Origin of the sequence: Streptomyces sp. NRRL F-5755 (assembly GCF_001279365.1) — a bacterium.
Classification (GTDB): domain Bacteria; phylum Actinomycetota; class Actinomycetes; order Streptomycetales; family Streptomycetaceae; genus Streptomyces; species Streptomyces rimosus.
Window position 1 is genome coordinate 1 of the sequence record NZ_LGCW01000282.1, and the last position, 51,712, is coordinate 51,712.

Genomic DNA, 51,712 nt, shown 5'->3' on the forward strand with positions numbered 1-51,712 from the left:
CCCCGCGGCCAGCCTCTCCTACCCGCAGGCCGACCCTGCACCCCCACAATCCGCCCCCGCCCCCACATGGCCGAAAGGAGCGTGTCGCCCGTCCCTTCGGCGGTCCCGTACACTTCTTGTGGCGATCCGGGTCACCGGGTCGACTTCGCACGCCCCGCCACCGGCGCAACAGTCCCTTTTCGGGCAGCACGGTGGCCGCGCCCCTCGGTCCTCGGAAGACCCCGCAAGGTCTCTTCCCCGGCAGAGCGCGCCGGGGCGTCAGGCACCGCGGCCGCCCGGCCGCAGTGGAACCGAGTAACACGAGGAGTACGGCCATGGCCGTCGTCACGATGCGGGAGCTGCTGGAGAGCGGCGTCCACTTCGGGCACCAGACCCGCCGTTGGAACCCGAAGATGAAGCGCTTCATCTTCACGGAGCGCAACGGCATCTACATCATCGACCTGCTCCAGTCGCTGTCGTACATCGACCGCGCCTACGAGTTCGTCAAGGAGACCGTCGCCCACGGCGGCTCGGTGATGTTCGTCGGCACCAAGAAGCAGGCCCAGGAGGCCATTGCCGAGCAGGCGACCCGCGTGGGCATGCCCTACGTGAACCAGCGCTGGCTCGGCGGCATGCTGACCAACTTCTCGACCGTCTACAAGCGCCTGCAGCGCCTGAAGGAGCTCGAGCAGATCGACTTCGAGGATGTGGCCGCCTCCGGCCTCACCAAGAAGGAGCTCCTGGTCCTCTCCCGCGAGAAGGCCAAGCTGGAGAAGACCCTCGGTGGTATCCGCGAGATGCAGAAGGTGCCCAGCGCCGTCTGGATCGTGGACACCAAGAAGGAGCACATCGCCGTCGGCGAGGCGCGCAAGCTCAACATCCCGGTCGTGGCGATCCTGGACACGAACTGCGACCCGGACGAGGTCGACTACAAGATCCCGGGCAACGACGACGCGATCCGCTCCGTCACCCTGCTCACCCGCGTGATCGCCGACGCCGTCGCCGAGGGCCTCATCGCCCGCTCCGGCGCCGCCACCGGCGACCAGAAGCCGGGCGAGAAGGCCGGCGAGCCGCTCGCCGAGTGGGAGCGCGACCTGCTCGAGGGTGACAAGAAGGCCGACTCCGAGGACGCCGCCAAGGCCGAGGACAAGCCCGCCGAGGCCCCCGCCGCCGAGGCTGCCCCCGAGGCCGAGAAGCCGGCCGCCGAGCAGGCCTGACGCCGCACGACTGGTTGACGACGGCGGGGGAGAGCGCCAAGCGCGCTGCCCCCGCCGTCCACCCGTAGATCTTTCGACTGTCGAGATTTCGAGAAGAGATTCACAGACCATGGCGAACTACACCGCCGCGGACGTCAAGAAGCTTCGTGAGCTGACCGGCGCCGGCATGATGGACTGCAAGAAGGCCCTGGACGAGGCCGAGGGCAGCGTCGACAAGGCCGTGGAGATCCTCCGCGTCAAGGGCCAGAAGGGCGTCGCCAAGCGCGAGGGCCGTTCGGCCGAGAACGGCGCCGTCGTCTCCCTCATCTCCGAGGACAAGACCTCCGGCGTCCTGCTGGAGCTGAAGTGCGAGACGGACTTCGTCGCCAAGGGTGACAAGTTCCTGGCCGTCGCCGACGCGCTGGCCGCGCACGTCGCCAAGACCTCCCCGGCCGACATCGAGGCGCTGCTCGCCTCCGAGATCGAGGCCGGCAAGACCGTCCAGGCGTACGTCGACGAGGCCAACGCCACCCTCGGCGAGAAGATCGTCCTGGACCGCTTCGCGCAGTTCTCCGGTGGCTACGTGGCCGCCTACATGCACCGCACCATGCCCGACCTCCCGCCGCAGGTCGGCGTCCTGGTCGAGCTGGACAAGGAGAACGCCGAGGTCGCCAAGGACGTCGCGCAGCACATCGCCGCGTTCGCGCCGAAGTACCTCACCCGTGAGGACGTCCCGGCCGACATCGTCGAGAACGAGCGCCGCGTCGCCGAGGCCACCTCGCGCGAGGAGGGCAAGCCCGAGGCCGCCCTCCCGAAGATCGTCGAGGGTCGCGTCAACGGCTTCTTCAAGGAGAACACGCTGCTGGCGCAGCCCTTCGCGAAGGACAACAAGAAGTCCGTCGAGAAGGTCCTGGAAGAGGCCGGTGTCTCGCTGAAGCGCTTCGCGCGCATCCGCGTCGGCGCCTGAGCCCAGCCGTGGGCCTTGTCGCCAAGGCCAGCGAATGACCTACGGCCCCGCTAGGGTCGTACGCAGTCGGCCGCGTACCGGCCGGCCGCAGATGTGACGAGGAGGCCATTGCCGTACAGGGATCTGAACCAGACCCCCGGCAATGGCCTTCTTCGTATGTGCACGAGGAGAGCGTGATGAATCAGGGTGCCGACGGCGCGGACACAGCCCACAAAGCCGACAGCGAAGGGAAGGGACGCTTCCTGCTGAAGCTGTCGGGCGAAGCGTTCGCCGGCGGCGGCGGACTGGGTGTCGACCCCGATGTCGTGCACGCCATCGCCCGCGAGATCGCGGCCGTGGTCCGGGACGGCTACGAGATCGCCATCGTGATCGGCGGCGGCAACTTCTTCCGCGGCGCCGAGCTCCAGCAGCGCGGCATGGACCGGGCCCGCTCCGACTACATGGGCATGCTCGGCACGGTCATGAACTGCCTGGCCCTCCAGGACTTCCTGGAGAAGGAGGGCATCGACTGCCGCGTCCAGACCGCCATCACCATGGGGCAGGTTGCGGAGCCCTACATCCCGCTGCGCGCCGTGCGGCACATGGAGAAGGGCCGCGTGGTCATCTTCGGGGCCGGCATGGGGATGCCGTACTTCTCCACCGACACCACCGCCGCCCAGCGCGCCCTGGAGGTCGGTGCCGAGGCCATGCTGATGGGCAAGAACGGGGTGGACGGGGTCTACGACGCCGACCCCAAGAAGTTCCCGGACGCGGTGAAGTTCGACGCTCTCGAGTACGGCGAGGTCATCACCCGCGACCTCAAGGTCGCCGACGCCACCGCCATCACGCTCTGCCGTGACAACAAGCTTCCGATCCTCGTCTTCGAGCTGCTCGCCGAGGGCAACATCGCGCGCGCGGTGAAGGGTGAGAAGATCGGCACGCTCGTCAGCGATCAGGGCACCCGGGCCTGACGGCCCCAACTGCCGTATTGCCGTACGGGCAGCGCGCCGTACGGGCGGCAACCCCGGGTCGGGGGAAGACCCCGGCACGGGGATGGACAACTGCCTGCCGGTCGGACACCGTGCAGGAGAAGACGCGCGGCAGGGGCGAGGCTCTGCTTCTTACCGAAAAGACCAGGAGCAAGTGGTGATCGAAGAGATCCTCCTCGAGGCCGAGGAGAAGATGGAGAAGGCCGTCGTGGTCGCCAAGGAGGACTTCGCCGCGATTCGCACCGGGCGTGCGCACCCGGCGATGTTCAACAAGATCGTGGCGGACTACTACGGCGCCATGACGCCGATCAACCAGCTGGCGTCGTTCTCGGTGCCCGAACCGCGGATGGCCGTGGTGACCCCGTTCGACAAGAGCGCCCTGCGCAACATCGAGCAGGCGATCCGGGACTCCGACCTGGGCGTCAACCCGAGCAACGACGGCCACATCATTCGTGTGAACTTCCCGGAGCTCACCGAGGAGCGCCGCCGGGAGTTCATCAAGGTCGCCAAGAACAAGGCCGAGGACTCGAAGATCTCGATCCGCAGCATCCGGCGCAAGGCCAAGGAAGCCCTCGACAAGCTCGTCAAGGACAAGGAGTCCGGCGAGGACGAGGTGCGCCGGGCGGAGAAGGAGCTCGACGACACCACCGCGAAGTACGTCGCGCAGGTGGACGAGCTCCTCAAGCACAAGGAATCCGAGCTCCTCGAGGTCTGATGAACGAGTCATCCTGGGGGGCCCCGCCTGGCGTCGGCCGAGCCGGTCAATGGGGACCACCCGACCAGGGACCCGTCGGTTCGGCGGGTCCCGCGCATGACTGGGGCGCGGCGGCGCAGACTCGCCCCATGCCCATCGTGCCCGACGCAGGCGGACACCAGGACGACGACCGGAACCCTCTGGACGACGACCGGGACCACCGGGACGACCCGGGGGCCGCTCGGCTGAGCGGCCCCCTGTTCCGCGATGAACAGCCGCAGGAGCCCATGCCCACCTCTTTGCCGGGGTCCGACAGCTCGGAGCAGCCCCACAAACCGCAGAAGAAGAGCGCGGGACGCAATCTCCGGGCCGCCATAGGCGTCGGGCTCGGCCTCGGCGCCGTCATCCTGTTCTCGCTCTTCGTCTACAAGCCGCTGTTCGTGGGCGTGATAGTCATCGCGGTGGTCGTGGGCCTGTGGGAGCTGACCTCGCGGCTGTCGGAACGCAAGGACATCAAGGTGCCGCTGGTGCCGCTCGCGCTCGGCGGTACGGCGATGGTGGTCGCCGGCTACGTCCGCGGCGCGGAAGGCGCCTGGGTGGCAATGGCGCTCACCGCGCTCGCCGTCCTGGTGTGGCGCATGACCGAGGCCCCGGAGAACTATCTGCGGGACGTCACAGCGGGCGTCTTCGCGACGTTCTACGTGCCCTTCCTGGCGACGTTCGTGGCGATGATGCTCGCCGCCGACGACGGACCGCAGCGCGTCCTGACGTTCCTGCTGCTGACCGTCGTCAGCGACACGGGCGCGTACGCGGTGGGCTGGCGCTTCGGCAAGCACAAGCTCGCGCCGCGCATCAGCCCCGGCAAGACCCGCGAGGGGCTGTTCGGCGCCGTGCTGTTCGCCATGGTCGCGGGCGCGCTGAGCATGGAGCTGATCATCGAGAACGGGGCCTGGTGGCAGGGCCTGCTGCTGGGCATCGCGGTCGCCGCCAGCGCGACGCTCGGCGACCTCGGCGAGTCCATGATCAAGCGGGACCTCGGCATCAAGGACATGGGCACGCTGCTGCCCGGCCACGGCGGCATCATGGACCGCCTGGACTCCCTCCTGCCGACTGCCCCGATCGTCTGGCTGCTGTACGTCATCTTCGTCGGCTCCGGCTGACCAGCGGTTTCCCGTACGTACGAGGGGGCCCGCCACATCGAGTGGCGGGCCTTTTCGTACGCCTGGACGGGCCCCGATCCGCGTCGGCGATCGTCACTTCGTACGTCTGCGACACTGGAAGAACCATGCCTAAGCCCGGAGAACTCACTTTCGTCGCGCCGCGCGGGGCCAAGAAGCCCCCGCGGCACCTTGCTGATCTCACCCCCGCCGAGCGGCGCGAAGCCGTGGCCGCGGCCGGTGAGAAGCCGTTCCGCGCCAAGCAGCTGTCGCAGCACTACTTCGCGCGGTACGCGCACGACCCGGCGGAGTGGACCGACATCCCGGCCGCGGCGCGCGAGAAGCTGGCGGCGGAGCTGCTGCCCGAGCTGATGAGTGTGGTGCGCCACATCTCCTGTGACGACGACACCACGCGCAAGACGCTGTGGAGGCTGCACGACGGCACCCTCGTGGAGTCCGTGCTGATGCGCTACCCAGACCGGGTCACGATGTGCATCTCGTCGCAGGCCGGGTGCGGCATGAACTGCCCGTTCTGCGCGACGGGGCAGGCGGGGCTGGACCGGAACCTGTCCACCGCCGAGATTGTTCACCAGATCGTCGACGGCATGCGGGCGCTGCGTGACGGCGAGGTTCCGGGTGGTCCGGCCCGGCTGTCCAACATCGTCTTCATGGGCATGGGTGAGCCGCTGGCGAACTACAAGCGGGTCGTGGGGGCGATCCGCCGGCTGACCGACCCCGAGCCCGACGGCGTGGGGCTGTCCCAGCGCGGCATCACGGTCTCCACGGTCGGCCTGGTCCCGGCGATGCTGCGGTTCGCGGACGAAGGTCTCAAGTGCCGGCTCGCGGTGTCGCTGCACGCCCCCGACGACGAGCTGCGCGACACGCTCGTGCCGGTCAACACGCGCTGGAAGGTGCGTGAGGTGCTGGACGCGGCCTGGGAGTACGCCGAGAAGTCCAGCCGCCGCATCTCGATCGAGTACGCCCTGATTCGGGACATCAACGACCAGGCGTGGCGTGGCGACCTGCTGGGCCGCCTGCTCAAGGGCAAGCGCGTCCACGTGAACCTGATCCCGCTGAACCCGACCCCCGGCTCGAAGTGGACCGCCTCGCGCCCCGAGGACGAGAAGGCGTTCGTCGAGGCCATCGCCGCGCACGGCGTGCCGGTGACCGTTCGCGACACGCGCGGGCAGGAGATCGACGGCGCCTGCGGGCAGCTCGCCGCCGCGGAGCGCTGAACGCCCGCTGGTACTGTGTGATCGAACAAATGCACATTCCGACAGGGGAGCGCCACAGCGCTGAGAGTGCGGCAGTGTCACGGACCGAGCGTCACGGACACCGAGTGCCGCAGACCCTTGAACCTCGCCCGGGTCATTCCGGGTAGGAAGTTCGGTCGTCACTCATGCTGTTGCGCCCCACCCGGCCTTCGTCCGACGAAGCGCCGGGTGGGGCCGCGTCTCTTCCTGGCCAGCCAGGAGGAAAACCAGTGAGCACCACCAGAAGGACCACCGTCGTCGCGCTGGCCGTCGTGGCCGGCCTGACGGCGCTCGCCGCCTGCGGCTCGGGCGGCGGCGGGAAGAGCGCGGATTCCAAGACGGTCACGCTCGTCAGCCACGACTCCTTCAACGCCTCCAAGTCCGTACTGGAGGAGTTCACGAAGCAGACCGGCTACAAGGTCAACGTGCTCAAGGGCGGGGACGCGGGCAAGACCGTCAACCAGGCGATCCTGTCGAAGGACAACCCCCAGGGCGACGTGTTCTTCGGCATCGACAACACGCTGCTGTCGCGAGGGCTGAAGGCGGGGATCTTCAGCCCGTACCAGGCCAAGGGGCTGGAGAGCGTCCCCGAGGAGCTTCAGCTCGACAAGGCGGAGCACCGGGTGACGCCCGTGGACTACGGCGACACCTGCGTCAACTACGACCGCGCCTACTTCGCCGAGCACAAGATTGCGCCGCCCCGGACCTTCGACGACCTGCTCAAGCCCGAGTACAAGGGTCTGCTGGTCACCGAGAACTCCGCCACGTCGTCGCCCGGGCTGGCCTTCCAGCTCGGCACCATCGCCAAGTACGGAGAGTCCGGCTGGCAGGACTACTGGAAGAAGCTCAAGGCCAACGGCGTGGAGGTCGTGGACGGCTGGGAGCAGGCGTACAACGAGCGCTTCTCGGGTTCGGCGGCAGGCAAGGGCAAGGGTGACAAGCCCCTGGTGGTCTCGTACGCCTCCAGCCCGCCCGTCGAGGTGCTCGGCAAGAAGCCCGAGCCCAAGGAGGCGCCGACTGGCGTCGCGACCGGCACCTGCTTCCGGCAGACCGAGTTCGCGGGGCTGCTGAAGGGTGCCGGGAACGAGAAGGGCGGCAAGGCGCTGCTGGACTTCCTGCTGAGCAAGAAGTTCCAGGAGGACGTGCCGCTCCAGATGTTCGTCAACCCGGCGCGTACCGACGCCAAGGTGCCGGAGCTGTTCACCAAGTACGGCGAGAAGATCGACAAGCCGGGGACGGTGGCCCCGGAGGCGATCACCGAGAACCGCGAAAAATGGATCAAGCAGTGGTCCTCGCTCGTCCTGAAGTGACCGGCCGCGCGGGGCGGGCGCGCACGTCGCGGCGTACGGCCTCGCGGCTGGCGTTGATGGCCCTGCCGCTCGCCTTCTTCGCGCTCTTCTTCGCTTATCCCGTCGTCGCGATCGTCGGACGGGGGCTGAAGGACGGCGGACAGTGGCAGCTAGGCCGGGCCGGGGAGGTGCTCTCCGACCCGGACGTGCTGCACGTCCTGTGGTTCACCGTCTGGCAGGCGGCGGCCTCGACCGGGCTCACGCTCCTGATCGCGCTCCCCGGCGCGTATGTCTTCGCGCGCTTCGAGTTCCCCGGAAAGAAGCTGCTGCGGTCCGTTGTCGCGGTGCCGTTCGTCCTGCCGACGGTGGTCGTCGGTTCGGCGTTCCTGGCTCTGGTCGGGCGTGGTGGGGTGCTGGACGACCTGTGGGGCGTACGGCTGGACACCTCGGTATGGGCGATCCTGCTGGCGCACGTGTTCTTCAACTACGCCGTGGTCGTACGCACGGTGGCCGGACTCTGGAGCCAGCTCGACCCGCGGCAGGAGGAAGCGGCCCGGGTGCTGGGGGCCTCTCGCTGGCAGGCATGGCGCCGGGTGACGCTGCCCGCCCTCGCGCCGGCCGTCGCGGCCGCCGCGCTGATGGTCTTCCTCTTCACCTTCACCTCCTTCGGGGTGGTGCAGATTTTGGGCGGGCCGGCGTTCTCCACCCTCGAAGTGGAGATCTACCGGCAGACCGCCGACTTCCTGGACCTCCCCACGGCCGCCGGCCTCACGCTGCTGCAGTCCGCCGCCGTACTGGCCCTGCTGGCCCTGCACGCCTGGACCGTACGGCGGCGGGAGGCCACCCTCACACTGGTCGCCCCCGCGCAGACGGCACGGCGCCCCCGGGGCATGGGGCAGTGGGCGCTGCTGTGGGGCACGCTCGCCGTGATCACGCTGCTGTTGGTGGTGCCCCTGGCCGTACTGATCGAGCGGTCCTTCGCCGGGCCGGACGGCTACGGGCTCACGTTCTACCGGACGCTGCAGTCCGCCGCCTCCATGGACAGCACCTTCGCCGTCGCCCCGCTGAACGCCCTGTGGAACTCGCTCGCCTACGGGGCTGCCGCCACGCTGATCGCCCTGGTGGTGGGAGGCCTGGCGGCGGCCGCGCTGACGAGGCGGGGCGGCAGGCTGGTGCGGGGATTCGACGCGCTCCTGATGCTGCCCCTTGGCGTCTCCGCCGTGACCGTGGGTTTCGGCTTTCTGATCACTCTCGACAAGCCGCCGCTCGATCTGCGGTCGTCCTGGTGGCTGGTACCGCTGGCACAGGCGCTAGTCGGGGTGCCCTTCGTCGTACGCACCATGCTGCCCGTGCTGCGCGCGGTGGACGAGCGGCTGCGGGAGGCCGCGGCGGTGCTCGGGGCCTCGCCGTGGCGGGTGTGGCGCGAGGTCGACCTGCCGCTGGTGCGGCGGGCGCTGCTGATCGCCGCGGGCTTCGCCTTCGCCGTGTCGCTGGGCGAGTTCGGCGCGACGGTCTTCATCGCCCGGCCGGACAACCCGACCCTGCCGGTCGCCGTGGCGCGGCTGCTGGGGCGCGCCGGGGAACTCAACTACGGGCAGGCGATGGCCCTGTCGACGATCTTGATGGTGGTGTGCGCGGGCGCTCTGCTGACGCTGGAGCGCGTCCGCACCGATCAGGCCGGAGAGTTTTAGATGGCGGAACACGCTGACACGGTGGCGGACAAGGCACTGCTGCGCCTGGAAGATGTCACCGTTCGCTTCCGGGACGGGCAGCCACCGGCCCTGGACGCGGTGGACCTGAGCGTCGCCGCGCAGGAGATCGTCTGTGTGCTGGGGCCCAGCGGCAGTGGCAAGTCCACCCTGCTGCGGGTCGTGGCGGGCCTGCAGACCGCCGACGCGGGACGGGTGTTCCTGGAAGGCCGCGACCAGTCGGGTGTCCCCACGCACCGGCGTGGCGTCGGGCTGATGTTCCAGGACCATCAGCTCTTCCCACAGCGAGATGTCGGCGGCAACGTGGCCTTCGGCCTGCGTATGCACGGGGCGTCCCGCGCCGTGCAGGACCGTACGGTGACCGAACTCCTGGACCTCGTCGGCCTGCCGGGCGCCCAGCGGCGCGCCGTGGCGGCCCTCTCAGGCGGCGAACAGCAGCGCGTGGCGCTGGCCCGCGCCCTTGCGCCCCGGCCCCGGCTGCTGATGCTGGACGAGCCCCTCGGCCAGCTCGACCGCGGCCTGCGCGAGCGCCTGGTCGTGGAGCTCCGGCGAGTCTTCGGCGAGTTGGGTACGACCGTGCTGGCCGTGACGCACGACCAGGGTGAGGCGTTCGCGCTGGCCGACCGGGTGGTGATCATGCAGGAGGGCCGCATCGCGCAGAGCGGCACACCGCTGGAGGTCTGGCAGCGCCCCGCCACCGAGTTCGTCGCCCGCTTCCTCGGCTTCGACAACGTGGTGACGGCGACCGTACGGGGCGAGGCGGCCGACACACCGTGGGGCAAGCTCCCTGTCCCGGAGGGGACGCCGGACGGGGTGTGCCGCCTGCTCGTACGTCCGGCCGGCGTACGGCTCACGAGCGCCACGCAGGGCCTGCCCTGCACCGTTACGGCCCGCACCTTCCGCGGCACCCACGTCACACTTCTTCTCCAGCCCGGAGACGGCCCGCAACTGGAGGCGGCATGCGCGCTGCGCGACGCCCCGGAGGACGGGGAGACGGTGGGCGTCGCGTTCCTTGCCGGGGATGTCGTGGTTCTGGAGCGCTGAGGGGCGTCCCTACGAGGAACTGGCGTGGGGCGCTCGCCATGGGGCGCCCCGCCCGGTCGTCCGCCCCGGTGTCAGCTTCCGGTGGCCGCTCTGTCCGGTGCCCGCCTGCCGTCCTCGGTCGCTGCCCCTGCCCCAGTCGCGTGCGCGGGGGCCGTCGAACCGTCGTCCGGCGCCGTACCCGTGGCTTCGGCGCCGCCCTCCGGCTCGCCGAACCAAGCGACCGCGACGGCGCCGGCCACCGCGACGACGAACCCGAGTATGGCCATCCAGGCGAAGCCCGGACGGGAGGAGTCGCCGAGCCACAGCACCCCGAGGATGCCGGGCACCACCGTCTCGCCCACCACCAGTGCCGCCGTGGCGCCGTTGACCGAACCGATCTGGAGGGCCACCGTGTGCAGGTACATGCCGCCGACACCGGCGACGAGGATGGCGTAGAGCGCCGGGTCGGCCAGCAGCGTGGGCAGGTGGAACGGGTCGATGCCGTTCAGTACGCGTACGCCGACGCCGAGCGCGCCGAAGCCCAGGCCGGACAGCAGGCCGGCGAGGATCGCGGCGCGGCTGCCGAGCAGCCGGACGATCAGCGTGCCGCCGCCGATCACCAGGACCGAGGCGACCAGCAGCCACCAGTGGGTGGCCGTCGAGGCGTCACCGCCGCCCTCCGGGCCCGCGGCGGTGGCCAGCAGGACCAGCGCCGAGCAGACCACGCCGATGGAGACCCACTCGCGCGCGTTCAGCCGGATGCCGAGCAGTTTGATGCTGAGCACGGCGGTGATCACGAGGTTGGCGCTGATGACGGTCTGCGAGAGGAACAGCGGCAGCAGCCGGGCGGCCAGCGCGCCGAGCCCGAACCCTATGAAGTCCAGCACCGTGCCGACCATGAACTCCCACGTCACGGCGGCTTTGGCGGTGGACGAGAGGCTGGGGCCGCCGTGCTGGGTGAGGCCGGTCGTGGACGCGGCGGCCGCTTCCCGACGCGCGGACTTGCGCGATCCCACCGCTTGCAGGACCGACCCCGTGCCGTAGCAGGCCGAGGCCGCTACCGCCGTCAGAAGACCGATGAGCACCAAGAACTCCGTTCACGCACTGCCTGGATTTACCAGTTCATTACCTGTTAGGCAGACGTGGATTCGGGGGCGGGAGTTGCCTCGGGCGCGCCATCAGATGGCGCGGGGCTGATCGCACGCCGCGCCGTCCACGAGGGCGGCCAGCGCGTCCGGCGCCTCGTCCACCGAGTCGACCAGAGCGATCTTCGCGGACATGCGGCGCTCGGCGGCGAGGGCCCGCAGCAGCGGCCAGGCGGGCAGCTTCTCGGTCCAGTGGGTGCGGTCGACGAGGACCATGGGGGTCGGTTCGCCCCGCGATCCGTAGTAGTTCGGGGTGGCGTTGTCGAAGATCTCCTGTACGGTCCCCGCCGCGCCGGGCAGGAAGACGACTCCGGCGTTGGAGCGCGCCAGGAGGCCGTCCTCGCGGACCACGTTGACGAAGTACTTGGCGATGCGGGCCGCGAAGGCGTTCGGCGGCTCGTGGCCGTAGAACCAGGTGGGGATGCCGACCGAATCGCCGCCGTCCGGCCAGCGTTCGCGCACCTCGAAGGCGGCCCGCGCCCAGTCGGTCACCGAAGGGGCGAAGTGCGGCACCTTGGCGAGGAGGGCCAGGCTCTCGTCGAGCATGGCGTCGTCGAAGGGTGCGGCGTACGCGCCGAGGTTCGCGGCCTCCATGGCGCCCGGGCCGCCGCCTGTGGCCACCGTCAGGCCCGCGCGGGCGAGCCGCCGCCCGAGCCGGGCCGCGCCTTCGTACGCACCGGACCCGCGTTCCAGCGCGTGCCCGCCCATGACCCCGACGACGCGGGCGCCCGCGAGGTGCTCGTCCAGGGCGTCCGAGATGGCGTCGTCGTGGATGCTGCGCAGCATCGAGGCGAAGACGTCGCCGTCCGACATGGTGCGCTGGTACCAGTCGTAGGCCAGCGCGTCGGGCGTGGCGGGGTAACCGGCGTCGGTGGCGAGGGACTCGAAGAGTTCGCCGGGCGAGTAGAGGCGTCCGCGGTACGGGTCGAAGGGCAGGTCCGGTATCGGCGGGAAGACCAGGGCGCCGCCTGCCCGGACGCTCGCGGCGGCCGCCGGCTCCATGCGGCAGCCGAGGAAGACGGCCTCGGAGGCCGGCGTGCCGAGCAGCGCGGTGGTGCGGCCGGTCAGGTCGACGGACTGGACGCGGTAGCCGGAAAGGGTGCCCGTCTCCAGTACGCGGTCGAATTCGGCGAGCGTCTCGATCTCGCGGTCGCCGCCGTGGCGTTGCGACCGCTCGATGGGGCGGTGGGGCGCGGGGGACTCCGGGTTCGGCTGCACGGTCGTCATCGTAGGCGGGCGGTGCGTGGGGCCGGGCGGGGGCCGGTGGAGTGCGGCTCAGTGGAGCAGAGGAAGCGCGGCCAGTTCCGCGATGGCCCAGGTCAAAGGGCCGAGGACGACGAGGAGGGCCAGGACGCGCAGGACGGAGGCGCGGAAGAGGACGGAGCGCGGGGTGCCGAGACGGCGGAGCGCGGCGGTGGTGTGGGTACGGGCCCAGCGGGCTTCGAGAGCCGCCGTCAAGGCGCTGGCCGTGACGCAGGCCAGGACGAGGGCCGCGCCCAGACCGGTGAGCGGACCGAACGGGCGGGTGGGGGCCGCTTCGTACACCTTCACCGCCGCGTACGCGCCGGAGGCGACGGCGCAGAGTACGCCAAGGGGGCGGCCGATGCGCCGGGACTCCTCCTGGAGGACGCGGCCGGCGAGCAGGCGGACGGCCCCCGGGCGGCCGGCGGCCAGGAGACGGCCGGACAGCCGCGCCAGGCCGGGGCCGGCCAGGACGAGGCCGAGGGTGGACAGCGCCCAGCCCGCCAGAACGCCCGGCGGGCTGCCGATGAGGCGTCCGGGCAACGGGAGGAGCGTGTCGGCGTCGGCAGGGCCGCGGCTGACGTACGTCTCCAGGGCGAGCCCGGCCGCCGTCAGCGCCATGCCCCAGGGGAGCGCGGCGGGCACGGCGGAGGCGGTGCTGCTGGTGCCCATGGCGGTCAGGGGCTCGCCGGCACCGGCACCGGCGCCGGTGGAAGCTCCCGTACGGCGTCCGGCGCCACGGGCGTTCCTGCGCGGGCGCAGGACGACCGCGGTGGCGGTGGCCGCCGTCACCGGTACGACGGCGAGGAGCATCAGCGCACCGGCGAGCGGAAAGGAGTGGCCCGCGCCGAGGAGCTGGGTGGCGGAGTCGGCGGCGGTCGCGCCGCCGAAGTCGCCGCGCACCATGAGGAAGGCGAGCAGCGCGACGAAGCTGCCCAGCACGCACGACACGGCCGTGGAGGTGGCGGCGATCATCGTCAGCCGTACGGGGCCCAGTCCGGCGGCGGACATGCCCCGTTGGAGGCGGGAGGCGGGGTCCGTACGGGCCGCGGACACCGCGAGCTGGATGGTGGCCGCGACCGGGACGGCGCACCACAGGAGGCGTACGAACGAGTCGGCGGCCGTCGCTGGGTGGGCCGCGGCGTGGCCGAGCGCGGCCAGCAGCAGGAAGCCGGTGCCGCCGGACGCGGCGGCGACGAGCAGGCGGCGCAGCAGGACGAGGGGATGGGCCCCACGGGCTAGACGGAGAGCGAGCACTCTGCCCTGCTTTCCTTGTCGGGGACGGGGGCCTTGGCGCCGGTACGGCGGCCGTCGAGGAGTGCCACGGTACGGTCCGCGAGGGTGCCGGCCTCGGGTTCGTGGGTGGCGAGGACGACCGTGATCTCGTGCGAGCGGGCGGCCGTGGTGATGGTGCGCAGGACCTGCGCGGCGTCCGCACGGTGCAGGGGCGCCGTGGGCTCGTCGGCGAACAGGACCTGCGGCGCGCAGGCCAGGGCGCGGGCGATGGCGATGCGCTGGCGCTGCGACTGGTCGAGCCGGCCCGGGCGTTGGCGGGCGCACATGCCCACGTCCAGACGCTCCAGCCACTCGCACGCGGTCTGCTTGGCGGTGCGGTGGCCGGTCCCGCGCAGGAGCAGGGGGAGGGCGGCGTTCTCCCAGGCGGTCAGTTCGGGGACGAGGTGGGGTTCGGTGTCCACCCAGCCGAAGCGGTCCAGGCGCAGCCGTTCCCGGCCGGCCGGTGAGAGCGTGTGCACTGGTGAACTGTTGAACCAGATTTCGCCGCTGTCCGGAGCAAGTTGGCCGGAAAGACACCGCAGGAGGGTCGTCTTGCCGCAGCCGCGGGGCCCCGTGACGGCGAGGATCTCGCCCTCGCGGACACCGACGGAGACCCCCGTCAGCGCGGGGGAGCCGGCGTATGTGTGGTGCAGGCCGCGCGCCCAGAGAACGTCGTTGTCAGGTGGGGCCACCATCTGCGCACCTCATGCTCGTCGCGTCCGATCGTTCCCCCGACCGGGTGAACGACCATGGAGGGTATCGGTCACTGGCACGGTAAGGAGTGGCGACCCTCGGTATTCGGCGCTCGGCGCGCACCACGGCCCAGGTTCACTCAAATGGAGGCTTATATGAAGAATCTGGGTGGAGGAGCGGAGAGGAAGGGCTGAAGGGGGGAGCGCGGGGCCGGGAGGGGGCGCGGCCACGGGCTGCGGGGCGGGCCGCGCCCACCTGGCAGGCGCGCAAGCCCGTACGCCCACGAACCCGCTCGCTCCACGGGCGGGCGCGCGAGTCGAGGCAGCCGCTCGCGCGGCTGGTGGGGGTACGGGGCTACGGGGCCCACGCCGGTACTGCGAGCGGGGCGCACGGGGCCGCACCCCCGGACGCTCCTCACCTCACGAAGTACGCCTCACAGCTTGCCCCATGCCTCCTGCAGTGTGCCCCGCAGTATCTGCTCGATCTCGTCGAAGACCGGCTGGTCGGCGATGAGCGGCGGGGCGAGCTGGATCACCGGGTCGCCGCGGTCGTCGGCGCGGCAGTAGAGGCCGTTGTCGTACAGGGCCTTGGAGAGGAAGCCGTACAGGACGCGCTCGGTCTCTTCCTCGTTGAAGGACTCCTTGGTGGTCTTGTCCTTGACGAGTTCGATGCCGTAGAAGAAGCCGTTGCCGCGGACGTCGCCGACGATGGGCAGGTCGTGGAGCTTCTTCAGAGTGGAGAAGAAAGCTTCTTCCTTGTCCAGTACGTGCTGATTGAGGTTCTCGCGCTCGAAGATGTCGAGGTTGGCGCAGGCGACGGCGGCGGAGACCGGGTGGCCGCCGAAGGTGTAGCCGTGCAGGAAGGTGTTGTCTCCCTTGTAGAACGGCTCGGCCAGCCGGTCGGAGATGACACACGCGCCGATGGGGGAGTAGCCCGAGGTCATGCCCTTGGCGCAGGTGATCATGTCCGGTACGTAGCCGAACTTGTCGCAGGCGAACATCGTGCCCAGGCGGCCGAAGGCGCAGATGACCTCGTCCGAGACGAGCAGCACGTCGTAGCGGTCGCAGATCTCGCGGACGCGCTGGAAGTAGCCGGGCGGGGGCGGGAAGCAGCCGCCCGCGTTCTGCACCGGCTCCAGGAAGACGGCGGCGACGGTGTCCGGGCCCTCGAAGAGGATCTGCTGCTCGATCTGGTCGGCGGCCCAGCGGCCGAACGCCTCCGGGTCGTCGCCGAAGAGCGGCGCGCGGTAGATGTTGGTGTTCGGGACCTTGTGCGCGCCGGGGACCAGCGGCTCGAACGGGGCCTTCAGGCCCGGCAGGCCGGTGATGGACAGCGCGCCCTGCGGGGTGCCGTGGTAGGCCACCGCACGGGAAATGACCTTGTGCTTGGTGGGCTTGCCGGTGAGCTTGAAGTACTGCTTCGCCAGCTTCCACGCGGTCTCGACGGCCTCGCCGCCGCCGGTGGTGAAGAAGACCTTGTTCAGGTCGCCCGGCGCGTGGTGCGCGAGCCGCTCGGCGAGCTCCACGGCCTTGGGGTGGGCGTACGACCAGATGGGGAAGAATGCCAGGTCCTGGGCCTGCTTGAGCGCGGTCTCGGCGAGTTCGGCGCGGCCGTGCCCGGCCTGTACGACGAACAGGCCGGCCAGGCCGTCGATGTAGCGCTTGCCCTTGTCGTCGTAGATGTTGGTGCCCTCGCCGCGCACGATCGTCGGCACGGGGGCGTTCTCGTACGACGACATGCGGGTGAAGTGCATCCACAGGTGGTCGTAGGCCGTCTTCGAGAGGTCAGCGGTCATGGCTATCTGGTTCCCCAGGTGTAGGTCTGCTTGCGGAGCTTGAGATAGACGAAGCTCTCCGTGGTCCGGACGCCGGGCAGCGTGCGGATGCGCTTGTTGATCATTTCCAGCAGGTGGTCGTCGTCCTCGCAGACGATCTCGATGAGGAGGTCGAAGGAGCCCGCGGTCATGACGACGTATTCGACCTCCTCCATGGCCGTCAGGGCGTCGGCCACCGGGTCGAGGTCGCCCTCGACGTTGATCCCGACCATCGCCTGCCGCCGGAAGCCGACCGTGAGGGGGTCGGTGACCGCGACGATCTGCATCACGCCTTGGTCGAGCAGTTTCTGTACGCGTTGCCGCACCGCCGCCTCGGACAGGCCCACGGCCTTGCCGATCGCGGCGTACGGACGGCGGCCGTCCTCCTGGAGCTGCTCGATGATCGCCAGGGAGACGGAGTCGATCGACTGGGTGCCGTTTCTGTCACGAGTGGCCACAGCCCTCACTGTGCACGAGCCTCGTCAGTCCCGCAACCCCGATTCAATGAAATCAGTTGCCCAGAGAAGTCGACGCCACTGATTCCGTCGTTCATCCGTTGTGGGTATGTCGAAAACGTCGCCTCCCTGGCTAGGGTGGGCATCTCAATCAATGGACACCTGACAGGAGGGGTCGCTCGTGACCACCGAACTGCGTCGGCTGCGCAACTACATCGACGGGGAGTTCCGGGACGCCGCCGACGGGCGGACCACGGAGGTGGTCAACCCGGCCACGGGTGAGGCGTACGCCACCGCTCCGCTGTCCGCCGCCGCGGACGTGGACGCGGCGATGGCCGCCGCCGAGGCCGCGTTCCCCGCCTGGCGCGACCTGGTGCCGGCCGAGCGCCAGAAGGTACTGCTCAAGATCGCCGACCGCTTCGAGGAGCGGGCCGAGGAGCTGATCGCCGCCGAGTCGGAGAACTGTGGCAAGCCGATCGCGCTCGTGCGCTCGGAGGAGATCCCGCCGATGGTGGACCAGATCCGCTTCTTCGCGGGGGCCGCCCGGATGCTGGAGGGCCGCGCGGCGGGCGAGTACATGGACGGCTTCACGTCCATCATCCGCCGCGAGCCGGTCGGCGTCTGCGCGCAGGTCGCGCCGTGGAACTACCCGATGATGATGGCGGTGTGGAAGTTCGCCCCGGCGCTGGCCGCGGGCAACACCGTCGTCCTCAAGCCCTCCGACACCACCCCCGCCTCCACCGTGCTGATCGCCGAGATCATCGGTGGCGTGCTGGACGAGCTGGGCCACAGCCGCGGCGTGTTCAACGTCGTCTGCGGCGACCGTGACACCGGCCGCCTGATGGTCGAGCACCCGACCCCGGCGATGGCCTCCATCACCGGCTCCGTGCGGGCCGGCATGCAGGTCGCCGAGTCCGCCTCCAAGGACCTCAAGCGGGTCCACCTGGAACTGGGCGGCAAGGCCCCGGTCGTGGTCTTCGAGGACACCGACATCGCCAAGGCCGTCGAGGACATCTCGGTGGCGGGCTACTTCAACGCCGGCCAGGACTGTACGGCCGCGACCCGCGTGCTCGTCCACGAGTCCATCCACGACGAGTTCGTGACCGCGCTCGCCAAGGCCGCCGCCGACACCAAGACCGGCCCGGTCGACGACGAGGACGTGCTCTACGGCCCGCTGAACAACGCCAACCAGCTGGCGCAGGTCAAGCGCTTCATCGACGGCCTGCCCGCGCACGCCAAGATCGAGGCGGGCGGCCACCAGGTCGGCGAGAAGGGCTACTTCTACGCGCCCACCGTCGTCTCCGGCCTCAAGCAGGACGACGAGATCATCCAGAAGGAGGTCTTCGGGCCGGTCATCACCGTCCAGTCCTTCCGGGACGAGGACCAGGCCGTCGAGTGGTCCAACGGCGTGGAGTACGCGCTGGCGTCCTCGGTGTGGACCAAGGACCACGCGCGCGCCATGCGGATGTCCAAGAAGCTGGACTTCGGGTGCGTGTGGATCAACACCCACATCCCGCTGGTCGCCGAGATGCCGCACGGCGGCTTCAAGAAGTCCGGATACGGCAAGGACCTGTCGGGCTACGGCTTCGAGGACTACACGCGCGTCAAGCACGTGATGACGTCGCTGGACGGCTGAACCCGCCCCGCCGGGCGACGGGGCCCCGCATGGCGCCCCGCCGCCCGGCACACCGTCGTGGGCGGCGGCCCGGCAGCCGACGTTCTGCCGGGTTGCCGTCGCCGCCCCCGGCGCGTGAGAGTGCTCGCCATGCCTGAACTTTCGCGGCGTTCGCTGCTACGGAGCACCGTCGGTACGGGAGCGGCCGGGGCCATGGCCCTGCTGGCGGCCGGATGCGGGGTGCCCGCCGCGTACGTCGCCCCGGCCGACCGCGGCGCCCCCGACCGCTCGGCCCGGGACCGGCGCCTGACCTTCGCCAACTGGCCGCTCTACATCGACGTGGACGAGCGGGACCCGCGGCGGCGGCCGACCCTGGAGGCGTTCGAGAAGCACACCGGCATCTCCGTGACGTACACCGAAGAGATCAACGACAACGACGAGTTCTTCGGCAAGATCAGCCCCGCGCTGATGAACCACCAGCCCACGGGGCGCGACCTGATCGTCATCAGCGACTGGATGTGCGGCCGGTACGTACGCCTCGGCTGGGTGCAGGAGATGGACCGCGCGCGGCAGCCGAACGTCGCGCGCCACCTCGACCCGCTGCTGCGCACCCCGCACTTCGACCCGGGACGCAGGCACTCCGTGCCGTGGCAGTCGGGCATCACCGGCATCGCGTACAACCGCAGGAAGCTCGGCCGGGAGATCCAGCACACCGCGGACCTGTGGAAGGACGATCTGCGCGGGCGGGTGACGCTGCTGTCCGGGATGGACGAGTCCTTCGCGATGCTCATGCAGGGCGACGGTGTGGACATCACACGCTGGAAAGAGGACGACTTCTATCGGATGACGGACCGCATCCGTCGTCTGGTGGCCAAGAAGCACATCCGGCGCTTCACCGGCAACGACTACATCAAGGACCTCGCCTCGGGCGACGTGCTTGCGGCGCAGGCGTACTCGGGCGATGTCATCCAGCTCAAGGAGGACAACCCGGACATCGAGTTCGTGGTGCCGCAGGAAGGCGCCGAACTGTGGGCGGAGAGCCTGATGATCCCCGACCGCGCCGAGCACAAGCGCAACGCGGAACAGCTGATCGACTTCTACTACCGGCCGGAGATCGCCGCCGAACTGGCCGTCTGGGTCAACTACGTCTGCCCCGTACCGGCCGCGCGGGACGTCCTCGCCTCCTCCAAGGACGAGGAACGCGCCGCGCTGGCCGAGGACCCGCTGGTCTTCCCGGACGACTCCCTGCGCAAGCGCCTGGCCATAGCTCGTGACATCACCTCCAAGGAGCGCCCGGCGTTCGCCAAGGAGTGGAACGGGATCGTGGGGCTGTGAGGCGGCGGGCCGGCGCGTGGTTCAGCCCGGCATGCCCCGCGCGACGGCTTCCTCCAAGGCCGTACGCAGCGCCCCGTACGTAGGGGCCAGCCGCCGCAGTCCGGCTTCCAGCGCACGGTCGTCTCCCGAGACGACGGGGCGTTGCAGGCCGCCGACCATGCGGGACTGCTCGGCCAGAAGGGCCGCCGGGGTATCGAGGTCCAGTGAGGCGAGGCAGGCTGCCGCGTCGTTGAGACGGCGGGCGCCGAGGCGGACGGCGAAGACGCGGAGCAGGTCGCGGGTCTCCGGGGACAGGCCCTTGACCACCTGGTCCGCTAGCGCTTCGGCGGCGGCCGTGCCGCCAAGCGACCCGGGCGGCATGGGCAGGTCGTCGCGTCCGGCCAGCCACCGTACGGCGTCGGGCAGCGACCGCCGCAGGGCCTCGGCCGGGTCGGCTGCCCGCTCCTGTACGAAGGCGGAGCGCATCACGTACGGGGCATCCGTGTACGTGACCGACTCCGCGCGCCATGCGGCGGCGAAGGCCGGGGCGGACAGCGTCGCGTACGGGTGTCCGTGCGGGTCGTGGAGAAGGACGGTGCCGTCTTCGATCGCCAGCACCACTACGTAGTGATCGGCGCCGACCGCAGTGCCGGAGCCGGGCTGGTACAGCAACAGACCCATCTCCACCGGGCCGACCAGAACGGGGCCCTCCGCACAGGCGGCCCCGAGCCGCGCCAGTGCCTCGTCCTGGGTGCCGCCCGCGCTGCGTACACAGCGCAGACCGAGCGCTGACACGGCGGCGTCCAGGCCGGTTTCCGGGTCCCAGCCGTACGGGTCGAACCACGGCAGGGTGCCACCGACGAGCTGCATGCCGAAGGGTGAGCCGGTGAGGGTTTCGATGACGGCGGGGGACGGGGCGGCGTCGGGGCCGAGCACCATGGCCAGGGAATGGCTGTAGCAGTACGGGCCGGAGCCGGTGTAGGTGAGCATGCTTGTCCTTGGGTGTGGGTGTGGGGGTGGGTGTGGGTGCGGGTTCGGGGGAGGGCGGCGTCTGCTGGGTGGTGCTCACCAGTGCACGGCCTGACACGGTGGCAAGGTCAAGCGGCGACGGTAAGTGATCGGTTGCGAGCGGTCGTTGGACTGTGCCGGTCCCGTGACCCCTTACGGGCGGACTTCGCCGCCGTGCCAGACTCACCGCTCATGTCGCAGAAAACACAGGACCTGAGCCCCGCCGTCACGTTCGGACTGCTCGCCGCCTGGGCGTTGCATGACGCGGAGGAGGTGGCCTTCGGGCCGCGGTGGATCCGGGAACACCTGCCGGAGCTGCGGAAGCGGTTCCCTGGGGCGCCCGAACGGCTCTGGCGGGCGCTGGAGGGCGTCGACCAGCGGGAGTTCACGGTCGCGGTAGGCGCCATGGCGGTAATCGTGGCCGCCGCCTCGGTGCGCGGGCACCGCACCGGCGGCCGCTCGGCCTTCTTCCAGGGCGCCGTGGACGGGTTCGGGCTCCACGGCCTCATGCACCTCGCGCAGGCCGCCGCCGTACGCGGCTACACCCCCGGGTCGGCCACCTCGCCGTTCATCGTCGTCCCGTACGCACTATGGGCGCGCGGGCGGCTACGGCGCGCCGGGCGGCTCCGGCCGACGGACGCACGGGGCGTGGCGAGCGGGCTGGCTGCCGCCGGGGCGGCCACCGCCCTGTCGCACCTCGTGGCGCGGCGGCTGGTGCGGCGCTGAGGCGCACGGGGCCGGTACGCCTCAGAGCGCCGCGCGGATGGCGGCCACCCGGTTGGTCGTGACGGCGTCGACGCCGGCGCGCTTGAGGCGGCGCGTGGCGCGGGGCGTGTCGATGGTCCAGGCGGCGAACAAGTAGCCGTCAGCGTGAGCCCGTTCCACCAGGTCCCTGGTCACCAGGCCGAAGTGGTAGTTGAGCCAGCGAGGGCGTACGCGGGCCAGCAGTTCGGGACGGGGCGGGGCCGTACGGCACCAGGAGAGGGCGAGTTCGGCGGCCGGGTCCGCGGCGCGGACGGCGAGCATGGACAGGCCGCCGCCGCAGTAGTACGCACGGGCCTCGGCGTCCGACTCGCGGACCTCGCTGACGGCGGCCGCCGCGGCCGCGGGGTCGGGGAGGTCGATCAGGGCGCGCGCGGACGGGTACTTGGCCGTGAGCGCGAGGGCGTCGCGCAGAGTCGGGATGCCGCCCGCAGTGAGCTCGGCGGCCTGGCCGTACGTGAGTGAGGACAGCGGACGGTCGTGGCCCCACAGGCGTTCCAGCGTGGCGTCGTGCAGCAGCACCGGGACGCGGTCGGCAGTCAGCCGTACGTCGATCTCGACCGCGTCGGCGCCCGCTTCGAGCGCGGCGCGCAGCGAGGCGAGGGTGTTCTCCCGCGCCTGGTACGGGGCGCCGCGATGGCCGATGACCGCCACCTGTCCGCGCCCGGGAATCGGGCGCGTCAGCCCGGCAGCGGGCGGTGCCTGCCCGGCCGGCGCCCGCTCCGCCGGGGCGGGTACCGGCGCCGGATCCGCTGCGCGCCGTGCGGGCCTCACCGCGGCCACGCCGCCGTGTAGTCGTCGATCTCGGCGGTCAGCGCGGCCTTCGCGGCGGAGTCCATGAAGGACGCCTCGACGGCGTTCTTCGCCAGGGCGGCGACCCCGGCCGCGTCGAGGTCCAGCAGGCGCGCGGCCACGCCGTACTCCAGGCACAGGTCCGTGCCGAACATCGGCGGGTCGTCACTGTTGATCGTCACCAGCACACCCGCGTCGACCATCTCCTTCAGCGGGTGCTCGTCGAGGGTGCGCACGGCGCGGGTGGCGATGTTCGAGGTCGGGCAGACCTCCAGCGGGATACGGTGCTCGGCGAGGTGGGCCAGCAGCTTCGGGTCCTGGACAGAACTGGTGCCGTGGCCGATCCGCTCGGCACGCAGCTCGGTCAGCGCGTCCCAGACGGTCTGCGGTCCGGTGGTCTCCCCGGCGTGCGGAACGGAGTGCAGGCCGGCGGCGATGGCCCGGTCGAAGTACGGCTTGAACTGTCCGCGCGGCACGCCGATCTCCGGGCCGCCGAGCCCGAAGGAAACCAGGCCCTCCGGCTGCAGGTCACAGGCGATACGCGTGGTCTCCTCGGCAGCCGTCAGCCCCGCCTCGCCCGGAATGTCGAAGCACCAGCGCAGCACCACGCCCAGCTCGGTCTCCGCGGCCTTGCGTGCGTCCTCGATCGCCTCGACGAAGGCGGCGTCCGGGATACCGCGGCGGGTGGAGCTGTACGGGGTGACGGTCAGTTCGGCGTAGCGGATGTTCTGCCGCGCCATGTCCCGGGCGACCTCGTACGTCAGCAGCCGTACGTCTTGCGCGTCGCGGATCAGGTCCACGACGGAGAGGTAGACCTGGATGAAGTGCGCGAAGTCCCGGAAGGTGAAGTAGTCGGTGAGTGCTTCCGGGTCGGTGGGGACCGCGGAGTCCGGGTGGCGGGCGGCCAGCTCGGCGACGATGCGCGGGGACGCCGATCCGATGTGGTGGACGTGCAGCTCGGCCTTGGGCAGTCCGGCGATGAAGGCGTCGAGATCGGACAACGGATCCTCCTGGTCGAGGGGCGAGCTGGGCGTGCCGCGGACGGGAATCATCGTAGGCGGGGAGCGCCATGCGGAACGGCGCAGGTCTTAGCATGGGCGCAAGCGAAACGTGGGGCGAATGTGGGGGTGTCGATGTCCGGCAGTCAGCAGCCCGAACCGCGCGAGGCGTGGGCGCCGGTGGGGGGTCGGGAGGCGTCGGGCGCGACGAAGTCGGCTGCGCCGGAGTCGGGCGTGTCGAGGCCGGGTGCGCGGACGGCGGACCTGTCGGAAACCAGCGCCGCCGGGGCTGGGGCCGGGGCTGCCGCGCAGCCGGAACTTTGGGAGCCGCGGGAGCCGCTGGAGGGGCGGGAGGCGTCGGCTGCGATGGGGACGACAGCGCCGGCTTCGGCGGTGACGGAGTCGGCCGTGCCAGCGGCGTCTGTGTCGAAGCCGGGCGCGCCGAAGCGGGGCGTGCCGACGGCGGGCATGCCGAACTCCATCGTCGCCGCGAGAACTGCGGCGCAGCCTGAACTACGCGCCCCGCGGACCCCGCCTGAGGGGCGGAAGTCCTCGGCCGCGACCGGGATGGCAGCGCCGGAGTCGGCGGTGACCGAGTCAGCTGTGTCGGCGGCCGATGTGTCGAAGCCGGCCGCACCGAAGCCGGGTGCGGCAATGGCGGATATGCCGGACCCCATCGCCGCCGCTGGGACTGCGGCGCAGCCTGAACCGGACGACGCGTGGGCGTCGTCGGAGAGCCGGAAATCGTCGGCTGCGGCTGGGATGGCGGTGCCGGATTCGGCGACGACCGAGTCAGCTGCGCCGACGGCCGATGCGCCGACGGCGGACGTGCCGGAACCCGCCGTCGCCGTGGCGGGGGCTGCGGCGCAGCGTGAACCGCGCGACCCGTGGGCGCCTCCGGGAGGCCGTCAGCCGTTGGCCGCGACCGGGACGGCCACGTCGAAGTCGGCCGTGACCAAGACGGCGGCACCGAAGCAGGGTGGACCGACCGCAGACGTGCCGGACCCCACCGCCGCCGGGACCGCCCCGCAGCCCGAACCGCACGACCCGTGGGCGCCCCCGGAAGACCGTCACCCGTCGGCCGCCACCAGAACGGCTACGTCGAAGTCGGCCGGGACCAGGACAGCCGCACCGAAGGCAGCCATCCCGAATACGTCCACCCCCACCGCGGACCTGCCCGCACGCACCCCCACCGGAACCGAACCCAACCCCCCAGGTGGCCGATACGACGTCCCCCCGCCGCCACCCGCGCCGGGCTTGGCAGGGGCCTATGCGCCGCCCGGGTCCGGTACGCCGCCGATATCCGGCGCCGGGGCGGGTGGGCAGCGGGACGCAGCACCGAACGGCAGCGGCGGGCGGCCGGACGGTGACGGCGGTTTCCCTGCGGGCACCGCGCCCCTTCCCCACGGCGCCTCCGCGTCTCCGTACGGCAGTTCTGGCCCCAGCAGCTGGGGCCCGTACCCGGGCGGCCGGACGGGGCAGCACGTGCCGCCGGGCTACCAGCCCTACTGGATGCCGATCGCGTTGAACAACGGGTTCGGCACCGCCGCTCTCGTTCTCGGAATCGTGGGTACCGTCCTCTTCTTCACCGTGGCTTTTGGGCTCCTCCTCGGTTTGCTCGCGATCATTTTCGGTGCCATCGGGCGCAGCAAGGCGGACCGGGGCGAGGCGGACAACGGCGGGAGTGCGCTGGCCGGATTGATCATGGGCGGTGTGGCGATGCTGCTGAGCGTGCTCATGGTCTGCTACGTCGTGGTGGCCAACGCGACCTATGAGGATGGCGATCCGTGGGGCCCCGGCTACTCCGACGATTCGGGCTTCGGCGACTCGACCTCCGGCGGTTCCGGCTCCGGCACCGATGACGACGGCGCAGACACGGACGGCCGCCCTGACGACGACGGCCCGGACACGTACGAAGCCGCACCCGCCCCCGACCTCCGTACGGCTCCCGACCTCCGTACGGCCCCCGGCCCCCGTACGGCCGAAGCCGCGCCCGCGTCCGCCGTACCGGGACCGACCGCCGTCCCGGACCTCCGGAACCTCCCGGCGGCCCGTACCGGCACCCGGACCGTCGTGCTCACCCAGCTCTGAAGCCCGCAGCCCTTACCCAGTCCTGAAGCCCCGTCCCCGCCCAGCCCTAATCGCCCGCCCTCAGCCGCTGCCGAGCCTCCATCAGCGCGAACCCCAGCAAGTTCGGGCCCCGCCAGCGCGCCGGATCCTGCGCGCGTTCGTCGTCGGCGGCCAGCCCGATTCCCCATATGCGGTCCAGGGGGCTGGCTTCGACCAGGACGCGCGAGCCTGTCCCCAAGAGGTACGCGCGCAGGGCGTCGTCCTGGCCGAACTTGTGCACATTGCCCTCGACGACGAACGCGAAGCGGTGCTGCTCCCACAGTGCGTCGTCGAAGCCGCGTACCGAGCGGCCCGCGTCCTTGGCCTGCTTGGGGTGGACGGCGGCTATCGCCCGCCGCTCCGCCTCCGCGTCCTCGAACAGCCGGGCCTTGCAGGCCATCATCCAGTGCTCGGCGGTGGCGTACCGCACGCCGTCGACCGTGAACGGCGACGGCCACCACTGGCTGAAGCAGCTCGCGCCCAGCTCGCCGTCGCGGCGAGGGGTGTGGCCCCAGAAATAGACGTACTTGTACCGCTCACCGGCGGCCGTCCGCGCGGTCAGCTCCTCCACCGACCGTGGCCCGTCCGCCGTCGGTGCGGCCGCTGCCGATGCGGCCCCGGCCGTGTCCGCCGCGCCGTTGCGTGGCTCGTTCATCTCCCTGCCCCCCGTGCTGTCGTGCATCATGCCGGGATTCTGTCAGCGGGCACTGACAACGTGTCGGGGTGCCGTACGACGGAAATCGCAGAATCCGTCGCGTAACCAAAAGGCAACAACGGAATCCCTTGTTGGGGTCCTGCTCCTCTGTCAAGATCAGCCATCGATTCCGGAAAGAGCTACGCCTGGGGTGCCGCTGAGCGGCCCCGGCGTCCGGCGGAGGAGAGCACCATGATCCAGCGATTCGACGTGCGGGACCGATTCGCCGAGGGCGCGCAGTACCTCGCCGGCGGACTCCGGGACGGCAGCTCCGGCCGCACCCAGTACGTGGTCGATCCGGCCACCGGCGAGCAGGTGTACGGCTACCGGCTGGCCTCGACGGCGGACGTGGACGCGGCGGTGGACGCCGCTGTGCGCGCCTTCCCCGCGTGGGCCGGGGCGACCCCGGGCGAGCGCTCCGACGCCCTGCACCGGTTCGCCACCGTCCTCGGCGAGCGGGCCGGAGAGCTGGCCTACGCCGAGTCGCTCCATTGCGGCAAGCCCATCAAGCTCAGCGCGGAGTTCGACGTACCGGGGTCGGTCGACAACGCGGCCTTCTTCGCGGGCGCCGCCCGGCACCTGGAGGGGCGGTCGGCGGGGGAGTACAGCCCGGACCACACCTCGGTGATCCGCCGCGAGCCCATCGGCGTCATCGGCTCCATCGCGCCGTGGAACTACCCGCTCCAGATGGCCGCCTGGAAGGTGCTGCCGGCCATCGCGGCAGGCAACACGATCGTCCTCAAGCCCGCCGAGACCACCCCGCTGACGTCGCTGATGTTCGCCCAGGCGGCGACCGAGGCGGGCATCCCGGACGGTGTGCTCAACATCGTCTCCGGCGCCGGCCGGGAGGCCGGCGAACACCTGGTGGCCCACCCGGGCGTCGCCATGACCTCCTTCACCGGTTCGACGGCGGTCGGCAAACGGGTCGCAGAGATCGCCACCAGTACCGTCAAGCGGCTGCACCTCGAACTCGGCGGCAAGGCCCCGTTCGTGGTCTTCGACGACGCAGACCTGGAGGCCGCGGTGCACGGGGCGGTGGCCGGCGCCCTGATCAACACCGGGCAGGACTGCACCGCCGCCACCCGCGCCTATGTGCAGCGACCGCTCTACGACGCCTTCGTCGGCGGCGTGGCCGACCTGATGGCGACCGTACGGCTCGGCGACCCGTTCGACCCGGCCACCGATCTCGGCCCGCTGATCTCGCACATCCAGCGCGACCGGGTCGCCGGGTTCGTCGACCGGGCCCGGTCGTACGCCACCGTCGTCACCGGCGGCGCGGCGCCGCAGGGCGAGCTGGCCAAGGGCGCGTACTACCTGCCCACGCTGATCACGGGCGCCGCGCAGGACAGCGAGGTGGTCCAGAGCGAGATCTTCGGGCCGGTGCTGGTCGTGCTGCCCTTCGACAGCGACGACGAGGGGATCGCGCTGGCCAACGACACGCCGTACGGCCTGGCGGCCTCCGCATGGAGCCGGGACGTCTACCGCGCCGGCCGCGCCACCCGCGAGATCAAGGCGGGCTGTGTCTGGGTCAACGACCACATCCCGATCCTCAGCGAGATGCCGCACGGCGGCTACAAGGCCAGCGGCTTCGGCAAGGACATGTCCGCCTACTCCTTCGAGGAGTACACGCAGGTCAAGCACGTCATGTACGACAACACCGGCACGGCCAGGAAGGACTGGCACCGGACCGTCTTCGGGGACCGCACCTGAGAGCGGGGCGGCAGCCGCCGCACACGGCCGCACCGGCTGACCACCGGGCTCATTCTGAAAGGGCACCGCGTATGGAGGACACCCAGCAGCCCGGGAGCCTGTCCGCACCCGAGCTCGCCGCCGTACGGCGCAGCCTCACCGACGGCCGGATGGCCATGACCCGGCGGTCGCTGCTGCGCGCGGGCGGGGCGGGCGCGCTGGCGTTCGGCGGCCTCGGCGCGCTGTCGGCCTGCGGCATTCCGCCTGCGGGCCGTACGGACGCGGGGCGGTCGGTGGACCACTCCGGGCAGGAGAAACGTGTCAGCTTCTCCAACTGGACGGAGTACCTGGACGTCAGCGACGACGGCAAGCGCCGGCCGACCCTCGACGCCTTCACCCGGCGCACCGGAATAGCGGTGAAATACACCGAGGACGTCAACGACAACGACGAATTCTTCGGCAAGATCCAGGCGCAGCTGGCGGCCGGGCAGGACACCGGCCGGGACCTGATCGTGCTCACCGACTGGATGTGCGCGCGGATGATCGGACTCGGCTGGGTGCAGAAACTGGACGCCGCGTCCCTGCCCCACGCGCGCGCCAATCTCTCGGACCAGTTCCGCGATCCGGACTGGGACCCGGGGCGCGCCCATTCCTACCCCTGGACGGGCATCCCGGCCGTCATCGCGTACAACGCGAATGCCACCGGCGGACGTACGGTCGATTCCGTCAGCCAATTGCTGGACGACCCGAAGCTCAAGGGCCGGGTCGGATTCCTGTCGGAAATGCGGGACAGCGTCGGGCTGACCCTGCTGGACATGGGAAAGCGCCCCGAGGACTGTACGGCGGACGATTTCGACGCCGCGATCGCCCGGCTCCAGAAGGGCGTGGACAGCAAGCAGATCCGGCGCTTCACCGGGAACGACTACATCAACGACCTGAGCAAGGGCGATCTCGCGGCGTGCGTGGCCTGGGCCGGGGACGTGGTCCAGCTCCAGCACGACAACCCGGACATCAAATACGCCGTGCCGCGCGCGGGTTACATGACGTCCACGGACAATCTTCTGATTCCTGACCAGGCTCGCCACAAAGAGAACGCCGAACGCCTCATCGACTACTGCTACGAGCCGAAGGTGGCGGCGCGGATCGCGGCGTACATCAACTATGTGTGCCCGGTCGACGGCGTACGCGAGGAACTGGCGAAGATCGACCGGGACCTGGCGGACAACCCGCTGATCCTCCCGGACCGGGAGATGACCGCCCGGTCGCATTCCTTCCGCGCGCTGCACGGCGAGGAGAGCAAGGACTTCGCCCGGAAATTCGCCGATCTCACGGGTGCCTGAGACCGTAACGCCCGGCCATGCACCGGCCCGCCCGCCCTCCGACCCACGGGACCACCCATGACACAGACCTCCGGTGGCGACGTCCGCCTCTCCGGGATCAGCAAGACGTACGGCTCCTTCACCGCCGTCCACCCGCTCGACCTGACGGTCCCGGCCGGTTCCTTCTTCGCGCTGCTGGGCGCCTCAGGCTGCGGCAAGACCACCACCCTGCGCATGATCGCGGGCCTGGAGGACCCGTCCACCGGGACCGTCGAGCTGGACGGCAAGGACGTCACCGCGCTGCCCCCGTACAAGCGCCCGGTCAATACCGTCTTCCAGAACTACGCCTTGTTCCCGCACCTAGACATCTACGAGAACATCGCGTTCGGCCTGCGCCGCCGTGGCATCAAATCCGTGAAGAAACAGGTCGAGGAGATGCTCGACCTGGTCGAACTCGGTCCCATGGCGCGCCGTAAACCGCAGCAGCTCTCCGGCGGCCAGCAGCAGCGCGTCGCGGTCGCCCGCGCGCTGATCAACCACCCGCGAGTGCTCCTCCTGGACGAGCCGCTGGGCGCCCTCGACCTCAAGCTGCGCCGCCAGATGCAGCTCGAACTCAAGCGCATCCAGACCGAGGTCGGCATCACCTTCGTGCACGTCACCCACGACCAGGAGGAGGCCCTGACGATGGCCGACACGGTCGCGGTGATGAACGGCGGCCGCGTCGAGCAGCTCGGCGCGCCCGCCGACCTGTACGAGAACCCGGCCACCACCTTCGTCGCCAACTTCCTGGGCACCTCCAACCTCATCGAGGCCGAGGTGGTGGCGGCCGGCGGCGACGACCTGCTGCTCACCGCCGGGGAGACCAAGCTGCGGCTGCCCGCCGGGCGATGTCGCACCACGGTCCGCACCGGTGGCAAGGTCCTGGCGGGCGTACGGCCCGAGAAGATCAGCCTCGCGCACGCCGACGACGCGGGCGGCATCGCCGAGGGCCGCAACCGGCTGCCGGGACGCATCCGGGACGCCGGTTTCCTCGGCGTCAGCACGCAGTACGTGATCGAGTCCCCGGGCGCCGGGCGCCTCGCCGTCTACGAGCAGAACGTCGAGCGCGACCCCCGCTTGGTGCCCGGCGCCGAGGTGGTCCTCCACTGGAGCCCCGCGCACACCTTCGGCCTGGACGCCGCCCAGGACATCGAGGCCGGCGCGGACACCGGCGAGGAGGCGGCATGACGACGACCACCGAAGCGCCGCCCCACGCCGCCCCCGAGGGGGCACCGCAGGCCCGCGGGCGCGCCACGCGCAAGCGCCTCGTGCCGTACTGGCTGCTGCTTCCCGGCATCCTCTGGCTGGTCGTCTTCTTCGCCGCGCCGCTGGTCTACCAGGCGTCCACGTCCGTACAGACCGGCTCCCTCGAAGAGGGCTTCAAGGTCACCTGGCACTTCGCCACCTACTGGGACGCGCTGGGGGAGTACTGGCCGCAGTTCCTGCGCTCGGTCGGCTACGCGGCCACCGCGACGGTGCTCTGCCTGGTGCTGGGCTATCCGCTCGCGTACCTCATCGCCTTCAAGGCGGGCCGCTGGCGCAACGTCGTGATGATCCTGGTCATCGCCCCGTTCTTCACCAGCTTCCTGATCCGCACGCTGGCCTGGAAGACGATTCTGGCGGACGGCGGTCCGGTGGTCGGCGTACTGAACTCGCTGCACGTCCTGGACGTGACGAGCTGGCTGGGGCTGACCGAGGGGCAGCGGCTGCTGGCCACGCCGCTGGCGGTGGTGTGCGGCCTGACGTACAACTTCCTGCCGTTCATGGTGCTGCCGCTGTACACCTCGCTGGAGCGCATCGACCCGCGGCTGCACGAGGCCGCCGGCGACCTGTACGCCCGCCCCGTCACCACCTTCCGCCGGGTGACGTTCCCGCTGTCCATGCCGGGCGTGGTGGCCGGCACGCTGCTGACCTTCATCCCGGCCGCCGGTGACTACATCAACGCCGAACTGCTCGGCTCCACCGACCAGAAGATGATCGGCAACGTCATCCAGTCGCAGTTCCTGCGCGTCCTGGACTACCCGACGGCCGCCGCGCTCTCCTTCATCCTCATGGCGGCCATCCTCGCCATGGTCACCATCTACATCCGCAAGTCCGGGACGGAGGACCTGGTGTGAGGGCCGTACTCCGGTGGCTGCGCCGCCACCTCGTCGTGCTCGCGGGCCTGGCTACGCTCGCGTACCTGCTGCTGCCCAACCTCGTCGTGCTGGTCTTCTCGTTCAATAAGCCCAACGGGCGCTTCAACTACGAGTGGCAACGATTCGCCACGGACGCCTGGACCGACCCGTGCGGCGTCGCCGACCTGTGCGGCTCGCTGGGCCTGAGCCTGCAGATCGCCGTCTGGTCGACGGTCGGCGCGACCGTCCTCGGCACCATGATCGCGTTCGCGCTGGCCCGCTACCGCTTCCGCGCCCGGCCCGCCGTCAACACCCTGATCTTCCTGCCGATGGCGATGCCCGAGGTGGTGATGGCCGCCTCGCTGGCCACCCTGTTCCTCAACATGGGCATCAGGTTCGGCTTCTGGACGATCCTGATCGCACACGTCATGTTCTGCCTGAGCTTTGTCGTCACGGCGGTCAAGGCCCGCGTCATGAGCATGGACCCGCGCCTGGAACAGGCGGCCCAGGACCTCTACGCCTCGCCCGCGCAGACGTTCCTGCGCGTGACCCTGCCGATCGCCGCGCCCGGCATCGCGGCCGGCGCGCTGCTCTCCTTCGCACTGTCCTTCGACGACTTCATCATCACCAACTTCAACGCCGGCTCGACTGTGACGTTCCCCATGTTCGTCTGGGGATCGGCGCAGCGTGGCACACCCGTTCAGATCAATGTCATCGGAACGGCGATGTTCCTGATCGCCGTGCTCTGCGTCCTGGGGGCACAACTGCTCTCCGGACGCCGGAAGAGGAGCTGAGAACCATGGCACGAGCTGCCATGACCACCCCCGTCCACGCCCTCGCGGACGCCGCCCCGATCTCCTTCTGGCTGGACGACGAGAACCGTCCGGCCGCCCTCCCCGCCCTCGTCGGCGACGAGCACACCGACCTGCTCGTCGTCGGCGGCGGCTACTCGGGCCTGTGGACCGCCCTGATCGCCAAGGAACGCGACCCCGCACGCGACGTCGTCCTCGTCGAGGGCCAGGAGGTCGGCTGGGCCGCCTCAGGCCGCAACGGCGGCTTCTGCGCCGCCTCCCTGACCCACGGCCTCGGCAACGGCCTGGACCGCTGGCCGGGCGAGCTGAGGAAACTCGAAGAACTCGGCGCCCGCAACCTCGACGCCATCGAGGACACCATCGCCCGCCACGGCATCGACTGCGACTTCGAGCGCACCGGCGAGATCGACGTCGCCACCGAGCCCCACCAGGTCGCCGAGCTGAAGGAGAGCGCCGAACAGGCCGAACGGCTGGGCCTGACCGGCATCGAGTTCCTCGACCGCGAGGCGCTGCGCGCGCAGATCGACTCGCCGACCTTCCTGGCCGGCCTCTGGAACCGTACGGGCGTCGCCATGCTCCACCCCGCGCGGCTGGCCTGGGGCCTGAAGAAGGCGTGCCTGGACCTCGGCGTACGGATCTACGAGCACACCCCCGCCACCGCCCTGGCCGCCGACGGCCTCGGCATGGCGGCCCGCACGCCGTACGGCCGGGTCTTCGCCCGACGGGTCGCGCTGGGCACCAACGTCTTCCCGTCCCTGGTGCGCCGTGTGCGCCCGTACGTCGTCCCGGTCTACGACCACGCGCTGATGACCGAGCCGCTGTCGGACGGGCAGCTGGACGCCATCGGCTGGCGGGGCCGCCAGGGCCTGTCGGACAGCAACCACCACTTCCACTACTTCCGTCTGACCGCCGACCACCGCATCCTGTGGGGCGGCTACGACGCCGTCTACCGCTTCGGCGCTTCGGTCCGCGCCGAGTACGACCACCGCCCGGCCACGTACGAGAAGCTGGCCCGGCACTTCTTCCAGTGCTTCCCGCAGCTGGCGGGGCTGCGCTTCACCCACGCATGGGGCGGCGCCATCGACACCTGCTCGCGCTTCTCGGCCTTCTTCGGCACCGCGCACGCCGGGCGGGTCGCCTACGCGGCCGGCTACACGGGGCTGGGCGTGGGCGCCACGCGCTTCGGCGCGGAGGTCATGCTCGACTTCCTGGCGGGCGAGCGCACGGAGCGCACCGAGCTGGAGATGGTCCGTACCAAGCCGCTGCCGTTCCCGCCGGAGCCGCTGCGCTGGGCCGGGATCGGCCTCACGCAGTGGTCCATGACCAGGGCCGACACCCACGGCGGGCGCCGCAACCTGTGGCTGCGGGCGATGGACAGGGCCGGGCTCGGCTTCGACAGCTGACCGCACGGGCTGTACGGCGGGCGCGCTTCCACAGCGCGTCTGCTCCCCCGCGGGCGCGCCCGTACCCCCTCGGGCGCGCCAGCCGTCCAACGCCCCCGCACGCGCCACTCCACGCCCCCCACTGCTTCCGTCCACCGCGAAAAACCCCGGCAAACCCGTGTAAGGATGCCGCCGCCGCGGTCTCTCACCGGGCGGACAGCGGTCCGAGCGGACCGCGGAAGCGAGGGGACATGGACGCCGCGGGGGCGAAGAACGCAGTGGAGTGGCTGGTGACGGCGGCAGCGGACCCCGACGCCTGCCGGTGGGAGTGGGAGCGCAACCCCCTCGGGGTCGCGCTCCTCCCGGCCGGCCGGCTCTGGGACGTACTGATCGTGCCCGGCGCGCTGGGACGCCCGACGCTGGACGTGCTGACGCGGGTGACGGAGCGGCCGGGGCCGGTGCTCGGGGACTTCGGGGGCGCCCGTACGGGCTTCTTCGTGCCGCCGGGCACGGCCGCGCGCTGGCTGGGCACCGGGGTGCGCGGCGCGGGGAGCGGCAGCTGGATCGTGGTGCCGTACCCGGGCCGGGCTACAGGCGGTGTGCGGTGGCTCGTCGCCCCCGACGGCACGGGGCGGCTCACCGAACCGGCGGTGCTCGAACTGGCGATGCACGAGGCCGCCGCCTCACTCGCGGCCGGGCCGTGAGAGGGGCACGAACCGGCCATTCACGGCGCCGTGCTGAGTCGTGCGGGCCCGGCATCCGTGAATCCGGACGGGGGGCCGCTCGCAGGGGCTCGCCGATTGGGCCGGGCGCAGGGGGCGCCCGATGCCCGCATCAGGTGCCGCATTTCCAGGGGGGAAGAGTTGTGCGCACGCCGGAACACGTTCTCGGAAGGCTTGGCGTCGAGCCGGAGACGGAAACGGTCTATCGGGCCCTGCTGGCCCGGCCATACGCCGCGCCGGCCGTTTTGGCGGACCATACGGGAATGACCGGGCGGGAAGTCGAACGGGCCTTGGACCGCCTGGCCGAACTGGCGCTGGTACGCCCTTCGGCGGAGCACTCCGGCAGGCTGTACGCGGTGAGCCCGCGGCTGGGCATGGATATCCTGCTCGCCCGGCAACAGGCCGAACTCGCCGCGCAACAGCAGCGCGTGGAGGAAAGCCGGGCCGCCGCCGCCCGGCTCGTCTCCGAATTCGCGGTGCCCCAGCAATCCGCCGCCGACCACGGCGTGCTCCGGCTGGCCGGCGCCGACCGGATATCCGACCACCTGGCGGAAATGGGCGCGGCCGCCGAAGAGGAATTGCAGGTGTTCGCGGGCGGACCGCCCGGCACGTTGTCCGAATTGCCACCGCTGCGGCCGCTGTACGAGATGCTGCTGGCCCGCGGAATCCGTGTGCGCACCGTCTGCCTGGACAGCGCCCGGCACGATCCGGCGGCCGTGGCCCATGCCGAGTGGCTGGCGTCGGCGGGGGCGGAGGTCCGTACGGCCGCCGTGCTGCCCACCCGTATGGTCGTCGTGGACCGCCGCTCCGCGCTCGTCTGCGCCTCCGCCGAGGACACCGCGCAGACCGCCGTCTCCGTGCGGGTGCACGGCGTGGTGACCGCGCTGAGCACGCTGTTCGACGCCGTGTGGGCGGCGGCCGAGCGGCTGGGGCCGCCGCCGTCCCGGCGCGCGGCGGACGGCTTCACCCGGCAGCACCTGGCCGCGCTGCAACTGCTCGCCGAGGGGCACACGGACGCCACGGTCGCCCGGCGGCTGGGCGTCTCGGCCCGTACGGCCCGCCGGATCGCGACCGACGCGATGGCGGGCATGAAGGCGCGCAGCCGGTTCCAGGCGGGCGTGCTCGCCGCCCAGCTGGGGTATCTCCCGGCGTCCTCCGCCTGACGCTCCGCACGGTACGAGCAGGGAATTCCGGCCGGCCCACCGCGACCGGCCGGAATTCCGCGCGCCTTTCGCTGGGGGCCCGCGTGTGGACCGAAAGGGACATGGCCGGTTCGGTCCACCGGAAGCCCCTTCTTTCGTACGGCGGGCGCGTCGACACTCCGTTGGCATGAAGGCTCTGGTGCTGTCCGGCGGAACGGGTACCCGGCTCCGCCCTTTCACGTATGCGATGCCCAAGCAGCTGATCCCCGTCGCGGGCAAGCCGGTACTGCGGCATGTCCTGGAAAATCTCCGGGAGCTGGGCGTCACGGATATCGGCGTCGTCGTCGACGCACGGGACCGGCACATCGCGGCGGCCCTCGGCGACGGCGCGGACCTCGGCGTACGGCTCACCTTTCTCCGCCAGGAACAGCCGCTGGGACTGGCGCATTGCGTGGTCCTCGGCCGGGATTTCCTGGGCACGGAGGATTTCGTCCTCCACCTCGGTGACAATGTGCTGCCCGAGGGGATCGGCACGCTCGCCGCGCGATTCGCCGCCCGCCGCCCCGCCGCTCAGCTGGTCGTCCAGAAGGTGCCCGACCCGCGCCGCTTCGGCGTCGCGGAGCTGGACGCGGACGGTGCCGTGCTGCGGGTGACGGAGAAGCCGGACCGGCCGCGCAGCGACCTCGCGCTGGTCGGCGTCTACTTCTTCACCGCCGAGGTGCACCGCGCGGTGGCCGCCATCGCGCCGGGCCGCCGCGGCGAACTGGAGATCACCGACGCCGTGCAGTGGCTGATCGACGCGGGCGCCGAGGTCCGGGCGGGGGAGTACGGCGGCTACTGGCGCGACATCGGATGCGCCGAGGACGTGCTCGCCTGCAACCGCAGGCTCCTGGAGGGCATCCGGCCCGCGGTGGCGGGCCGCCTCGACACCGCGAGCCGGCTCACCGGACCCGTCGTGATCGAGGCCGGTGCCCGGGTGACCGGATCGGTGATCGAGGGGCCGGTCCTGATCGGCGCGGGCACCGTCGTCGAGGACAGCCACATCGGCCCGTACACCGCCCTGGGGCGCGACTGCGTTCTGCGCCGTGCCGGGATCGCGGACTCCGTCACCCTCGACGGTGTGACGATCGACCGGGTCGGCGGCCTGACCGGCTCGCTGATCGGCCGCGCCGCCCGCATCGGCCGGGCCCGCCCCGGCGACGGGCGGCACCGGCTGCTGGTGGGCGACGACATCCGGATCGAGGTGGCGGCGTGAGGCTCCTGGTCACCGGCGGCGCCGGGTTCATCGGCTCGCACTACGTCCGTACGCTCCTGGACGGCGGCTTCGGGGAGCGGCCCGACGCGGACACCCACGTCACCGTCCTGGACCTGCTCACCTATGCGGGCAACCGCGCCAACCTGCCCGCGCACCACCCCCGCATGGAGTTCGTGCGCGGCGACATCGGCGACCTGCCGCTGCTGCTGGCGCTGCTGCCCGGCCACGACGCCGTGGTGCACTTCGCGGCCGAGACGCATGTCGACCGCTCGCTCGCCCCGGACGCCGCGCCCGAGTTCGTACGGACCAACGTCCTCGGCACCCAGACGCTCCTCGACGCCTGCCTGCGCACCGGTGTCGGCCGCATGGTGCAGATTTCCACCGACGAGGTCTACGGCTCGATCGCGCACGGCGCGTGGACCGAGGAGCAGCCGCCCGCGCCGCGCTCGCCGTACGCGGCGTCCAAGGCGGGCGCCGACCTGCTCGTGCTGGCCTGCCACCACACCCACGGGCTGAACGTGTCGATCACCCGCTGCTGCAACAACTACGGCCCGTACCAGCACCCCGAAAAGCTCATCCCGCGCTTCGTGACCCGCCTCCTGGAGGGCCGCGAACTGCCCCTGTACGGCGACGGGCGCCACGTCCGCGAATGGCTGCACGTGGACGACCACTGCCGCGCCGTGCACCGGGTCCTCCACCGCGGCAGGGCCGGCGAGATCTACCACGTCGGCGGCGGCAGCCCGCGCACCAACCTCGCGCTGACGGGGCAGTTGCTGCGGCTGTGCGGCGCCGAGTGGTCCAGCGTCCGCCGGGTGACCGACCGCAAGGGCCACGACCGGCGCTACGCGCTCGACGCCACCAAGATCCGTACGGAGCTGGGCCACGCGCCGCGCACCGGCTTCGACCGCGGCCTGGCCGACACCGTGGCCTGGTACCGCGACCACCCCGACTGGTGGAAGGAGACGGCACTCCGATGACCATCCGAGTGTGGGACTACCTGGCCGAGTACGCGGAGGAGCGGGCGGACCTGCTCGACGCCGTGGACACGGTCTTCCGCTCCGGGCAGCTGGTGCTCGGAGCGAGCGTCCGCGGCTTCGAGGCCGAGTACGCCGCCTGGCACGGCGCCGCCCACTGCGTCGGCGTGGACAACGGAACCAACGCCGTCACCCTCGCCCTCCAGGCCCTCGGCATCCGCCCCGGCGACGAAGTCATCACGGTCTCCAACACCGCGGCGCCCACCGTGCTGGCCATCGACGCGGCCGGGGCCGTCCCCGTCTTCGTGGACGTGCGCCCCGATACGTACCTGATGGACACCGCGCAGCTCGCGGCGGCCGTGACGGGCCGCACCCGGGCCCTGCTCCCGGTGCACCTCTACGGGCAGTGCGTGGACATGGCGCCGCTCCGCGCCGTCGCCGACGCGCACGGGCTGGCCGTCCTGGAGGACTGCGCGCAGTCCCATGGCGCGCGGCACCACGGCCGCCTGGCGGGAACCCTGGGCGACGCCGCGGCCTTCTCCTTCTACCCGACCAAGGTCCTCGGCACCTACGGCGACGGCGGCGCGGTGCTCACCCCGGACACCGATGTCGACGCGGCGCTGCGGCAGCTGCGGTACTACGGCATGCGCGAGCGCTACTACGTCGTCCGCACGCCGGGCCACAACAGCCGCCTGGACGAGCTGCACGCCGAGATCCTGCGCCGCAAACTCCGCCGCCTGGACCGCTACATCGCCGCCCGCCGCGCGGTGGCACGGCGCTACGAACAGGCGCTCGCGGGCAGCGGCCTGGTGCTGCCCGTCACGGCCCCGGGCAACGACCACGTGTATTACGTCTACGTCGTCCGCCACCCCGAACGGGACCGCATCCTGCGCCTCCTGGAGGAGCGGTACGACATCGCGCTCAACATCAGCTACCCGTGGCCGGTGCACACCATGACCGGCTTCGCGCACCTCGGATACGGCAGGGGAGCGCTGCCCGTCACCGAGGCACTGGCGGATGAGATCTTCTCGCTGCCCATGTACCCGTCGCTGCCACGGGGCGTGCAGGACAAGGTGATCGGTGCGCTGCTCGACGTGCTGGGAGGGCTGTGATGGCCGTATCCGTGTCAACGGCGGTGCCCGCGCCCGTCGCCGGCCGCGTGGTCCCCGGTGCGCTCGGCCGCTGGTTCGCCGAGGCCGGCGAGCGCACGTACACCCGTACCCGGCGCATCCCGCTGGACGCCCTGGAGGGCTGGCACACCGACGCGCACACGGGCGACCTCGTCCATGACCGGGGCAGCTTCTTCAGCGTCGGGGGCCTGGACGTGACGGCGCCGGACGGCCCCGTGCCGCGCTGGGCGCAGCCCGTCCTGCACCAGCCGGAGACCGGCATTCTCGGGCTGCTGGTCAAGGACTTCGATGGGGTGCCGCACTATCTGATGCAGGCCAAACCCGAACCGGGCAACGCGGGCGGCCTCCAGCTAGCCCCCACCGTGCAGGCCACCCGCTCCAATTTCACCCGTGCGCACGGTGGCCTGGCGGTGCCCTACCTGCGCCACTTCCGCAGCCCGTCGCCGCGCGCGCTGATCGCAGACGTACGCCAGTCGGAACAGGGCGCGTGGTTCTACCGCAAGCGCAACCGCAACATGATCGTGCGTACGACGGAGGACGTGCCGGTGCTGCCGGGGCACCGGTGGATGACGCTGCCGCAGATCCACGGGCTGCTCGCGGCCGGTGACGTGGTGAACATGGACGCCCGGAGCGTGCTCGCCTGCCTGCCCCCGCGGCCCGGCCCGGCGGGCCGCCCCCGCCACACGGGGCGGGAGATCCTGCGCTGGCTCACCGACGTCCGCAGCCGGCCCGGCCTGCGCACCCGCCCCGTACCGCTGCGCGGGCTGCCGGGCTGGCACCGCACGGAGCACGCGATCCGCCACGACGACGGCCGGTTCTTCGAGATCATCGCGGTCGAGGTACGGGCGGGCGGCCGCGAGGTGCGGCGCTGGACACAGCCCATGCTGCGCCCGTGCGGCACCGGCGTCATCGCCTTCCTCCACACCCGCATCGACGGCGTGCCCCACGTCCTCGTGCACGCCGCCGCCGAGCCGGGCAGCGTGGACGCCGCCGAGCTGACCGCGACGGTGTGCTGCACCCCGCAGAACTACGCGGGGCTGCCGCCCGCGGCCCGCCCGCACTTCCTGGACGAGGTACGGGACGCGCCACCGGACCGGGTGCTCTTCGATGCGCTCCTGTCGGAGGAAGGCGGCCGCTTCCACCACGCGCTCAACCGCTACCGGATCGTGGCGGTCGACGGGCCCGGTGCGTACGAGACGGCCGGCGACTACCGGTGGGTGACGGTGCGGCAGCTGTACGCGCTGCTGTGCCACAGCCACTACGTCACCATCCAGGCCCGCACCCTGCTCACCTGTCTGCGCAGTCTGTCCGGAGCGGAGGCCCCCTGATGACCGGAACGGCGTGCCGGGTCTGCACGGCGCCGCTGCGTACCTTCCTCGACCTCGGGGACCACCCGCTGTCCTCGGCCTTCCCGACGCCCGCCGAAGCCCTGGACGGGGCAGGGGACACGGTTCGCTACCGCCTCGCTGCCGGACAGTGTGAGCGCTGCGCCCTGGTCCAGCTCACGGGCGACGTGCCGTACGGACGCCGTCCGCACCAGGGGTACCCGTACCACTCGTCCGGGTCCGCCGTGATGCGCGAGCATTTCCGTGCGGCCGGGCTGCGCCTGCTGCGTACCGAACTGCACGGCGCACGGGGCGCCCTGGCCGTCGAGATCGGCCGTACGGACGGCGTGGTGCTCCGGACCCTGGCGGACGCCGGAGTGCGCCCGCTCGCCTTCGAGCCGTCCGGACGGTGCGGATACGGGGCGGCGCGGGTGCGCCCCGACTTCCTGACCGCCGCGTCCGCGCGTGAGGCCGTCGCCGCCGAGGGCCGCGCCCGCGTCGTGTACGCCGCCAACACCGTGTGTGACATCGCCGACCTGCCGGGCCTGTTCGCGGGCCTGGACGAACTCCTCACCGCCGACGGCGCTTTCGTCTTCGAGGACCCGTACCTCGGCGAGATCGTCCGGCGCACCGCCTTCGACCAGTTCTACGACGAGCACCGCTGGTACTTCACCGCGACCTCCGTGCGCGCCCTGGCCGAGCGGTACGGATTCCGGCTGACCGGCGTCGAACGGCTGCCGGTGCACGGCGGCCAGCTCCGCTACGTTCTCACCCGGGCCGGACGCCGCAGGCCCGCACCGGAGGTGGCGGAAGTCCTGGCGGAGGAGGAGGCCCGTGGGCTGACGGACCCCGCGACCCTGGACGCCTTCGCGGGCCGGGTGGAGCGCGTGCGCGGGGACCTGGTGGCGCTCCTCGAAGCGCTGCGTGCCGCGGGCCGTACGGTGGCGGGCTACGGGGCCACGGCGAAGAGCTGCACCGTGGCCACGTACTGCGGCCTGGGGCCGCACCTGGTTCCCTATGTCTGCGACAGCACCCCGGCCAAACAGGGCAGGGTGACCCCCGGCGCCCATATCCCCGTCCGCCCGCCCGCGGCCTTCGCCGCGCCCTATCCGGACTACGCGCTGCTGTTCGCGTGGAACCACGCCGAAGAGATCATGGCCAAAGAGCAGGCGTTCCGGGCCACGGGCGGGCGGTGGATCCTTTACGTGCCGGAGGTACGGGTGGTGTGAGGAGCGGACACGGCGGCCGTCAGCCCGCCAGCTTCTCCAGCCGCGGCACGATCGCCGCCGGGGAGGGCAGGGCCGCCGTCTCGTCCCGTATCTCGGCCGCTGCGGCCAGCAGGGCGTCGTCCGTCAGCAGGCGGCGCAGCAGGCCCGCGTCCACCGCTTCCGGAGAACTGACCATGGCGACGCCCCGTGCGCGCAGAATGCGGGCCACCTCGTAGTCGTCGGCGCCGCCCGGCAGCACCAGATGCCGTACGCCCGCGCCGAGACCGGCCAGCGTGGTGCCGTTGCCGCCGTGGTGGATCATCGCGGTGCAGGTCGCCAGCAGCGCGGTGAGCGGCAGCCAGCCCTCGGCCCGTACGTTGGCGGGCAGGGGCCCCAGCGCGGCGGGGCCGGCGTCGCCGAGCGCCAGGACGAACTCGGCGTCCACCGCGCCGGCCGCGCGCACCACCGTACGCAGCTCGCCGACGCCGCTCAGCTGCGGGCGCAGCGTGCCGAGCGTGACCGCGACCCGGGGCCGGGCCGGGCGCTCCAGCAGCCAGGGCGGCAGCACGGCGCCGGTGGTGTAGGGCAGCGCCCGCATGGGCCAGCCGCCCAGGTCGTACGCGGCGATGCTGGGCGGGCGGGTGTCGATCGTCGCCGTGGGCGGGGGCGGCGGCCCGTCCAGGCCGTACTGCCGGTACACGGCGGCCAGCCACGGCCCGAAGCGGCTGCTGATCTGCCGGAAATGGTGGCAGCTGATGGTGTGCTCGACGGCCGGTACGCCGAGCAGCGCGGCCACGAGAGGCCCGGCGCCCTGGAGTTCGGTGTACAGGACGAGATCGGGGCGCCAGGCCGTGGCGACCTCGACGGTCCGCTCGACGGTGGCCTCGGAAGTCCTGGCGAACAGTTCGGCGGCCAGGGTGACGGCTTCGGGCGAGTCCGTACGGAACCGGTCGAAGGTCATGCCGCGTTCGGCCAGCAGCCGCCCGAAGATCTCCTCGGTGTCGGCGGCGGGGGAGGAGTCGAAGGCGTGCAGCCCGGCGCGCGCCACGTGTGCGCATGAGGCGCCGGGGACGGCGAACAGCACGTCGTGCCCCGCGGCGCGCAGCGCGTGCGCCAGTGCGATCGGCGGGAAGACGTGCCCCGCCCCGTGGGACGTGGTCACCAGGACGCGCATGGCTCAGCCCTCCCTCGTGAGTACCGGCCGGCCCTCGGCGGCGACGGCCCCACGCAGCGCGGCGGCCACCCTGCGGACATCGCGGTCGCCGAGTCCCGGATGCAGCGGCAGGCACAGCGTCTCCGCGGCAGCCTGCTCCGCGCCCGGCAGGGCGGGGCCGCCGGTCCCGAACGCGGGCACCTTGTGCAGCGGCGCGTAGCGGAAGGTCGTGTAGATGCCGTCCCGGAGCAGCGCGGCGGCCACCCGGTCGCGCAGACCGGCCGCCATCTGCACCCAGTAGAAGAAGTACGAGGACGTGTGCCCGGCGGGCAGCGGGGGCGGCAGGCGCAGCGCGTCGCAGCCGGCCAGCTCCCGGTCGTACAGCTCGACGATCTCCCTGCGGCGGGCGAGGAACGCGGGCAGCCGGTCCAGCTGGACCGCGCCGATCGCCGCGGTCAGGTCGTTGCTGAGCTCCCGGCGCCCCGGTTCCGGCACGTCCAGCTCCCACCAGCGGGACGAGACCCGCGCGTGCCCCAGGCCGGTCGGCTGGACCAGGCCGTGGTACGCCAACCGGCGTGCCCGTACGGCCAGTTCCGCGTCGCGTACGTACAGCATCCCGCCGTCCCCGGTGGTCAGCACCTTGGCCGCGTCGAAGCTCCACATCGCCAGATCGCCGAAGGTGCCGACCGCCCGGCCGTTCACGCATGAGGCCACCGAACAGGCGCAGTCCTCGATCAGGGTGCGGCCCGCCGCGCGGCAGTTGGCGGCAATGCGCGCTATGTCGCCGGGGTAGCCGCCGTAGTGCAGCACCACCACTGCTTTGGTACGGGGCGTGACGACGGCCTCGACGTCCTCCGCGGTCGGGTTCAGGGTGCGGGCGTCCACGTCGCAGAAGACGGGGCGGCCACCGGCCCGTACGACCGCGTTGGCGGCGGCCACGAAGCTGGGCGAGGGCAGCACCACCTCGTCGCCGGGCCGCAGGCCGAGCAGTTCGGTGGCGAGGAAGAGGCCCGCCGTGCCCGAGTTGAGGAACAGCACATGCTCCGGGTGTACCCCGACGTGCGCGGCGAAGGCGGCCTCGAAGGCGGCGCTGCGCGGCCCGTGACCGAGCCAGCGGTCCGCGAACACCGCTGCCACGGCGGCCAGTTCCGCGTCCCCGGCCTGCGGCTGGAAGAGGTCGATCATGTCGTGGTCCTCACATCCTCGAAGGGGCGGGTGCCTGGGGCGAGTCTGGGGCGGTCCCTGGGGCCCCGGAAGCGGGCGGCTCGGGACCGAAGCGGCCATGGACGGTTCGGTCCGGCGGCGGTGTCTTCCGCGCATGGGGCGGCGGCGGAAGGGTCGCATCTGTCAGCGAGATGTCACTCGCCCATGGAAAGATCTTGAAACCTCAAGTACTGTCGCTGTCCCGTGCCCGGCCGTCCGGCCCGGCACGCCGCTGTCCCGGAGAGGAACCATGACGTCCCAAGCCGTCCCCGCGTCCGGCCCGGCCACCGCCGCCTTAGACGACACCCGGTCCTGGACCCTGGCCGAACCCGGCCCCTTCGGCGTCCTGATCACCCCGGCCGAGCCCGGCACCCCGGTCACCGCCGTCCCCGTGCCGTGGCTGCGCGACCTGGCCCGCCGCCACCACCTCGTCGCCCTGCGGGGCTTCACCCCGCCCGCCGACGCCACGGCCCTCGACGCCTACGCGCGCACCTGGGGCGAGGTGATGGAATGGCCGTTCGGCACGGTCTTCGACGTACGTGCCCACCAGGACCCCGAGGACCACGTCTTCGACACCGGCTTCATGCCGCTGCACTGGGACGGAATGTACGTCGAGCACGTGCCCGAGTTCCAGATCTTCCACTGCGTCGCGGCCCCAGGGGCGGCCGAGGGCGGCGGCACGCTCTTCTGCGACACCACCCGCGTCCTCGCCGACGCCGACCCCGAGACCCTGGAGCGCTGGCGCGGCCTCACCCTGAGCTACCGCAACGCCAAGGTCTCGCACTACGGCGGACTCGTCGTCTCGCCCCTGATCGAGCCGCACCCCGACGCCGGGTTCCCGGTGATGCGGTTCCTCGAACCGGTGCCGGACGGCGAGCACATCATCAACGAGCCGGACGTGGGCATCGACGGACTGACGGGCGAGGCGGAGGCCGCCGAACTGGCCGCCATCCGCGACGCCGCGTACGACCCCCGGCACGTGTACGTGCACGCCTGGCAGCAGGACGACATCGTCATCGCCGACAACTACACCCTGCTGCACACCCGGGTGCCCTACCGCCGCGGACTGCCCCGCCACCTGCGCCGCGTCCATGTCCTGGGCGATCCCCCGCTGCGCAGCCACGTCCACGACCAGCAGGGCGCCACCGGGGCCGACACCCAGCGGGGGACCGCATGACCGTGACGTACGAGCAGCACGCCGAGCGCCCGGCACAGGGGGAGGACGAGGGTGACGCCGCGTACGAAGCCGCCACGCGGCAGTACTGCGCACAGATCCTGGAACTGCTGCTGCCGCACCGCCGCCCCGTCGGCGCCCCGGACGGGGCGGACCCGCACCACGGCCACCGGCCCGAGGAGTGCTTCGCCGAACAGCTCGCCCAGCTGCGCGACTTCGTCGCCCGCCGCGAGCCGGTGCTGCTGACCCTGCCGGCGTTCCCCTGCAAGTCGCCCAACCCCGCCAAGGTCGCCGGCCACCTGCCGGACCTCGGCGAACTGCTCTCGCTGCGCTTCCTGGACGACCTGTGCGCCGCGATCGGCGCCGTCTACCCGCCCGGTGCCCGGCTGCTGATCTGCTCGGACGGCCATGTCTTCGGCGACCTCATACGCGTCCCGGACGCGCACATCGACGCGTACGGCAAGGCGCTGCGCGAAATGATCGAGGCGACCGGCCTGCGGCACATCGACACCTTCGGGCTGGACCAGGTCTACGAGGACCGCACCTACGACGAAAAACGCGCTCTCCTGGAGCGGGACCACGCGCAGAGCCTGGAGGAACTGCGGGACGAGGTACGGGGCGGCGGCCCGGCGCTCAGCCACTACCGCGGCACCATCCGCTTCCTCGTCGAGGACACCGCGGACTGGACCGGATCGAAGGCGCAGTTGCAGCGCGAGTGCCGCGGGCGCGCGTACGGCGTGCTGCGCCGCAGCCGGGCATGGGGCGAGCTGATCGCCCACCACTACCCGCGCAACGTGCGGCTGTCCATCCACCCCCAGCCCTGCGGCTCGGCGAAGTTCGGGATCGCGCTGCTGGAGGCGGCGGACAACTGGCTCACGCCGTGGCACGCCGTCGTCGTGCAGACCGGCGCGGACCGCTTCCGGCTGATGAAGCGGCACGAGGCGGAGCGGGTGGGGATACCGGCGGGCCCGAGCTGGCGGCCGAGCCACTACATCGCGTCGGAGCTGTTCGACGTGGCTAGCTGACCGTCCGGCCGGTGCGGGCGGGCGGCCCGCCGCCCGCACACCGCCGTACAGACCGTGAGCAGGACCCCCGCCAGGCACCAACTGGCCAGCACATCCAGCGGCCAGTGATAGCCGCGGCGCACCAGGCCGATGCCGACCGCCAGATTGAGCAGCCCCACGCCGACGGCTGCGACAGCGGTCGGCATCGGCCTGCGCGGGCGTTCGCGCAGTGCGGTGAGCAGCAGGGCGACCGATCCGTACGCGACCGCCGCCGTCGCCGCGTGCCCCGAAGGGAAGAAGCCGGTGTGCGCGCCGCCGGCCATCTCGGGCGGCCCCGTGCGGGCCAGCCAGGTCTTCAACGGGACCACCAGCGCGGGCACCACTGCCATGGTCAGCACGGCGGCCAGTGGCGGCAGCCACCAGCGCGGCGCGGCTGCCCGCCTGCCGCGCCATGCCGCGTACAGCGCCGCGAGCGCGAGCACCGGCAGTGCGACGACCGTGTTGCCGAGGTCGGCGAAAAACTCCGCGAGCGAGGCGGGCACGGCGCTGTGGACCAGCGCGCGGCCGAGGCGTTCGTCCAGCGCGCGGAGCGGACCGTCGGAAGCCACCTGCCAGGCGAGGACCGCGAAGAGCACGGCGCACAGAACGGCGGGGAGAAGGCCGCGCCGGAGGAAGAAGGCCGGCCGCCTCGGAACAGGGGGGGTGGTTCCGAGGCGGCCGCGCTGACCGGAGTGCCGCGCGCCCCGGGGGGTTTGGGGCGGGCGGCCGTCCGATCGGTGAGGATGCCCGGGGCGCGGGGCCCCGGATGTGTGCGCGAAGGCACGGCCTGGCCGAAGCCGGGGAAGCCCCGGCCGGGCGTCGCTCACGGCTTCCTGTGAGCGGGGTGTATCTCTCATCTGCAGAAACCGTACGGCAGGGAGGCGGGGCCGGACAGCCGGATCACCCGGCCACCATCGGCCCCGCACACATTCTTCACGTCCTGCCGCCGATCACGGCGGGTCACACCGTCGCGAGCGCACCCTCGATGATGTTCAGGCCCTCGTTCAGCAGGTCCTCGCCGATGACCAGCGGCGGCAGGAAGCGCAGCACGTTGCCGTACGTGCCGGTGGTCAGCACCAGCAGGCCCTCCTGGTGGCAGGCCGCGGCCAGCGCCGCGGTCGCCTTCGGGTTCGGCTCCTTGGAACCGGACTCCACGATCTCGATGGCGATCATCGCACCCCGGCCGCGGACCTCGCCGATGATGTCGTGCTTGTCCGCCATCGCCTGCAGACGCGGCTTCATGATCTCGCCGATCCGGCGGGCCTTCGCGTTCAGGTCCAGCTCGCGCATCGTCTCGATGGCGCCGAGCGCCGCCGCGCAGGCCACCGGGTTGCCGCCGTAGGTGCCGCCCAGGCCGCCCGCGTGCGCCGCGTCCATGATCTCGGCGCGGCCGGTGACGGCCGCCAGCGGCAGACCGCCCGCGATGCCCTTCGCGGTCGTGATCAGGTCCGGGACGATGTTTTCGTCCTCGCACGCGAACCACTGGCCGGTACGGCAGAAGCCGGACTGGATCTCGTCCGCGACGAAGACGATGCCGTTCTCCTTCGCGAAGTCCGCGATGGCGGGCAGGAAGCCCTTGGCCGGCTCGATGAAGCCGCCCTCGCCGAGCACCGGCTCGATGATGATCGCGGCCACGTTCTCCGCGCCGATCTGCTTGGTGATCTGCGAGATGGCCTGGTCCGCTGCCTCCTTGGCGCAGTTCTCCGGGCCGGTCAGCCAGCGGTAGGGGTAGGCCAGCGGCACCCGGTAGACCTCCGGGGCGAACGGGCCGAAACCGTGCTTGTACGGCATGTTCTTCGCGGTCAGCGCCATCGTCAGGTTCGTCCGGCCGTGGTAGCCGTGGTCGAAGACGACGACCGCCTGGCGCTTGGTGTACGCGCGGGCGATCTTGACGGCGTTCTCCACGGCCTCGGCGCCCGAGTTGAACAGCGCCGACTTCTTGGCGTGGTCGCCCGGGGTCAGCTCGGCCAGCTGCTCACAGACCTCCACGTACGGCTCGTACGGCGTGACCATCACACAAGTGTGGGTGAAGTCCGCGAGCTGCGCGGTGGCGCGGCGCACCACGGCCTCGGCGCTGTTGCCGACCGAGGTGACGGCGATGCCCGAACCGAAGTCGATGAAGGAGTTGCCGTCGACGTCCTCCAGGATGCCGCCGCCCGCGCGCTTGGCGAAGACGGGCAGCACCGCCCCGACGCCGCCGGCCACGGTGGCCTGCTTGCGCGCCCACAGCTCCTGGGACTTCGGGCCGGGGATCGCGGTGACGACGCGACGCTCCTGGGGGAGGGCGGGGCCTCCGGACAGTTCGGTCATGGCAGTCTCCTGGGGTGGAACGGGACGTTCTGAAGGGTTGTGCTCGCAGGCTAGGGGGCGGAGCGGGACGTCGGCATGTTCCGTTCGGGAGAAGTACGCGTGTTGCGTTGTCCGCACCGGACATAGCGGCGGGGTACGGCCAGTAGATTGAGCGGCGGCGTACGCAGCGAACAGCAGGGTGCGCGCGGGGCCGCCCGCCGCGCGCCCGCACGTCTCAAGGGGGACGAGGGGCACCGGATGGACACCGAGGGCACGCAGCACGACGCACCGCACACCCGCACCGACCACCACGTACCCCGCCCCGCGGCGCCACCGGTCCCGCCCGCCCCGCCGTCGGCCCCGTCCGCCCGGCCGTCTCCCGGCATCCCGCCGGTGCCGTCGGCCCCGCCCGCCTTCGAGGACGGCGCGTTCCTGCACTGGCTCCGCGCGCCCCGCCGGGCCGCCGCGCCCGGCATCTGGACGTACGGGCATATCCCGCGGCCCGCCGAGAACCCCGACCGGGTGCCCACCCGGCAGCTCGTCACCGGCGCGCTGATCTCGTTCCTGTGCGGCTGGCTGCTGTGGTCCCTGCTGTGGAACGGCTACCTCGGCCCGTACTGGCTCTATCCGCTGCTGCTCCTGACGCCGGACTCCTGGCGCTCGGCCGGCGGCGACAAGATGATCTTCGTTACGCTGACGTACCTCTACTACGCGCTCGTCCTGGCCGTCCTCGTGCTCGTCTTCGGACGGCTCGGACGCTGGCGGGAACTGGGGCGGCGCCTGCTGGGGCCAGTACTGCGCCGCGCCAGGGAACAGCGGCCCGACGCCGTACCGGAGCCGGAGGCGGACCGCGCGCAATGGCCCGCCCTGCGCGCGGGCGGCGCACCGGACGCCGCCGACAAACTCGCCGCCGAAGCCCTGGCCGGCCGCATGAACGATGTCGACGTGTCCCGTATCGAACGCGCCTGGCAGTCCGTGCGCTCCGGCAAGAACTCCCTCGCCTCCTTCACCGACACCGTCCTGCGGCACGGCGCCGCCGCCTGCGCCCACCCCTCCGGCCTGCGCGACCTGCCCGCCCGCGCCGCCCACCACGACCTGCTCGCCCAGCAGGTGCGCATCGGTACCGCAACCGACCACCCGCGCAATCCGCACCAGCACCGCGGTGCGGGCTGCGCTCTCGACCCGACGCTGCTGGGCACCTCACTGCTCGCCGTCGGCCCGCCCGGCTGCGGCAAGACCACCCGCGTGGTGCGGCCCGTCGTGGAGGCCATGTGCCTCCAGGCGCTGGCCGGGCGCGGGGCGGTGGTCGCCGTCGGCGCGGCGGGCTCCGCCCTCGGCCCGGACGACGCGTTCGACGCGGTCGTACGGATCGGCGCCCCCGAACCGGACTGCGACATCGACCTGTACGGCGGCACCACCGACCCCGACGAGGCGGCCGGCATCCTCGCCGAAGCGCTCGTCGGCGACCTGGCCGCCACCCTGCCCGGCGGCGACAGCCGGCGCGCCGCGACCGCGCTCGGCCAGCTCCTCGGCCCGTACCGCGCCGCGCACGGCCGCTTCCCGTCCGTACCCGAACTGCGCGAACTCCTCGACGGCTCGGCGACGGCGCTGGCCGCGCTGCGCGACGCGCTGGAGGCCGCCGGGGCGCAGCCGCTGCTGCGCGAACTCGACGCCCGCGCGCGACAGTCCGGCCGCCCCGACGACATCGGCGACCTCCTCGCCGACCGCGTCGCCCTCCTCGACCGCCCCGCCTTCGCGCCGTACTTCGACCCTGAGGGCGGCGACCGCCAGATTTCCCTGCGCGCGCTCGACCACCCGCTACGGGTGCGTATCGACCTGCCCGAGCGCGGCCACGCGGAGGCGTCGCGCATCCTGGCCCGGCTGGTGCTGGCCCAGTTCACCGAGTGCGCGGCGGCCCGCACCGACCGCTCGCTCTTCGCCTGCCTGGTCCTCGACGACGCGGCGCACACCGTCACCGCCGAGTCGCTGCGCGGCCTCCAGCGGCTGCGCGCTGCCAACGCGGGCGTCGTGCTGACCCTGCGCTCCCTCGACGACATACCCGAGACGCTGCGCAGCGCGCTGCTCGGCGCGGTGGGCTGCCGGATGGCGTTCGCGGGCGTGACGACGTGGGACGGGGCGCGGTTCGCCGAGGTATGGGGCAAGGAGTGGGTCGAGACGCGCGATGTGACGGACCGGCAGATCATCGCGGAGGGCGCCGCGATGAAGGCGTTCCACGTCTTCCGCCACCTGGTCACCGGCAAGGCCGCCACCGCCAAGGCGGTCACCGTCCGCACCGTCGAACGCGAACGCTGGTCCGCCTCCGATCTGGCCAACTCGGTGCCGCCGGGGCACGCGGTGCTGTCGGTCACGTCGGTACGGGGGGAGCATGCGCCGCCGGTGTTGGTGGATCTGCGGGGGTGAGGAGGGCCCTTCGGGGCCGGTGTCCGGTATCCGGTGTCCGGTATCCGGTGTCCGGCGGGGCTGACCGGCAGGCGCGCCGGGGCGGGCGCGATCCGGCGCCGTGGACTGCGTTCCCGGACGGTGCGCTCCTGCGTGGGGCGTTCCCGCATGGTGCGCTCCTGCGCGGGGCGTTCCCGCACGGGGCGTTCCCGCACGGTCCTCTCCTGCACGGTGCCCTCCCGCACGGTGCGCCGCCTCGTCGCCGGTGGATGTGTCGACGTCGCCGCGGTCGGCCGTCTCGCCGAACCGCGTCAGAGCCCGCCCCGTTCCTCCCGCCGTGCGGCCCCATGCGGCGCGGAATCGACCGGGTCCTCCCGCACCACCCCCGTCGCCGTGATCTCCACCAGCTGCCCCGGATAACCGAGCACGGTGACGCCCACGAGCGTGGACGTGTGCGGCCCCGTGGAGAGGGCCGAGGCGCGGACCTCCTCCCAGGCGGGGAAGAGCGCCTCGGTGGTGGTGGCGGCCACGTACACCGTGCTGGCGATCACCCGGTCCAGGCCACTGCCGGCCGCCTCCAGCTGGGCGGTGAGGTTGGCGAGGACCTGGCGGGTCTGGGCGGCGAGGTCGCCGGGGCCGACGAGGTTGCCGTCCGCGTCGAGCGGCACCGCGCCCGCGGTGAAGACCAGGCGCTCACCTGCCTCGACTACGGCGGCGTGCGAGTAGCGCGGGGGCGGGAACAGGCCGGGCACGGTCGTGAAGCGGGCCATCGGGGCTCCTTCGGGCGGCGTCTGCGTGGTGCCGGATCGGTCGGTGCCGATCAGCTCACGGCGGGGCCGGGTGCGTCCACCGGTTTTCCCCGGCCAGGGCCGGTCCGGCCGCCATCCGTACGGGGCCACCCCGCCCGCCGCCCGCACGGGGCCGCCCCGTCCGCCTCTTGCACGGGGCCGCCGACGTGGTGGGCGAGGCCGCGCACGCCGACCACGTCCGCCCGCCATCCACACGGGGCCGCCCCGCCCGTCTCCTGCACGGGGCAGCCGACGCGGTGGGCGAGGGTGCGCGCCGACCACGTCCGCCCGCCGCCCGCACGGGGCCGCCCCGTCCGCCTCCTGCACGGGGCAGCCGACGCGGTGGGCGAGGGTGCGCGCCGACCACGTCCGCCCGCCGCCCGCACGGGGCCGCCCCG

Annotated in this window: 45 protein-coding genes and 1 riboswitch; of the genes, 29 read left to right on the forward strand and 16 right to left on the reverse strand. The window is 71.9% G+C overall.

Going from position 1 to position 51,712, the window contains the following annotated elements:
* The first annotated feature begins 314 nt into the window (after window positions 1-314).
* The 9 genes from rpsB (at window position 315) to ADK86_RS28095 (ending at window position 10,256) form a co-directional block, all read left to right on the forward strand.
* Window positions 315-1,196, forward strand: a complete 882-nt coding sequence (gene rpsB / locus ADK86_RS28055; protein WP_003980214.1) for a 30S ribosomal protein S2 — start codon at window positions 315-317, stop codon at window positions 1,194-1,196.
* A 109-nt stretch (window positions 1,197-1,305) separates the two neighbouring features.
* Window positions 1,306-2,142 (forward strand): translation elongation factor Ts, encoded by an 837-nt coding sequence (gene tsf, locus ADK86_RS28060; protein ID WP_030598766.1) that lies wholly within the window; start codon window positions 1,306-1,308, stop codon window positions 2,140-2,142.
* Window positions 2,143-2,318: 176 nt separating this feature from the next.
* Complete coding sequence (gene pyrH, locus ADK86_RS28065) at window positions 2,319-3,092, forward strand: UMP kinase (protein WP_003980212.1); 774 nt, start codon at window positions 2,319-2,321, stop codon at window positions 3,090-3,092.
* A gap of 175 nt (window positions 3,093-3,267) precedes the next feature.
* A complete protein-coding gene (frr, locus tag ADK86_RS28070; RefSeq protein ID WP_003980211.1) occupies window positions 3,268-3,825 on the forward strand; it encodes a ribosome recycling factor in 558 nt (185 codons plus the stop codon).
* Window positions 3,825-4,964, forward strand: a complete 1,140-nt coding sequence (locus ADK86_RS28075) for a phosphatidate cytidylyltransferase (protein WP_078620682.1) — start codon at window positions 3,825-3,827, stop codon at window positions 4,962-4,964. The genes frr and ADK86_RS28075 overlap by 1 nt, the downstream gene beginning before the upstream one ends.
* Before the next feature lie 125 nt (window positions 4,965-5,089).
* Window positions 5,090-6,196 carry a 23S rRNA (adenine(2503)-C(2))-methyltransferase RlmN gene (gene rlmN / locus ADK86_RS28080; protein ID WP_053699129.1) on the forward strand — a complete coding sequence of 369 codons (1,107 nt, stop codon included), beginning with the start codon at window positions 5,090-5,092 and terminating at the stop codon, window positions 6,194-6,196.
* A 33-nt stretch (window positions 6,197-6,229) separates the two neighbouring features.
* Window positions 6,230-6,363: riboswitch (TPP riboswitch) on the forward strand.
* A gap of 81 nt (window positions 6,364-6,444) precedes the next feature.
* Window positions 6,445-7,524 (forward strand): thiamine ABC transporter substrate-binding protein, encoded by a 1,080-nt coding sequence (locus tag ADK86_RS28085; RefSeq protein WP_053699130.1) that lies wholly within the window; start codon window positions 6,445-6,447, stop codon window positions 7,522-7,524.
* A 56-nt stretch (window positions 7,525-7,580) separates the two neighbouring features.
* A complete protein-coding gene (locus ADK86_RS28090) occupies window positions 7,581-9,194 on the forward strand; it encodes an ABC transporter permease (protein ID WP_053699161.1) in 1,614 nt (537 codons plus the stop codon).
* A complete protein-coding gene (locus tag ADK86_RS28095) occupies window positions 9,195-10,256 on the forward strand; it encodes an ABC transporter ATP-binding protein (protein ID WP_053699131.1) in 1,062 nt (353 codons plus the stop codon). It begins immediately after the preceding gene.
* A gap of 71 nt (window positions 10,257-10,327) precedes the next feature.
* Here the strand turns inward: ADK86_RS28095 and ADK86_RS28100 are convergent, their stop codons facing one another.
* The 6 genes from ADK86_RS28100 to ADK86_RS28125 form a co-directional block, all read right to left on the reverse strand.
* Window positions 10,328-11,320, reverse strand: coding sequence for a hypothetical protein (locus ADK86_RS28100; RefSeq protein WP_053699132.1), 993 nt, complete (start codon window positions 11,318-11,320; stop codon window positions 10,328-10,330).
* Between the two features lie 93 nt (window positions 11,321-11,413).
* A complete protein-coding gene (locus ADK86_RS28105; protein WP_053699162.1) occupies window positions 11,414-12,559 on the reverse strand; it encodes an LOG family protein in 1,146 nt (381 codons plus the stop codon).
* A gap of 96 nt (window positions 12,560-12,655) precedes the next feature.
* A complete protein-coding gene (locus ADK86_RS28110; RefSeq protein ID WP_053699133.1) occupies window positions 12,656-13,879 on the reverse strand; it encodes a hypothetical protein in 1,224 nt (407 codons plus the stop codon).
* The gene (locus ADK86_RS28115) at window positions 13,861-14,592 is read right to left on the reverse strand and encodes an ABC transporter ATP-binding protein (RefSeq protein ID WP_053699134.1); all 732 of its coding nucleotides are present in this window, start codon (window positions 14,590-14,592) and stop codon (window positions 13,861-13,863) included. Before ADK86_RS28115 ends, ADK86_RS28110 begins: the two co-directional genes overlap by 19 nt.
* Window positions 14,593-15,023: 431 nt before the next feature.
* On the reverse strand, window positions 15,024-16,385 hold the full coding sequence (locus tag ADK86_RS28120; RefSeq protein ID WP_053699135.1) for an aspartate aminotransferase family protein: 1,362 nt from the start codon (window positions 16,383-16,385) through the stop codon (window positions 15,024-15,026).
* A 2-nt stretch (window positions 16,386-16,387) separates the two neighbouring features.
* Window positions 16,388-16,861 carry an Lrp/AsnC family transcriptional regulator gene (locus ADK86_RS28125; RefSeq protein WP_003980199.1) on the reverse strand — a complete coding sequence of 158 codons (474 nt, stop codon included), beginning with the start codon at window positions 16,859-16,861 and terminating at the stop codon, window positions 16,388-16,390.
* A 178-nt stretch (window positions 16,862-17,039) separates the two neighbouring features.
* Here ADK86_RS28125 and ADK86_RS28130 point away from each other — a divergent pair, with 178 nt between their 5' ends.
* A complete protein-coding gene (locus ADK86_RS28130) occupies window positions 17,040-18,494 on the forward strand; it encodes a gamma-aminobutyraldehyde dehydrogenase (protein ID WP_053699136.1) in 1,455 nt (484 codons plus the stop codon).
* 129 nt (window positions 18,495-18,623) lie between these two features.
* The gene (locus ADK86_RS28135; RefSeq protein WP_053699137.1) at window positions 18,624-19,808 is read left to right on the forward strand and encodes a polyamine ABC transporter substrate-binding protein; all 1,185 of its coding nucleotides are present in this window, start codon (window positions 18,624-18,626) and stop codon (window positions 19,806-19,808) included.
* A gap of 21 nt (window positions 19,809-19,829) precedes the next feature.
* On the opposite strand, the gene ADK86_RS28140 is transcribed toward ADK86_RS28135, so the two are convergent.
* Window positions 19,830-20,777: a hypothetical protein gene (locus ADK86_RS28140; protein ID WP_053699138.1), complete on the reverse strand. Its 948-nt coding sequence runs from the start codon at window positions 20,775-20,777 to the stop codon at window positions 19,830-19,832.
* Between the two features lie 210 nt (window positions 20,778-20,987).
* Here ADK86_RS28140 and ADK86_RS28145 point away from each other — a divergent pair, with 210 nt between their 5' ends.
* On the forward strand, window positions 20,988-21,521 hold the full coding sequence (locus ADK86_RS28145) for an HXXEE domain-containing protein (RefSeq protein ID WP_053699139.1): 534 nt from the start codon (window positions 20,988-20,990) through the stop codon (window positions 21,519-21,521).
* Window positions 21,522-21,542: 21 nt separating this feature from the next.
* On the opposite strand, the gene ADK86_RS28150 is transcribed toward ADK86_RS28145, so the two are convergent.
* The 3 genes from ADK86_RS28150 to ADK86_RS43410 all read right to left on the reverse strand — a co-directional run bounded on the left by ADK86_RS28150 (window position 21,543) and on the right by ADK86_RS43410 (window position 23,817).
* Window positions 21,543-22,211 carry a glycerophosphodiester phosphodiesterase gene (locus tag ADK86_RS28150; protein WP_234346070.1) on the reverse strand — a complete coding sequence of 223 codons (669 nt, stop codon included), beginning with the start codon at window positions 22,209-22,211 and terminating at the stop codon, window positions 21,543-21,545.
* Between the two features lie 116 nt (window positions 22,212-22,327).
* Window positions 22,328-23,350, reverse strand: coding sequence for an adenosine deaminase (locus tag ADK86_RS28155; RefSeq protein ID WP_053699140.1), 1,023 nt, complete (start codon window positions 23,348-23,350; stop codon window positions 22,328-22,330).
* 143 nt (window positions 23,351-23,493) lie between these two features.
* The gene (locus ADK86_RS43410) at window positions 23,494-23,817 is read right to left on the reverse strand and encodes a hypothetical protein (protein WP_053699141.1); all 324 of its coding nucleotides are present in this window, start codon (window positions 23,815-23,817) and stop codon (window positions 23,494-23,496) included.
* A gap of 1,042 nt (window positions 23,818-24,859) precedes the next feature.
* Here ADK86_RS43410 and ADK86_RS43415 point away from each other — a divergent pair.
* Window positions 24,860-25,438, forward strand: a complete 579-nt coding sequence (locus ADK86_RS43415) for a DUF4190 domain-containing protein (RefSeq protein ID WP_159393987.1) — start codon at window positions 24,860-24,862, stop codon at window positions 25,436-25,438.
* Window positions 25,439-25,484: 46 nt separating this feature from the next.
* Here the strand turns inward: ADK86_RS43415 and ADK86_RS28170 are convergent, their stop codons facing one another.
* Window positions 25,485-26,111, reverse strand: coding sequence for an NADAR family protein (locus ADK86_RS28170; RefSeq protein ID WP_053699164.1), 627 nt, complete (start codon window positions 26,109-26,111; stop codon window positions 25,485-25,487).
* A gap of 231 nt (window positions 26,112-26,342) precedes the next feature.
* Here ADK86_RS28170 and ADK86_RS28175 point away from each other — a divergent pair, with 231 nt between their 5' ends.
* The 13 genes from ADK86_RS28175 to ADK86_RS28235 all read left to right on the forward strand — a co-directional run bounded on the left by ADK86_RS28175 (window position 26,343) and on the right by ADK86_RS28235 (window position 41,285).
* Complete coding sequence (locus tag ADK86_RS28175) at window positions 26,343-27,860, forward strand: gamma-aminobutyraldehyde dehydrogenase (protein ID WP_053699143.1); 1,518 nt, start codon at window positions 26,343-26,345, stop codon at window positions 27,858-27,860.
* 71 nt (window positions 27,861-27,931) lie between these two features.
* Complete coding sequence (locus tag ADK86_RS28180) at window positions 27,932-29,179, forward strand: polyamine ABC transporter substrate-binding protein (protein ID WP_053699144.1); 1,248 nt, start codon at window positions 27,932-27,934, stop codon at window positions 29,177-29,179.
* A gap of 57 nt (window positions 29,180-29,236) precedes the next feature.
* Complete coding sequence (locus ADK86_RS28185) at window positions 29,237-30,385, forward strand: ABC transporter ATP-binding protein (protein WP_030650465.1); 1,149 nt, start codon at window positions 29,237-29,239, stop codon at window positions 30,383-30,385.
* Window positions 30,382-31,314 (forward strand): ABC transporter permease, encoded by a 933-nt coding sequence (locus ADK86_RS28190; protein ID WP_053699145.1) that lies wholly within the window; start codon window positions 30,382-30,384, stop codon window positions 31,312-31,314. The genes ADK86_RS28185 and ADK86_RS28190 overlap by 4 nt, the downstream gene beginning before the upstream one ends.
* The gene (locus ADK86_RS28195; RefSeq protein ID WP_003980184.1) at window positions 31,311-32,108 is read left to right on the forward strand and encodes an ABC transporter permease; all 798 of its coding nucleotides are present in this window, start codon (window positions 31,311-31,313) and stop codon (window positions 32,106-32,108) included. Before ADK86_RS28190 ends, ADK86_RS28195 begins: the two co-directional genes overlap by 4 nt.
* A 5-nt stretch (window positions 32,109-32,113) precedes the next feature.
* Window positions 32,114-33,529, forward strand: a complete 1,416-nt coding sequence (locus ADK86_RS28200; RefSeq protein ID WP_053699146.1) for an NAD(P)/FAD-dependent oxidoreductase — start codon at window positions 32,114-32,116, stop codon at window positions 33,527-33,529.
* Between the two features lie 230 nt (window positions 33,530-33,759).
* A complete protein-coding gene (locus ADK86_RS28205) occupies window positions 33,760-34,212 on the forward strand; it encodes a hypothetical protein (RefSeq protein ID WP_053699147.1) in 453 nt (150 codons plus the stop codon).
* Window positions 34,213-34,493: 281 nt separating this feature from the next.
* On the forward strand, window positions 34,494-35,393 hold the full coding sequence (locus tag ADK86_RS28210; RefSeq protein ID WP_107088582.1) for a helix-turn-helix domain-containing protein: 900 nt from the start codon (window positions 34,494-34,496) through the stop codon (window positions 35,391-35,393).
* 166 nt (window positions 35,394-35,559) lie between these two features.
* Complete coding sequence (locus ADK86_RS28215) at window positions 35,560-36,627, forward strand: glucose-1-phosphate thymidylyltransferase (protein ID WP_053699149.1); 1,068 nt, start codon at window positions 35,560-35,562, stop codon at window positions 36,625-36,627.
* Window positions 36,624-37,604 (forward strand): dTDP-glucose 4,6-dehydratase, encoded by a 981-nt coding sequence (gene rfbB / locus ADK86_RS28220; protein ID WP_053699150.1) that lies wholly within the window; start codon window positions 36,624-36,626, stop codon window positions 37,602-37,604. Before ADK86_RS28215 ends, rfbB begins: the two co-directional genes overlap by 4 nt.
* Window positions 37,601-38,713, forward strand: a complete 1,113-nt coding sequence (locus ADK86_RS28225) for a DegT/DnrJ/EryC1/StrS family aminotransferase (RefSeq protein ID WP_053699151.1) — start codon at window positions 37,601-37,603, stop codon at window positions 38,711-38,713. The genes rfbB and ADK86_RS28225 overlap by 4 nt, the downstream gene beginning before the upstream one ends.
* Window positions 38,713-40,059: an NDP-hexose 2,3-dehydratase family protein gene (locus tag ADK86_RS28230; RefSeq protein ID WP_053699152.1), complete on the forward strand. Its 1,347-nt coding sequence runs from the start codon at window positions 38,713-38,715 to the stop codon at window positions 40,057-40,059. The genes ADK86_RS28225 and ADK86_RS28230 overlap by 1 nt, the downstream gene beginning before the upstream one ends.
* Window positions 40,059-41,285 carry a class I SAM-dependent methyltransferase gene (locus ADK86_RS28235; protein WP_053699153.1) on the forward strand — a complete coding sequence of 409 codons (1,227 nt, stop codon included), beginning with the start codon at window positions 40,059-40,061 and terminating at the stop codon, window positions 41,283-41,285. The genes ADK86_RS28230 and ADK86_RS28235 overlap by 1 nt, the downstream gene beginning before the upstream one ends.
* Window positions 41,286-41,304: 19 nt before the next feature.
* Here ADK86_RS28235 and ADK86_RS28240 read toward each other — a convergent pair whose 3' ends face one another.
* Entirely contained in the window at window positions 41,305-42,438 is a 1,134-nt protein-coding gene (locus ADK86_RS28240) for a nucleotide disphospho-sugar-binding domain-containing protein (protein WP_053699154.1), read from the reverse strand.
* 3 nt (window positions 42,439-42,441) lie between these two features.
* On the reverse strand, window positions 42,442-43,602 hold the full coding sequence (locus tag ADK86_RS28245; RefSeq protein WP_053699155.1) for a DegT/DnrJ/EryC1/StrS family aminotransferase: 1,161 nt from the start codon (window positions 43,600-43,602) through the stop codon (window positions 42,442-42,444).
* Between the two features lie 268 nt (window positions 43,603-43,870).
* On the opposite strand from ADK86_RS28245, the gene ADK86_RS28250 reads away from it, so the two are divergent.
* Window positions 43,871-44,797, forward strand: coding sequence for a TauD/TfdA dioxygenase family protein (locus ADK86_RS28250; protein ID WP_050507147.1), 927 nt, complete (start codon window positions 43,871-43,873; stop codon window positions 44,795-44,797).
* On the forward strand, window positions 44,794-45,819 hold the full coding sequence (locus ADK86_RS28255) for an L-tyrosine/L-tryptophan isonitrile synthase family protein (protein WP_053699156.1): 1,026 nt from the start codon (window positions 44,794-44,796) through the stop codon (window positions 45,817-45,819). The genes ADK86_RS28250 and ADK86_RS28255 overlap by 4 nt, the downstream gene beginning before the upstream one ends.
* On the opposite strand, the gene ADK86_RS28260 is transcribed toward ADK86_RS28255, so the two are convergent.
* Together ADK86_RS28260 and gabT are read right to left on the reverse strand one after the other, a co-directional pair.
* Complete coding sequence (locus tag ADK86_RS28260) at window positions 45,783-46,433, reverse strand: phosphatase PAP2 family protein (protein ID WP_053699157.1); 651 nt, start codon at window positions 46,431-46,433, stop codon at window positions 45,783-45,785. The genes ADK86_RS28255 and ADK86_RS28260 overlap by 37 nt on opposite strands.
* Window positions 46,434-46,797: 364 nt before the next feature.
* Complete coding sequence (gabT, locus tag ADK86_RS28265) at window positions 46,798-48,147, reverse strand: 4-aminobutyrate--2-oxoglutarate transaminase (RefSeq protein ID WP_053699158.1); 1,350 nt, start codon at window positions 48,145-48,147, stop codon at window positions 46,798-46,800.
* 237 nt (window positions 48,148-48,384) lie between these two features.
* Between gabT and ADK86_RS28270 the strand changes: the two genes are divergently transcribed.
* Window positions 48,385-50,547, forward strand: a complete 2,163-nt coding sequence (locus tag ADK86_RS28270) for a hypothetical protein (RefSeq protein WP_053699159.1) — start codon at window positions 48,385-48,387, stop codon at window positions 50,545-50,547.
* Between the two features lie 290 nt (window positions 50,548-50,837).
* Here ADK86_RS28270 and ADK86_RS28275 read toward each other — a convergent pair whose 3' ends face one another.
* A complete protein-coding gene (locus tag ADK86_RS28275) occupies window positions 50,838-51,296 on the reverse strand; it encodes a RidA family protein (protein ID WP_053699160.1) in 459 nt (152 codons plus the stop codon).
* Window positions 51,297-51,712 lie beyond the last annotated feature (416 nt).

Coding starts and splice junctions, on each gene's coding strand:
- rpsB (WP_003980214.1), top strand. CDS start 315: ATGGCCGTCGTCACGATGCGGGAGCTGCTGGAGAGCGGCGTCCACTTC.
- tsf (WP_030598766.1), top strand. CDS start 1,306: ATGGCGAACTACACCGCCGCGGACGTCAAGAAGCTTCGTGAGCTGACC.
- pyrH (WP_003980212.1), top strand. CDS start 2,319: ATGAATCAGGGTGCCGACGGCGCGGACACAGCCCACAAAGCCGACAGC.
- ADK86_RS28075 (WP_078620682.1), top strand. CDS start 3,825: ATGAACGAGTCATCCTGGGGGGCCCCGCCTGGCGTCGGCCGAGCCGGT.
- rlmN (WP_053699129.1), top strand. CDS start 5,090: ATGCCTAAGCCCGGAGAACTCACTTTCGTCGCGCCGCGCGGGGCCAAG.
- ADK86_RS28090 (WP_053699161.1), top strand. CDS start 7,581: ATGGCCCTGCCGCTCGCCTTCTTCGCGCTCTTCTTCGCTTATCCCGTC.
- ADK86_RS28095 (WP_053699131.1), top strand. CDS start 9,195: ATGGCGGAACACGCTGACACGGTGGCGGACAAGGCACTGCTGCGCCTG.
- ADK86_RS28115 (WP_053699134.1), bottom strand. CDS start 14,592: ATGGTGGCCCCACCTGACAACGACGTTCTCTGGGCGCGCGGCCTGCAC.
- ADK86_RS28120 (WP_053699135.1), bottom strand. CDS start 16,385: ATGACCGCTGACCTCTCGAAGACGGCCTACGACCACCTGTGGATGCAC.
- ADK86_RS28135 (WP_053699137.1), top strand. CDS start 18,624: ATGCCTGAACTTTCGCGGCGTTCGCTGCTACGGAGCACCGTCGGTACG.
- ADK86_RS28140 (WP_053699138.1), bottom strand. CDS start 20,777: ATGCTCACCTACACCGGCTCCGGCCCGTACTGCTACAGCCATTCCCTG.
- ADK86_RS28145 (WP_053699139.1), top strand. CDS start 20,988: ATGTCGCAGAAAACACAGGACCTGAGCCCCGCCGTCACGTTCGGACTG.
- ADK86_RS43410 (WP_053699141.1), bottom strand. CDS start 23,817: ATGCCCGCCGTCGGCACGCCCCGCTTCGGCGCGCCCGGCTTCGACACA.
- ADK86_RS43415 (WP_159393987.1), top strand. CDS start 24,860: ATGCCGATCGCGTTGAACAACGGGTTCGGCACCGCCGCTCTCGTTCTC.
- ADK86_RS28170 (WP_053699164.1), bottom strand. CDS start 26,111: ATGAACGAGCCACGCAACGGCGCGGCGGACACGGCCGGGGCCGCATCG.
- ADK86_RS28175 (WP_053699143.1), top strand. CDS start 26,343: ATGATCCAGCGATTCGACGTGCGGGACCGATTCGCCGAGGGCGCGCAG.
- ADK86_RS28180 (WP_053699144.1), top strand. CDS start 27,932: ATGGAGGACACCCAGCAGCCCGGGAGCCTGTCCGCACCCGAGCTCGCC.
- ADK86_RS28185 (WP_030650465.1), top strand. CDS start 29,237: ATGACACAGACCTCCGGTGGCGACGTCCGCCTCTCCGGGATCAGCAAG.
- ADK86_RS28190 (WP_053699145.1), top strand. CDS start 30,382: ATGACGACGACCACCGAAGCGCCGCCCCACGCCGCCCCCGAGGGGGCA.
- ADK86_RS28200 (WP_053699146.1), top strand. CDS start 32,114: ATGGCACGAGCTGCCATGACCACCCCCGTCCACGCCCTCGCGGACGCC.
- ADK86_RS28205 (WP_053699147.1), top strand. CDS start 33,760: ATGGACGCCGCGGGGGCGAAGAACGCAGTGGAGTGGCTGGTGACGGCG.
- ADK86_RS28210 (WP_107088582.1), top strand. CDS start 34,494: ATGACCGGGCGGGAAGTCGAACGGGCCTTGGACCGCCTGGCCGAACTG.
- ADK86_RS28215 (WP_053699149.1), top strand. CDS start 35,560: ATGAAGGCTCTGGTGCTGTCCGGCGGAACGGGTACCCGGCTCCGCCCT.
- ADK86_RS28225 (WP_053699151.1), top strand. CDS start 37,601: ATGACCATCCGAGTGTGGGACTACCTGGCCGAGTACGCGGAGGAGCGG.
- ADK86_RS28230 (WP_053699152.1), top strand. CDS start 38,713: ATGGCCGTATCCGTGTCAACGGCGGTGCCCGCGCCCGTCGCCGGCCGC.
- ADK86_RS28235 (WP_053699153.1), top strand. CDS start 40,059: ATGACCGGAACGGCGTGCCGGGTCTGCACGGCGCCGCTGCGTACCTTC.
- ADK86_RS28240 (WP_053699154.1), bottom strand. CDS start 42,438: ATGCGCGTCCTGGTGACCACGTCCCACGGGGCGGGGCACGTCTTCCCG.
- ADK86_RS28245 (WP_053699155.1), bottom strand. CDS start 43,602: ATGATCGACCTCTTCCAGCCGCAGGCCGGGGACGCGGAACTGGCCGCC.
- ADK86_RS28250 (WP_050507147.1), top strand. CDS start 43,871: ATGACGTCCCAAGCCGTCCCCGCGTCCGGCCCGGCCACCGCCGCCTTA.
- ADK86_RS28255 (WP_053699156.1), top strand. CDS start 44,794: ATGACCGTGACGTACGAGCAGCACGCCGAGCGCCCGGCACAGGGGGAG.
- gabT (WP_053699158.1), bottom strand. CDS start 48,147: ATGACCGAACTGTCCGGAGGCCCCGCCCTCCCCCAGGAGCGTCGCGTC.
- ADK86_RS28270 (WP_053699159.1), top strand. CDS start 48,385: ATGGACACCGAGGGCACGCAGCACGACGCACCGCACACCCGCACCGAC.
- ADK86_RS28275 (WP_053699160.1), bottom strand. CDS start 51,296: ATGGCCCGCTTCACGACCGTGCCCGGCCTGTTCCCGCCCCCGCGCTAC.